Origin of the sequence: Pandoraea sp. CB10b_02, from assembly GCF_002216225.1 — a bacterium.
GTDB classification, from domain to species: domain Bacteria; phylum Pseudomonadota; class Gammaproteobacteria; order Burkholderiales; family Burkholderiaceae; genus Pandoraea; species Pandoraea nosoerga.
Genome location: NZ_NJGW02000004.1, coordinates 225863 through 282629 on the forward strand (window position 1 = coordinate 225863; position 56767 = coordinate 282629).

The following is a 56767-nucleotide window of genomic DNA, read 5'->3' on the forward strand; positions in this document are numbered from 1 at the left end:
ATTACAGTCTCCAGTCACGGTCGGGGACGGGCGCCGGCCGACCTTTCCCGCCCGAACGCGCGCGTCGTGGCGCTTGAACATCGATCATACGCCCAGCGCGCGCCGGTGGTGTGTCAGAACGGCGCATCGCCGCCGTAGTCCGGCGCGCGACGCTCGCGAAGCGACGCAATGCCTTCGCGCACGTCGGGCCCCGAAAAGCCCATGAATTCGAGAGCGAGCGACGCGTCGAACGCCGGGCCCGCGCTGCGCAGCCAGTTGTTCAGCGTGTATTTCGTCCAGCGAATGGCCGTACTCGAACCGCGCGCGAGCCTGTCGGCCACTTCGAACGCCTTGGGAAGCAGATCAGCCTCGTCGACCGTGAGCGACACGAGCCCGATGCGCTCGGCTTCCTCGCCCGTCACCGGCTCGCACAGCAGCAGGTAATACTTCGCCTTGGCCATGCCGCACAGCAACGGCCACACGATCGCCGCATGGTCGCCCGCTGCCACGCCCAGACGCGTGTGACCGTCGATGATGCGCGCCGTCTTCGCCGCGATGGAGATGTCCGCGAGCAGCCCGGCGACCAGGCCCGCGCCCACCGCCGGACCGTGCATGGCCGACACGATCGGCTTGCTGCAGTTGATCACGTTGTAGACGAGGTCGCGCGCCTCGCGCCACACGCGCGCGCGCACCGCGAAATCGTCGGCCATGTCTTGCACGAGCGACAGGTCGCCGCCGCCGGAGAAGCCCTTGCCCTCGCCGCGAATCACGACGGCACGCGTTTCGGTGTCGCGATCGATATCGCGCCACACGTCGGCGAGCTCCTGATGCATGCGATGGTCGGCCGTCGACAGGCCGCTCTTGTTTGCGCCGGCGCCCATGACGAGCTCGAGCACGCCGTTGGGATGCCGCTTGAATTGCAGCGACTGGTAGTGTTGATACGGGTCTTGCGACATGGTCTACCGCTCCAAAAAAATATCCCCGCGCGGGCGGGGATGGGAACAGCGGCGCCGGGCGAGGCCGGCGCCGCCGACGGTCAAACGGTCGGAACAACGGTCGAAACTTCGGATGCGTGCGGAGTTTGCCGTCTCACATCCATGCGCTCACGGCGCGAGCAGCCACTTGCCGTTGTCGATCTTGACCATCACGCGAGCGCGCTGGTCGAGACCGAGGTGATCGGTCGGGCTCATGTTGATCACACCGTTGGTCACGTGCACGTCCTTGCTCGTCTCGAGTGCATCGCGCAGGGCCTTGCGGAATTCCGGCGTACCCGGCTTGGCCGTCTTCAGCGCGACGGGAATCGCGCGCTGCAGCAGAATGCCGGCGTCCCAGGCATACGAACCGAACGCGGCCACGGTACCCGCCCCATACTTGGCTTCGTACTTCTTGATGTAGTCGAGCGCGACTGCCTTGGCCGGATGATCGCCCGGCAGTTGCGAGGCCACGAGCACCGGGCTCGCCGGCAGATACGTGTTGTTGCAGTCCTTGCCGCACACGCGCAGGAAATCGTTGTTGCCCACGCCGTGGTTGTGATACACGAGGCCCTTGTAGCCGCGCTCGGCGAGCGCCTTGGGCGGCAGGGCGGCCGGCGTGCCCGCCGCGCCCACGACGACGGCGTCCGGATTGGTCGCCATGATTTTCAGGATCTGGCCTGTCACGCTCGGATCGGTGCGCGCGAAACGCTCGTTGGCCACCATCTTGATCTTGTGCAGGCCGGCGAACTTGGCGACTTCCTCATAGAACGCCTCGCCCAGGGCATCGCCCTGGCCGATGAACGCCATCGTCTTCACGCCGTGGCGGCTGGCATGCTCGGCGATCGCCGAGGCCATCTGCGCATCGGTCTGCGGGGTCTTGAACATCCAGTAACGCTTGGCGTCGACCGGCTCGATGATGCGCGCCGAGGACGCGAGCGAGATCGTCGGCGTGGTGCCGCCCGCGATCACGTCGAGCATCGCCAGCGTGTTCGGCGTGATCGACGAGCCGATGATGGCGTCGACGTGGTTCTCGGAGATGAGCTTCTTGGTGTTCTGAACGGCTGTCGTGGTGTCGGACGCATCGTCGAGCACGATGTAGTCGACTTTTTGGCCGCCGATTTCCGTCGGCAGCATGGTGACCGTGTTGCGTGCCGGAATGCCGAGCGAAGCGGCAGGGCCGGTGAGCGAAATGCTCACGCCGATCTTGACCTGAGCGGCGGCGGCGCCGGCCAGCGCCAGCAACATCGCACCCAGCAGTGCGGTGCGCACGGGGTTTCGCATGGAAAATCTCCTGGTCTGGCCCGCGCTGCGTTTTTTCTTGCGCCAGGCGCCCGGACGGACACCTCGCGCCGCGCCGGCGAAAGTTAGCGCCGGCCCCCACACCCGTCAGGGGTGCGAACCGACTCAAGGAGACCAAGAATAGCCGAGCCGGAATTGCCCGCCATATTCGGGTTCACCCTATGGAGGTAGCATCGCGCACCTCGCAAAGCCACGGATGATGCGGATTTCGGGGGCGCATTCTCATTGCGCGCGATCGTGCCGACACCGATCGCGCGCCGCGCGCCTTACTCGTCCAGCGGCGCGACGGCCTGATCGATGGCGCCGAAGATCGACTTGCCCTGGGCGTCGAACATCTCGATGCGCACGCGATCGCCGTAGCGCATGAACGACGTTTCGGGCGCTCCCTTGTCGATCATCTCGAGCATGCGCTTCTCGGCGATGCAGGCGCTGCCGCGGCTACGGTCCTTGTTCGAGATCGTGCCCGAGCCGACGATGGTGCCCGCGCGCGCGTTGCGCGTCTTGCACACATGCGCGACGAGCTGGCCGAAGTGAAACACCATGTCTTCGCCGCATTCGGGGGCGCCGAACTTCTTGTCGTTCCATTTCACCGTGAGCGGGCGATGCACGCGGCCGTCGCGCCAGGCGTCGCCGAGTTCGTCGGGCGTGACCGCCACCGGCGAGAAGCTGCTCGCGGGCTTGCTCTGGAAAAAGCCGAAGCCCTTGGCCAGTTCGGCCGGAATCAGGTTGCGCAGGCTCACGTCGTTGACCAGCATCAGCAGGCGCACGCTTTCGAGCGCTCGGGCCGGGCTCGCGCCCATGGGCACGTCGGAGGTGATCACGGCCAGTTCGGCCTCGAAGTCGATGCCGAAGTCCTCCGAGGCGCAGACGATGTCGTCGGTCGGGCCGAGGAAGTCGTCGCTGCCGCCCTGGTACATGAGCGGGTCGGTCCAGAATTCGGGCGGCATCTCGGCCCCGCGCGCGCGGCGCACCAGTTCGACGTGATTGACGTAGGCCGAGCCGTCGGCCCATTGATAGGCGCGCGGCAGCGGCGCCATGCACTCGGCGGGATCGAACGCAAAGGCGTTGCGGGCGCGGTTGTGATTGAGTTCGTTGTAGAGCGTCTGGAGTTGCGGCGCGTAGAAGGTCCAGTCGTCGAGCACGCGTTGCAGCGTGGGCGCGATGGCGTCGGCAATGCAGGCGCTCGACAGGTCGCGCGAGACGACGATCAGCTGGCCGTCGCGAGTGCCGTCCTTACGGGTAGCGAGTTTCATGTGATGAAGTCTGCGGGCCGTCTCAAGCCCGATAGAATGGCGCGTGAAGCCGACGATTCTACCTGAGCGCTTCGCCCGCACGCCCGGCTCGGGGCGCGGGCAGCACCGGCGACGCTGCCGCGCGTGCGCAAGGCATGCGCCCAACGCGCGCGAGCACCGCCGCGACGAGGAAAAGACAGAGACACATGACCATGCCCAATAACATCGACGACGGCGACGCATACCCCCCCGAAACCAACGACGGCAATGAGGACAAGGCGCCCGACGAGGAGAAGGCCCGCTCGGGCATCCAGTCGATCGAGGTCGGCTTCCGGCTCATCGAGGTGCTCACCGGCGCGTCGAACGCCATGATGCTGCGCGATCTCGCGCATGCGGCCGGCATGAACCCCGCCAAGGCGCACCGCTATCTCGTAAGTTTCCAGCGCCTCGGCCTCATCGTGCAGGACCCGGTGAGCGGCCGCTACGATCTGGGTCCCTTCACGCTGCGCATGGGCCTCGCCCATCTCGCCCGCATCGACGCCTTCAAGGCCGCCCGCTTCGCACTGAACCAGTTGCGCGACACCATCGACCAGACCGTGGGGTTGTGCGTGTGGGGCAATCAGGGGCCGACGGTGGTCCACTGGCTGGACTCGACCTTTCCGCTACGCGTGCCGCTGCGCCTGGGCGACGTGATGCCGATGCTCGAATCGGCCGCCGGCCGCCTGTTCGCCGCCTATCTGCCGGCGCGCCAGACCGCACCGCTCATCGACGCGGCGCTTGCCGGACTGCAACACGCGTCTCGCCATCATCTGCCTGCCACACGCGCCGAATACGATGCCGTGCTCGACGACGTGCGCGCGCATCGCGCGGCACGCGTGGAGGGCACGGTGCTGCCGTCGGTCAACGCCTTCTGCATGCCCGTGTTCGATGCGACCGGGCAGCTCGTCATGGGCCTGATGGCGCTCGGCCCCGAGAGCCGTTTCGACGCGCGCTGGGGCGGGCCCATCGACACCGCGCTGCGCGCGCTCGCGCAGCGTCTGTCGGCTGACCTCGGCCACGCGCACGCCCCCGGCGCGGCGCCCTAGCCGCGTGCCGGGACGCAGGCCGCCGCGCGCGTGAACGGCCCGGCTCGGCGTCTGTCGAACCGGGGTCGCCGCAACATGCGATCCTGCCGCTCTGGCGTCCTGGCCTTTCGAGCGTTCGACCTTTCGAGCGTTCGAACTTTCGAGTTTTCGAATTTCGTGTCACCGTCTGCCCATCGACTCTCACGCGACGCAGCGCCCAACGTGCCTCCGGTTCCCAACGACCCCGCCGACTCTGCCGACACCGCCCGCGCGGCCGCCTCGCCGCCGGCAGGCCGGACACGGCCGATGCCGCCGATGCCGCCGCAGTCCAGCCGGCGGGCACGCGGCGTCAGGCGCGGCTGGCGCGTCTGGCCCGGCTGGCGCATCTGGGCCGCGGTGCTCGTGGCCGTATTCGCGGCGCACGTGTTCCTCGCGCTGTGGGTCGATCGCCACCGCCGCGCGCTCGACGACACGCCGCTCCCGGAAATCCCGATCACGCTGATTCCGCTCAAGCCCATCGCACCACCCGCGCCGCCGGCGCCCCCACCGCCGCCCGCGCCCCCCGCACCCGTGCGCAAGCCCGCGGTCAAGCCGCCATCCGCGCCGGCCGCGCCGCCCGCGCCATCCGCGCCGACGGACACGATCGCCGCGCCGGAGCACGCCGACGCGCCCGGCCCGCAGTCCGCATCACAAACGACCGCGGGCGACGGCAATTCGCCCGACACGGCCGGCGCCCCCGCGTCGGCGCCCGCGCCGCCCGGTCCAGCACTCACCGCAGCGGCGGCGAACGGCGACAAGTTCGCCCCGCCGCCCTCGGCCACGCTGACCTACGACGCGCTCATGAACGGCGTTCGCAACCAGACCGGCGAGTTGCACTGGGTCAACGAAAACGGGCATTACGAGCTGCGGGTCGCCGTGCCGATCATTTTCTTCGGCACGTTCGAATTCGTCAGCGAGGGCGGCTTCGACGCGAATGGCATCGCGCCGTCGCGCTATATAGAAAAACGCGGCCGACGCGCGCAATACGTCACGACGTTTGAGCGCGACGCCACACCCACGCTGAGCTTCACGCGTTCGGGGCAGTCGGCGCCGCTCGCGCCCGGCGCCCAGGACCGCTTCAGCGTGATGATGCAGTTGGCCGGCTACGCCCGAGGCAATCCGGAGCGCTACACCCAGGTCGGCGTGACGCACGAGTTCACCGTGGCCGACACGGACAGCAGCGAGGTCTGGCCGGTGCAGTATGTCGGCACCGAAACGCTGCGCACGCCCCAGGGCTACGTCGAGACGCGCCACTTCACGCGGCTGCCGCGCAAGGCGGGCGACGAGCGGCGCGTCGACATCTGGCTCGCGCCGTCGCTCGACTGGATGCCCGTGCGCGTCAGACAGGTCGAGCCGTCGGGCAACGAGTTCGAGCTGGTCTTCACGCAAAAGGCGACGAATTGAATCACGGGCCGGATGCGCCGCCCGCGTCGCGATAACCCTGCTCACGGTGCGGTTTGCGGCACGCTCGCCGGCATCGAAAAACGTCCCGAAATACATGTCTCGAAATTCAAACGATCGAGCGGCGGTGGCGCCGATCGAGTCTTCACGCGGGCCGGGCGCGAAGTGTTGCCCTACTACGACGAAACGCGCTGCACGAGCGCAAGGTTCCTGACATAATCGGAAACATCCCACTGCATCGACACACGTTCACGATTGATGGGAGGCCTCTCGCCATGAAAGTCAGTGCTAACGGTGTATCGATTCACTACGCGGTGGATGGCCACGGACCGTGGCTGACGCTGGCGCACCCCCTGGGTGCGGATCTCACGGTGTGGGACGATCTCGTGCCCGATCTCGCCGCACACTTCCGGGTCTTGCGATACGACAGCCGAGGGCACGGCGCGAGCGACGTGCCCGACGGCCCGTACACCGTCGAGCAACTGGCCGCCGACGCGACGGCGCTGCTCAGCTCGCTGGAAATTCCGAGCACGCATTTCATCGGCATTTCGATGGGCGGCGCCGTGGCGCAGCAACTGGCGCTCGACGCCCCCGAGCGCGTCGCGAGCCTGACGCTGATCGACACGACCGCCGGGTACGACGCCGCCGACGCGAAGCAATTCCTGGAGCGCGCCGCCAAGGCCCGCACGCATGGCATGAGGGAACTCGCCAACGGCACGCTCGAGCGCTGGCTTGGCGCCGGCTTCCGCCAGCGGCACCCGGCGCGGGCCGAGCGCATCCGTTCGCTGGTCGCCCATGCGCATCCCGAGGGTTTCGCTGGCGCGTGCGAGGCGCTCGCCGCGTTCGATGTGCGAACGCGGCTGCACGAGATCGACGCGCCGACACTGGTCATCGTCGGCGAAAACGACCCGTCGACGCCGCCCGCCGTGGCCCGGCGCATTGCCGAGGGCATTGCCGGCGCGCGCCTCGAAATCGTGCCCGACGCGGCGCATCTGTCCATCGTCGAGCAGAAACAGTTCGTAACCAATCTCCTTGCAACGTTTTTGCAAGCGAGCGCATCTAACGTTCGAACGAGTCCGAATCGGAACCTTTAGCGTGGAAATTCACAAGGAGGGCCCAAACCATTGAATTCGTCAGCCGGTGTGCCGATAAGCGAATCATGGGGCATCGCCTCTTGAAATCGCGCCGCGTCGCCCCTATGTGGGTTACCAAGGACCATGCAGGAACACCAGGAGAGTTGCCATGCTCATGATTTACAACAGCCCGAATTATTGTGTCGTCGAGTTTGCCGCGGATAACGGCAATCACGCGCTGTCTGCGGGTGGCTATGAAATCGTGGACAAAACCGCTGGCCGCGAGATCTTCCTCGACGGCTCGCTCGCCCGGCAATTCCGTGAAGAGGTGCAGAAGCTCATTGCCACCGAACCCTCCGAGGACGAAGTCGATGAGTTCCTCGGCCAGTTCGATAACTTCATGACGAATCCGGTCGTGCTCCACTGACTCCGACACCGCACGCGGTGCAGCCACGAAAAACCCTCGCTCCGGCGAGGGTTTTTTTATGGTCGCGGCACACGCCCGCCACGGCTTGACCCGATGTGAGGCCCGCCCGGGCATGACGGCGCCGGCGGCTTCAGCACTGCTCCCAGGGCAAGCCTTCAAAGCGCCAGCCATTGACGGCGTTGCGGTGATGGGTGGCGTCGAGATCGCCCTCGAAGCCGTGCTGCACGGCATAGACGTTCAGGAAACCGGCCGCCTCGAGGGCTTCGCCCGCGGCGGCACTGCGGTTGCCGCTGCGGCAGATCAGCAGCACTGGCCGCTCGCCGCCGGCGCCGGCGAGCTTGCGAACGCTCTGCACGAAGTGCGGGTTGATCTCCCAGTCCGGACCGTCGTTCCAGGCCACATGGATCGCGCCGGCCGGGTGCCCGACGAACAGGTATTCCATTTCGCTGCGGCAGTCGACGAACAGGGCGTTGGCGTTGGCTTGCAGAAACTTGTGGGCGGCGCCCGGGAGCAGGAATTCCATGTCGTTGACGAAAGAGGATTGAAGGGACGCGCCGCCTGGGCCGCGGGCGGGCTGAACGACCCGCGCCGGGCGGCGGCCGCGGCCCGCCCGACGGGCGACGGCGCGCGGGCACGATGGCCGAAAACCATTACAATTATAGGTTTTCCGGCCACTCCGAGGCGACGTCCGTCATGACTACCGCAACCTCATCCGCCGCCAGCGCCCAAGCGGGGACCGCACCGAACGCCACGCAGCCGCCGCGCCCCGGCGCGCCCCGATACACGCGCGCTCAGGTCCTGCCCGCGCTGCTCGAATCACGCATCCTGATTCTGGACGGCGCCATGGGGACGATGATCCAGCAGTACAAGCTGACCGAAGCGCAGTATCGCGGCGAACGTTTCGCCGACTTCGCGCACGACGTGAAGGGCAACAACGAGCTGCTTTCGCTCACGCGCGCGGACGTCATCGGCGAGATCCATCGCAAGTATCTCGCCGCCGGCGCCGATATCATCGAGACGAACACCTTCGGGGCGACGACGATCGCGCAGGCCGACTACCACATGGAGCACCTGGCCGACGAGATGAACCGCGAGTCGGCCCGTCTCGCACGTGAAGCGTGCGACGCCTACAGCACGCCCGACAAGCCGCGCTTTGCCGCCGGCGCCATCGGCCCGACGCCCAAGACCGCGAGCATCAGCCCCGACGTGAACGACCCAGGCGCGCGCAACGTCGACTTCGATCAACTGCGCGAGGCCTACTACGCGCAGGCGAAGTCGCTGCTCGAAGGCGGCGTGGACCTGTTCCTCGTCGAGACGATCTTCGATACGCTCAACGCCAAGGCCGCGCTCTTCGCCATCGACGAGCTGTTCGAAGACACCGGCGAAGTGCTGCCGATCATGATCTCGGGCACGGTGACCGACGCCTCCGGGCGCATCCTGTCGGGGCAGACCGTCGAGGCGTTCTGGAACTCGCTGCGCCACGCCCGGCCGCTCACCTTCGGCCTGAACTGCGCGCTCGGCGCCACGCTCATGCGTCCGTACATCGCCGAGCTGGCCAAGCTGTGCAACACATACGTGTCGGTCTATCCGAACGCCGGCCTGCCCAACCCGATGAGCGACACCGGCTTCGACGAGACGCCCGACGTCACCTCGGGCCTGCTGCGCGAGTTCGCCCAGGCTGGTCTGGTGAACCTCGCGGGCGGCTGCTGCGGCACCACGCCCGAGCACATCGCGCAAATCGCGAAAGCGCTCGCGGACGTCAAGCCGCGCCGCTGGCCGTCGCAGTACCGCGACGCGGCGCACGCGTCGTAAGCCAACGGGCGGCCGGGCAGCCCGCCCCACAAGATCGATTGCCAGAAATCCCGGCGCGCCGCCACACCGCCGCGCCACTCACCGAACGGATTCGCCCATGAGCCAAACGCCCTTCGCAACGCCAGTGCAGCCAATGCGCCTGTCCGGCCTCGAGCCCTTCAACATCGGCGAGGGCACGCTGTTCGTGAACGTCGGTGAGCGCACCAACGTCACGGGCTCGAAAGCGTTCGCACGCATGATCCTGAACGGCCAGTTCGACGAAGCGCTGGCGGTCGCCCGCCAGCAGGTCGAAAACGGCGCCCAGGTCATCGACGTCAACATGGACGAGGCCATGCTCGACTCGAAAGCCGCCATGGTGCGCTTTCTGAACCTGATCGCCTCGGAGCCCGACATCGCGCGCGTGCCGATCATGATCGACTCTTCCAAGTGGGAAGTGATCGAGGCGGGTCTGAAGTGCGTGCAGGGCAAGGCAATCGTCAACTCGATCTCGCTCAAGGAAGGCAAGGAAGCGTTCGTGCATCACGCCAGACGCATCCGCCGTTACGGCGCGGCCGCCGTCGTCATGGCCTTCGACGAGCAGGGTCAGGCCGACACCTACCAGCGCAAGATCGAGATCTGCGAGCGCAGCTATCGCGTGCTGGTCGACGAAGTCGGCTTCCCGCCCGAGGACATCATCTTCGATCCGAACATCTTCGCGGTCGCCACGGGCATCGAAGAGCACAACAACTACGCGGTCGACTTCATCAACGCCACGCGCTGGATCAAGGCGAACCTGCCCGGCGCGAAGATCAGCGGCGGCGTGTCGAACGTGTCGTTCTCGTTTCGCGGCAACGACATCGTGCGTGAAGCGATTCACACCGTGTTCCTGTATCACGCGATCCAGGCGGGCATGGACATGGGCATCGTCAATGCCGGCCAGCTCGGCGTGTACGAAAACCTCGACCCCGAACTGCGCGAGCGCGTGGAAGACGTGGTGCTCAACCGGCGCGAGGACAGCACCGAGCGGCTGCTCGAGATCGCCGACCGCTACAAGGGCGGCGCGCAAAAGCGCGAAGAAAACCTGGAGTGGCGCAATCAGCCGGTCGAGGCCCGGCTCACGCACGCGCTCGTGCACGGCATCACCACGTTCATCGTGGAAGACACCGAGGAAGTGCGTCAGAAGATTGCCGCCGCCGGCGGTCGCCCGATCCAGGTGATCGAAGGCCCGCTCATGGACGGCATGAACGTCGTGGGCGACCTGTTCGGCGCGGGCAAGATGTTCCTGCCGCAAGTGGTGAAGAGCGCTCGCGTGATGAAGCAGGCCGTGGCGCACCTCGTGCCGTTCATCGAGGAAGAAAAGGCGCGCATGGCCGCCGCCGGCGAAGACGTGCGCTCCAAGGGCAAGATCGTGATCGCCACGGTCAAGGGCGACGTACACGACATCGGCAAGAACATCGTGACCGTCGTGCTCCAGTGCAACAACTTCGAAGTGGTGAACATGGGCGTGATGGTGCCGTGCGCCGAGATACTCGCCAAGGCGAAGGAAGAAGGCGCGGACATCATCGGCCTGTCGGGCCTCATCACGCCGAGCCTCGAGGAGATGGCCTACGTCGCCTCGGAAATGCAGCGCGACGAGTACTTCCGTTTGCGCAACATCCCCCTGCTCATCGGCGGCGCGACAACCTCGCGCGTGCACACCGCCGTGAAGATCGCGCCCAATTACGACGGTCCCGTGATCTATGTACCGGACGCCTCGCGCTCCGTATCGGTCGCCTCGAACCTGCTCTCGGACGAGGGCGCGGCGCGCTACCTTGAAGAGGTGAAGGCGGACTACGAGCGCGTGCGCGCGCAGCACGCGAACCGCAAGGCCACGCCGATGGTCTCGCTTGCTGCCGCGCGCGAGAACAAGTTCAAGGTCGACTGGTCGAGCTACGTGCCGCCCAGGCCGAAGTTCATCGGCCGCCGCGTCTTCAAGAATTACGATCTGGCCGAACTCGCCGAATTCATCGACTGGGGGCCGTTCTTCCAGACGTGGGACCTCGCCGGCCCGTACCCCGCGATCCTCAACGACGAGATCGTCGGCGAGTCGGCGCGCCGCGTGTTCTCGGACGGCCGCGCCATGCTCAACCGTCTGATCCAGGGCCGCTGGCTTACCGCCAACGGGGTCATCGCGCTGCTGCCGGCGAACGTGGTGAACGACGACGACATCGAGATCTACACCGACGAGACGCGCGCCGAAATCGCGTTCACGTGGCATAACCTGCGCCAGCAGAGCGAGCGTCCAGTGGTGGACGGCGTGCGTCGCCCGAACCGGTCGCTTGCCGACTTCATCGCGCCGAAGGACAGCGGCGTGGCCGACTACATCGGCGTGTTCGCCGTGACGGCGGGGCTCGGTGTCGAGGCCAGGGAAGCCGGCTTTCTCGCCGATCACGACGACTACAGCGCGATCATGCTCAAGGCGCTGGCCGATCGCCTGGCCGAAGCGTTCGCCGAGCGCATGCACGCTCGCGTGCGGCGCGAGTTCTGGGGCTACGCGGCCGACGAGCAGCTCGACAACGACGCGCTCATCAAGGAGCAGTACGTCGGTATTCGTCCGGCGCCCGGCTATCCGGCCTGTCCGGAGCACTCGGTCAAAGGGCCGATGTTCCACTACCTGCAGGCTCACGAGATCGGCATGAGCGTGACCGAGTCGCTTGCCATGCTGCCCGCGGCAAGCGTGTCGGGCTTCTATCTCTCGCATCCGGACAGCACCTATTTCAGTGTCGGCAAGATCGGCCCCGATCAGCTCGAGGACTTCATGGAACGCACGGGCGTGGATGAAGCCACGGCGCGACGTCTGCTCGCGCCGCAACTGTCGTGACGCGAGGGCATCGTCCCTGAGTGGCGCCCGGTTGGGCGAGCGACTTTCGCCCGACCGGCCCGGATGCCATAATCGCGGCGGCGTCGGCCGCTGAGGCGGCACGACGGCAACGTGGCGGCGCAGTAGCCGGCACGTCGGCGGCTCGCACACGGCGGCGCCCATCGCCCTGCGTCCCGCTGCGCGCTGCGCGCTGCCCCGTGTCATGCCCGATGTCATGCCCGATGTCACGCCCCTGTCGCGCGCGAAGCGTAGTGTCCCGCCCGACCGGCCGGCGCCGGCCCACCGGGCACATCGGAATCGCCCGCGCCCATGAAAGTCTTCGGCCGCCTGCCGGCTCGCTCATTTCGAGACGTTCCATGCACGCACTGCAAAGCATTCAGAATTTCCAGCTCGTCCCTCTGCTCAACACGGCCGTGTCGCTGTTCGTCGCATTCGTGCTCGGCACCATCATCGGCGTGGAACGGCAGGTGCGCCAGCGCACCGCGGGCCTGCGCACCAACGTGCTCGTGGCAGTGGGCGCGGCGGCGTTCGTCGATCTGTCGATGCGGCTCATGCCGGGCGACACGCGCGTGATCGCATACGTGGTCTCGGGCGTCGGCTTCCTCGGCGCGGGCGCGATCATGAAGGACGGCGCTTCGGTGCGCGGCCTGAACACCGCCGCCACGCTATGGGGCTCGGCGGCCGTAGGGGCCGCCGCGGGCGCGAGCCTGATCGTCGAGGCGTGTGTGGTGGCGGCCTTCGTGCTCGCGGCGAACACGCTGCTGCGTCCGGTCGTCAATCGCATCAATCGCGCACCGATCAACGAGGCAACGTCCGAGGCGACCTATGCGCTGTCCGTCATCTGCGCGCGCGCCACGCAACGCGAAGTGCTCGACAAGGTCGAGGCGTGGCTCGAGGCGTCGAACTATCCGGTGCGTGCGCTCGATATTCATCCGTTCGGGGAAGCGGAAGTCGAAATCGAAGCGCTGCTGTTGCCGACGGCTGTGAAGGCGGGCGAACTCGATGCGCTCACCGACCATCTCGAAACGCTGCCCGGCGTGAACCAGGTCTTCTGGTCAAGCCGCTCGGACGACTAAAAAGAAGTCGAATTACAATCCATTACAAAGGCTTACAGCACCGCCGCAAGCGGCTTCTTAGACTGGAATCTCACTGACGCAAGTGATGCCTGCACGATAGTCGTTCCTTCGGTGTGCAGCGCAAAGCAAAAGGAGTCCATCTGATGAAGAAGCTGATTACCTCGATTGCAGCCCTGACCCTTGCCGGTGCTTCCGCACTGAGTTTCGCCCAAGGCGCCGCGGGCGGTGGCGCCGCAGGGGGTGGCGCCGCGGGCCCTGGCGGGGGCACCACGACGGACCCGTCGACGCCGATGCCCAGCCAGGCCTCGCCGACGTCGCCTCAGGCGCCGAGCCCGAGCGCGCAGACCATGACGCCGTCGGACCCGCACCCGAACTCGAAGGCGCAGAAGCAGCGTCACAGCACGAAGAAGACCCCGAACAACGGCAACACGGGCAACGGCGGCACCAACGCTCCGGACAACGCGCCGGGCCGGGCCCAGTAAGCCCATCCCGCATCATCCCCCCCTTAGCCCCGGATCGCCGCGCCGGCCATCCGGGGCACGCAAAAAAAAGCAGGCACGCGATACGCGGCCTGCTTTTTTTGATGCGTCAGACGGACGCCTCAGACGAATGCCTCGCCCGTGCGCGACCCGACCGGCGTCGCCTGCGGCCCGGACGCTGCGCGTCCGGCGATGCGGCGCTCCCCCGAAGTCGGCCCGGCTTCCTCAGGTCTCCCACATGACGGCGACTTTCTGCTTGTGGGCTTCGCGCAGCATGTCGAGCAGCGGGTAGGCGCGCTGGGCCAGCCGCAGCCGCTCGTCTTCGTCGCGCTCCTCGGCCTTCTTGCCCTCGCTCTCCTTCTTGGCCGCAGCGTTGTCCTCCGCGATGGCGGCTTCGAGCTTCGCGATCGCTTCGGCCGTTTCGTCCTCGCCGATGGCGCCGCGCTCGCCGAGCCTCTTGCCGACCACGCCCAGCAGGTACTGCGCGAGGTTTTCCAGCATGGTGATATTGGGCGAGGCTTTGGACTTGAACGTTACCAACATGGTTGTCTCCCTGTTCGCGTTATCACCGCCGCTCGCCCCCGCCGTCACGCAATGAGGGGCAAGACGGGCACCGTGACTTCATCATACACCTGTTAAAATCCGGTGCTGACGATTCAATTGCCCGTCCGGCAGCGTCCGGACGCATCCGAAACACCCGCCAATGCTACCCGCACAAAAGAATGCTCTCGTCGCGCTGATCGGCGACGCCGTCGCCGGTCTGATGCCGACGGACGGCACCGCGCCCGCCGCGCCGGCCATCCTGCTCGAACGCCCGAAAGTCGCCTCGCACGGCGATCTGGCCTGTAACGTGGCGATGCAACTCGCCAAGCCGATGCGCGCCAATCCGCGCGAGCTGGCGCAGAAGATCGCCGACGCAATCCTTGCCGACAGCCGCGCCGGCGGTCTCATCGATGCCGTCGAGGTCGCGGGTCCCGGCTTCATCAACCTGCGGCTGGCCAACGCCGCCAAGCAATCGGTGGCCCGCGCAGTCCTGACCGAGGGCGCCGCCTTCGGCCAACGCGCCGCCGGCCGCGACACCGCCCCGGTGCTCGTCGAGTTCGTCTCGGCCAACCCGACCGGCCCGCTGCACGTGGGCCACGGCCGTCAGGCCGCGCTCGGCGACACGATCTCGGCCCTGCTTGCCACGCAGGGCCGTGCGGTGCATCGCGAGTTCTACTACAACGACGCCGGCGTGCAGATCCAGACGCTCGCCACGTCCGTGCAGGCGCGCGCGCGCGGCCTCAAGCCGGGCGACGCCGCCTGGCCGGAATCGGCGTACAACGGCGACTACATCGGCGACATCGCGCAGGACTTCCTCGCTCGCAAGACCGTGCAGGCCTCCGACGGCGAGCCCGTCACGGGCAGCGGCGACATCGAGGACATCGACTCGATCCGTGCGTTCGCCGTGGCCTATCTGCGTCGCGAGCAGGACATCGACCTGCAGACCTTCGGCGTGATCTTCGACCAGTACTACCTCGAGTCGTCGCTCTACGCCGACGGCAGCGTCGAGCGCACGGTACAGGCGCTCGTCGACGCCGGCGTGACTTACGAGCAGGAAGGCGCGCTGTGGCTGCGCACTACCGACTACGGCGACGACAAGGACCGCGTGATGCGCAAGTCCGACGGCACGTACACGTACTTCGTGCCCGACGTCGCCTATCACACGCGCAAGTGGGACCGCGGCTTCCATCAGGTCATCAACGTGCAGGGCTCGGACCACCACGGCACCATCGCCCGCGTGCGCGCCGGCCTTCAGGCGCTGGGCATCGGCATCCCGAAGGGCTATCCCGACTACGTGCTGCACAAGATGGTCACCGTCATGCGCAACGGCGAAGAGGTGAAGATCTCCAAGCGCGCAGGCAGCTACGTGACCGTGCGCGACCTGATCGAGTGGTCGGGCGGCATCACGGCCGAGACGCCGGTGACGGACCCCGCCGAGCGAGAAGCCGCGCTGCGCCGCGGCCGCGACGCGGTGCGCTTCTTCCTGATTTCGCGCAAGGCCGACACGGAGTTCGTGTTCGACGTGGACCTCGCGCTCAAGCAGAACGACGAGAACCCCGTGTACTACGTGCAGTACGCGCATGCGCGCATCTGCTCGATCCTCACGCAATGGGGCGGCGACGAAGCACGGCTGGCCAGCGTCGAACTCGCGCCGCTCGACAGCGAACGCGCGCTCGCGCTGCTGCAACTGCTCGCCGAGTATCCGGATATGCTCACGCGCGCGGCCGAGGAGTTGGCGCCGCACGCCGTGGCCTTCTACCTGCGGGACCTGGCGGGCGCGTTCCACTCTTTCTATAACGCCGATCGCGTGCTGGTCGACGACGAGACCATCAAGCATGCGCGTCTGGCGCTGCTCGCGGCCACGCGTCAGGTGCTGCGCAACGGCCTCGCCGTGCTGGGTGTCTCCGCCCCGGCCAAGATGTAAGCCAGTTTTCCACCCACTCCGAACGGCAAACGCATCGGAACTCTGTAAGGACGGAATCGACTCGATGGCAAACACACGTCGACCACCCCGCCAGCGGGGCGGTACTTTCCTGGGCATCGTGCTCGGCCTGATCGTTGGGCTGGCCGTTGCCGTCGTCGTCGCGCTCTACATCACGAAGACGCCAACCCCGTTCGTCGAAAAGACGCCGCCGCGCCCGGCCGAGAATTCGCCGGCCGCGCAGGCGCCGGACCCGAACAAGTCGCTGCAGCCGCGCACGCCGCTGCCTGGCGCCGCATCGGGCCCGGCCGCACCGGACGCGGCCACCTCGCCGCTGGTGCCGGGCACGCCGGTCACGCCGCCCGCGGCCTCGAGCCCGTCCGCACCGCCCGCGCCCCCTTCGCAGCCGGCCCAGACGAAGCCGTCGCCGGCCGACATCCTCAACGGCAAGTCGACCGTGCCCGTCGCCCCGCCGACCACGCCGCCGGCGAGCGCCACGGACAACGCCAACACCGGGTACTACCTGCAGGTCGGCGCCTTCAAGTCGCAAAACGACGCCGAGCAACTGCGCGCCAGGCTGGCCCTCTCGGGCTTCGAGGCGAAGGTCACGCAGCGCGACGCCAACGGTCTCACGCTGTATCGCGTGCGTCTCGGACCGTATGGCAAGCTCGACGAGATGAACCACGTGCGTCAGCGCCTGCAGGACGGCGGATACGACACGGCGGTCATCCGTTTCACCAAGCAATAAACGCAAAAGGCGTTGCACCACACGGGCAACGCCTTTTGCTTCAGGGCCGACAGACTGCGCACGCAGCACAAATCCGTAAAACGCTGCATCATGCGATGGGGTTTGCGGCGCATGCCGGGCGTTGAACCCGGCAGGGCATTGCCGGTCATACACGCTGGCGAATGCGCCTGAATCCGGGATCTGGTTTCACGCGGACGCAGCCAGGCCGGGGGCCGGCGCGTGCGCTTCACACATCGACAACGATCATGAAAAAACTTCTTGGTGCCGTTCTGATTTCTTTCGGTTTCCTCTCCGGCGCGGCCTCGGCGTCGCCCGAAGCACCGGTCGCGGGGACCGACTACCTGACGATTCCGCAACAACCGCTCTCGGCCGGCGCGGGCAAAATCGAAGTCACCGAGTTCTTCTGGTACGGCTGCCCGCATTGCAGTGCGCTCGAGCCGTCGCTCGAAGCGTGGGTCAAGAAGCAGGGCAAGGACGTGGTGTTCAAGCGCGTGCCGGTCGCCTTCCAGAGCCGCTTCGAGCCGCACACGCGCATGTTCATCGCGCTCAGCACGCTGGGCAAGGAAGCCGAACTCACGCCGAAGGTCTTCAACGAAATCCACGTGAGGCACAACTACCTGCTCACCAAGGACTCGCAAGCCGACTTCCTCGCACAGTTCGGCATCGACAAGACGGCTTACGGCAACGCTTATGACGCGGCCGGCAAGCCGTCCATGATGCGCAAGGAATCCGCCGTGGACATCGCCAACAAGACGTGGCAAAACTACAAGATCGACGGCGTGCCGACGATTGCGATCCAGGGCAAGTACCTGGTTTCGCCGGCCACCTCGGGCGAGGCGCTGCAAAAGGCGGGCAAGCCGGCCACGACCGAGCAGCAGACGTTCGACGCCGCGCTCAAGACGGCCGACTCGATCATCAACCAGATCCGCGCGAAGAAGATGTAAGCTTCGCCGCTCACAAAGCCCGGCCCCGGCCGGGCTTTTGCGTTATATGGCCACACATACGACATCACCGAAGGTTTTCATCACCGGCGCCTCGAGCGGGCTGGGCGAGGCGCTCGCGCGCCACTACGCCGCGCAGGGCGCCATTCTCGGACTGGTCGGGCGGCGTGGCGACAGGCTCACCGATCTCGCCGCCACGCTGCCGCACCCGCATGCCGTGCATTGCTACGCGCTCGACGTGCGCGACGCGCTCGCGCTGCGCGCGGCCGCCGAGGACTTCATCGCGCGTCATGGCGTGCCCGACATCGTGATCGCCAACGCGGGCATCAGCCACGGCGTGCATACCGAAGACGCCGCCGATCTGCCGCATTTCGCCTCCGTCATGGACACCAACTGGATGGCGATGGTCGCCACGTTCAGCCCGTTCGTCGCCGGCATGCGCGCGCGCAGGCGCGGCACGCTCGTGGGCATCGGCAGCGTGGCGGGCGTGCGCGGACTGCCCGGGCATGGCGCGTACAGCGCCTCCAAGGCCGCCGCCATGACGTACCTGGAGAGCCTGCGCGTGGAGTTGCGGGCCGACAAGGTCGCCGTCGTGACGATTGCACCGGGCTACATCCGCACGCCGATGACGGATGGCAATCCGTTCCCGATGCCGTTTCTGATGGACGCCGACAAGTTCGCGCGCAAGGCCGCCGGCGCGATCGCACGCCGCAGGCGTTTCGTGGTATTGCCGTGGCAGATGGGCGTCGTCGCATGCCTGATGCGCCGCCTGCCGCGCTGGCTCTACGACATGCTGTTCGCCCGGGCGCCGCGCAAGCCGCGTGTGTCGGAGCGCAAACGCGACGCAGCGCCGCCCAAGCCGTAGGAACCGTTTGGCCGCGGCAGGTGCGCCTCGCCGGCGGCCGGCAGGTATTTCCCGCGCCGCGGAAACGCCGGCCGCGGGCGGAATATTGACCCGTTGTGGTGCATTGCGAACCTGCGCTAGAGTGAGTCCGTAACCTGAAAAGAGGTACACACGACGTTAAACCGGACTTGCCGCCACAGAGCGGACGGATGCCGACGGCCAACCCTTTGCATCCCTATCCGACGGCGGCGCCCCAACAGGAGAGGCACATGCAGGCAACCCCCACGAGCACGCCGGTCATCGATCCGGCGCTGCGACGTAAGGCCGTGATCGGTTCTACGCTGGGCAATGCATTCGAGTGGTTCGACTTCACCGTCTACGGTCTTTTCGCAGTCGTCATCGCAAAACTCTTCTTCCCCGCCGAAAACGACACGAACTCGCTGCTCGCGAGTGTGGCCTCGCTCGGCGTGGCGTTCTTCTTCCGACCGATCGGCGGCCTGGCGTTCGGCCTGTACGCCGACCATGCCGGGCGCAAGTCGGCCCTCTCGATGATGGTGCTGCTCATGGCGCTGGGCACGGGCCTGATCGGCATCGCGCCCACCTACGCCACGATCGGTTTCGCCGCGCCGCTGCTGATTCTGCTCGCGCGCGTGATCCAGGGCTTCTCGGCCGGCGGCGAGTTCGGCGGCTCGACGGCCATGCTGATCGAATTCTCGCCGCCGCATCTGCGCGGCTTCTACGGCAGTTTCCAGATGTGTTCGCAGGCGTTGGCCGTCGCGCTGGCGGGCTTGTGCGCCTACGCGCTCAACACGGGGCTGACGAAGGAGGCGCTCGAATCTTGGGGCTGGCGTCTGCCGTTTCTGTTCGGGATTCTCATCGGGCCGGTGGGCTTCTACATTCGCCGTCGCATGACGGAGTCGCCCGAATTCCTCGCGTATGCCGCGGCGCGCGAACCCGCGCGCCGCACACCGCTCGCCGACGTCTTCTCGAAGCACTATCGCTCGCTGATCGCCGGCTTCGGTCTGACGGTCGCCGCAACGACGTCGTTCTACGTCACACTGATCTACACGCCGATCTACGCGGTCAAGCAGCTCGGCCTCACGCAGGGCGCGGCGAGCCTGTCGACGTTCATCGCCGCCATGCTCATCGCCGTGCTGTGTCCGCTCACGGGCTGGATTTCGGACCGCGTGGGCCGCAAGCCGCTGATTCTGCTGTTCGTGCTGTTCTACGGTCTGACGTCGTTCTGGATGTTCACGCGTCTGCACGGCGCGCCCTCGATGGGCAATCTGCTGCTCGCGCAGATTCTCCCGGCCATCTGCATGGGCTTCGTGTGGGGCGCGTTCCCGACGGCCGTCACGGAAGTGTTCCCCGTGGGCGTTCGCTCGACGGGCGTGTCGATTCTCTACAACGTTTCGGTGATGCTGTTCGGCGGCCTCGCGCCGTTCTGGATCACGTATCTGATCAAGGCCACGCAGGATCCGCTGGCTCCGGCGTATTACATCCTGCTCACGGTCGGCATCAGCCTGCTGACGTATGGGCTGCTCGGTCGCGACGGCCGTCACGTGCCGGTGTCGGCAAAGCACGCATAACGCCTATCGCGCGCATTCCGCGCATCCAGCCACGCGCCGGCTCACACCGGCGCAGGCCTGCGCAATGAACGCCGCCCCGGGGACATCCGTCGCCGGGGCGGCGTCTCGTCTGATGGCTTCGCGCCGTTACGCGGGAGAGAATCGCCAGACGCCCTTTTCGTCGCGCTCACGCCTGAGTTCGCCGGCATGCCAGAGCAGATGCAGGTGAGCGAGCGCCTCGCCCATGGCGAAGGTGGTCTGATGCGCGTCGAGCTTGCGGTGAAACATGATCGGCACGATGTCGCCGGCGCTTTGCGGCGCCCGGGCACACGCCTCGCGCACTTCCTGCAATCGCGCGGCGTGGTGATCGCGCAGTTGGCGGATGCGCGTGTGCAGCCCGGTAAACGGACGGCCATGCGACGGCAGCACGAGACAGTCCTCCGGCAATTCGAGATAGACGCCGAGCGAGTCGAGGAATAGCTGCAGCGAGTTGGCCTCGGGCTCGATGTCGAACACGCTGACGTTGGTGGAAATGCGCGGCAACACCATGTCGCCCGAGATGAGCAGGTTGTGTTGCTCGGAGTACAGCGCCATGTGTTCGGGCGAATGCCCATAGCCCGCGATCAGGCGCCAGTCGCTGCCGCCGACGCGCAGCGTGTCGCCATCGCGCAACCGGAAGTAGCGCGATGGCACTTCGGGCACGAGGTCGCTGAAGTACGTCTTGCGATTGCGGATCTGGTCGATCATGGCTTCGTCGGCAAGACCATGCGCAATGAAGTGCGCGACCGCGAAGTCGCCGCCCGCATTGGCGGCATTGTTGTTGTCGCCGGCGGACATCAGCCGTCCCCAGGCATAGTCGCCCAGCGACATCGCCAGACGTGCCTGCCAGCGCCGCTTGTCGCCGCCGTTGCAAATCCAGTGCGCGAGGCCGAGGTGATCGGGATGGCAGTGCGTGACGATCACGCGCAGTACGGGCTCTCCCCCGAGCGCGTTGTCGAACACCTGCTCCCAGTACGCTTTGATCTGCGCATGCGTGATGCCGCAGTCGACCACGCTCCACCCTTTGACGCCATCGATTTCGTCGCGCAGCAGCCACAGGTTGATGTGATCGAGCACGAACGGCAACGGCATGCGCACCCAGAAGACGCCGGGGGCGACTTCGTGCACGGTGCCGCCGTCGGGCAGAAAATCGCCAAGCGGGTAATTCAGTTGTTGTTCGAGGGCATTCACGGGGACCACGCTCCAGATGGGCTTGTTCTCTTGTGGGTGCGGCGGCGCGCTCGGGCTGGCGGCGACACCGATTGCACAGGAGTCGAGTTGACGCTAACGTAAACGGCAATTCTATCTGTAATGGTAAGCACCTGCTTAATCCCTTGCCGGACCGCCGGCCTAACTGATCGCCTAACCGACCGCTTAGCCGATCGCTTAACCACCCGCTCAATCGCCCGCCCAATCGCTCGCTTAACCCGATGCTCACATACACGATCACCGATCTCGCGCGCGAGTTCGACATCACGCCCCGCGCGATCCGCTTCTACGAGGATCAGGGCCTGCTCACGCCGGCCCGCGAGGGTCCGGGTGGCCGTCACCGCGTCTACACGGGGCAGGACCGCACGCGGCTCAAGCTCACGTTGCGCGGCAAACGCCTCGGGCTGACGCTCTCCGAGATCAAGACGATTCTCGACCTCTACGAGTCGCCCAAGGACACGGTGCCGCAGCTCAAGGTGTTTCTGGAGACGCTGTCGCAGCACCGGCAAGTGCTCGAGCAGCAACTCGAAGACCTGCATGCCACGCTCGATGAGGTGTCTCAGCACGAAGCCCAATGCCTCGCGCTGCTCGAGGCGGCCGGCGAGACACCGCCGCCCACCCCGTCTCGACGCGGCAAGACAACCACGCCTTCGCACTGATGGCCGGCGGGCCGATGCGCCCGGCACCTCCTGCCTCCCATGCATCGCACCGCACGACCCGCAGGCCACAGCCCGCTTCACGCCCCCAACAGCCGCTCCCGCGGTGACGCCAACGCCCGGGGCCGGCGCAAATCCGCGCTCGTCGGCGCCTTGTCGCTTGCGGCCCGCTCCCCCCGGTGCCCCGTTCTCGTTTCTCGCACTCTGGAAAATCCTTACTTTACGTTTACGTAAACGTAAAGTAATATCTCGACACTCGTGTTTTTGTGGACTTTGTCGCCATGGTTACCGTCCCTGTCTCTCATGCCGCACCGCTCGATGACGCCATCGCGGCGAAAATTCGCGCGAGCTTCGACAGCCAGGGCGTCATGACGCATTGGGGCGCGCACATCACGCATCTGGCCGACGGCCATTGCGAGATCTCGCTGCCCTTCTCCGACAAGGTCAACCAGCAACACGGCTTCTTCCACGGCGGCGTCATCGGCGCCATTGCCGATTCGGCGGGCGGCTACGCCGGCTACACGCGCATTTCGCCCGAACAGGAGCTCGTGACCGCCGAGTACAAGCTCAACATTCTCGCGCCCGGCAAGGGCGATACACTGGTCGGGCGCGGCCAGGTCGTCAAGGCCGGACGCACGCTCATCGTCACCACCGCCGAACTGTTCGCCATCGACAACGGCAAATGGACGCTGTGCGCGCTGATGCAACAAACGCTGTTCGTGCTGGGCGCGACGCCCGCGCGCTAAGCGCCGCCGCGCGCCGCCCGAATCAGCGAGTTCACCGGATTCATCGAAGCAAGCAACGCTTTTTCGCCTCATCATCGAACATACGCGCGGGCGCCACGCCACGCGCCGCCCTCTGGAGACTGCGTCATGACTATGTTGCCCGGCCTCAATTTCATGCTCGGCGAAGACCTCGACATGCTGCGCGAATCGGTGGCGAACTTCGCCGCGAAGGAAATCGCCCCGCGCGCCGCCGAAGTGGATCGAACCGACCAGTTCCCGATGGACCTCTGGCGCAAGATGGGCGAGCTGGGCGTGCTCGGCATGACGGTCTCGGAAGAATACGGTGGCGCGAACATGGGCTACCTCGCGCACATGGTGGCGATGGAGGAAATCTCGCGCGCCTCGGCCTCGATCGGTCTTTCCTACGGCGCGCATTCGAACCTGTGCGTGAACCAGATTCATCGCAACGGCACGGCCGCGCAAAAGGCGAAATACCTGCCGAAGCTGGTGTCGGGCGAACATGTCGGCGCATTGGCCATGAGCGAGCCGAATGCCGGCTCGGACGTGGTGAGCATGAAGCTGCGCGCGGAAAAGCGCGGCGAGCGCTACGTGCTCAACGGCACGAAGATGTGGATCACCAACGGCCCGGACTGCGACACGCTGGTGGTCTACGGCAAGACGGACCCGGAAGCGGGCGCGCGCGGCATGACGGCCTTCATCGTGGAAAAGGGTATGAAGGGCTTTTCGGTCGCCCAGAAGCTCGACAAGCTCGGCATGCGCGGCTCGCACACGGGCGAACTGGTATTCGAGAACGTGGAAGTGCCGGAAGAGAACGTGCTGGGCCAGGTCGGCGGGGGCGTAAAGGTGCTCATGAGCGGCCTGGACTACGAGCGCGCCGTGCTCGCGGGCGGCCCGCTCGGCATCATGCAGGCAGCCATGGACGTGGTGGTGCCCTACATCCACGACCGCAAGCAGTTCGGCCAGGCGATCGGCGAATTCCAGCTCATCCAGGGCAAGGTGGCCGACATGTACACGATCCTGCAGGCGAGCCGCGCGTATCTGTATGCCGTGGGCCGCCAGCTCGACTCGCTGGGCAGCGAACACGTTCGTCAGGTCCGCAAGGACTGCGCCGGCGTGATCCTCTACACGGCGGAGAAGGCCACATGGATGGCCGGCGAGGCGATCCAGATCCTGGGCGGCAACGGCTACATCAACGAGTATCCGGTCGGCCGCCTGTGGCGCGATGCGAAACTCTACGAAATCGGCGCCGGCACCTCGGAAATCCGCCGCATGCTGATCGGCCGGGAACTGTTCGCGGAAACGATGTAATCGAGCCCCTACGAGACACGAGACAGGCCTGCGGACGCCGAGCGCGGCGCTACAATCGACGCAAGCGCGCCACGGCGCCCCTCAGGCCGTCACGACCGGTATGAATCACTTCCCGAAACTCCTGTCGTCGCAGTTTGCTTTCGACGTCGCCCGCACGATGCTAGACGGCTTCGACAAGCATTACCGCATCTTCCGCGAGGTGTGTGTCGCGGCGCAGGCCTGTTTCGAGGCGGGTGACTTCATGGGCATCCAGAAGCTGCAGCGCGATCGCATCGCCTATTACGACGAGCGCGTGCGCGAGTGCATCGTGACGCTGGAGGACGAATTCGACGCGCAATCGCTCGACGACGAAGTCTGGCGCCAGGTCAAGCTGCACTACATTGGCCTGCTCACCGAGCATCGCCAGCCGGAGCTTGCCGAGACGTTCTTCAACTCGGTGTGCTGCAAGATCCTGCACCGTTCGTATTTCAACAACCGTTTCATCTTCGTGCGCCCGGCCGTGGCCACGGAGTACATCGAGAACGATGCGCCTGCGGCCAGGCCAACGTACCGCGTCTATTACCCGACGCACGACGGCATGGCCGCCACGCTCGCGCGCATCGTCACGAACTTCCAGCTCACGCGCCCCTTCGCCGATCTGCCGCGCGACGTCGGCTATGTAATGCGCGCCCTCGGCGAAGCCTTCGGCGCCGACTTCGAGCCCGCGCCGAATTTCCAGATTCACGTGCTCTCGTCGCTGTTCTTTCGCAACAAGGCGGCGTACATCGTCGGGCGCATCGTCAACGGCGACAAGACCACGCCGCTGGCCATCCCCATCATGCACGACGCGAACGGCAAGCTCGCGCTCGACGCCGTGCTGCTGCGCCGCGACCAGTTGCGCGTGATCTTCAGCTTCACACACGCGTATTTCATGGTCGACATGGAAGTGCCGTCGGCTTACGTGCATTTCTTGCGCACGATCATGCCGGGCAAGCCGAAGGCGGAAATCTACACCTCGGTCGGCCTGCAAAAGCATGGCAAGAACCTGTTTTACCGCGATTTTCTGCATCACCTGAAGCATTCGAGCGACAAGTTCGTGATGGCGCCCGGCATTCCCGGGCTGGTGATGCTGGTATTCACCCTGCCCTCGTATCCGTATGTCTTCAAGCTGATTCGCGAGCGCTTCGCGCCGCCCAAGGAGACAACGCGCGAACAGGTGAAGGCCAAGTACCTGATGGTCAAGCAGCATGATCGCGTGGGCCGGATGGCCGACACGCTGGAATTCTCCAGCGTGGCCTTTCCGCTCTCGCGCTTCGACGACGCCCTGCTCGCGCAGTTGCGCGCCGAAGTGCCCTCGCTGCTGGAGGTCGATGGCGACGCCCTGGTGATTCGCCACTGCTACATCGAGCGCCGCATGACGCCGCTCAACCTGTGGCTGCAGACGGCCACGGACGCCCAGGTCGAGCACGCCATGCGCGAGTACGGCAACGCGGTAAAGGAGCTGATGGCGGCAAACATCTTCCCGGGCGACATGCTGTACAAGAATTTCGGCGTGACCCGCCATGGCCGCGTGGTCTTCTACGATTACGACGAACTGGAATATCTGACGGATTGCCACATCCGGAAGGTGCCGGAACCGCGTAACGAAGAAGAGGCGATGTCGGGTGAAGTCTGGTACCGTGTAGGCCCGCACGACGTGTTTCCGCAGACGTTCGAGACGTTTCTGACCGGAGATGCGCGCGTGCGGCGCTATCTGAGCCAGCATCATCCGGATTTCTTCGATCCGGGCCTGTGGCAGGACTATCAGGACCGGGTGCGAGCCGGACAGATGCACGACTTCTATCCGTATGATGTCTCGCTTCGATTCGTCAACCGCTACGGCGCCGGGCACGGCGCCACGGCCGCCGCGGATGCCGCGGATGCCGCGCGATCGCGCGCGGCGGCGGCCTGAGCGCACCACGCATCGCAGCGCACGACACCGCCTCCGGATGACACGATCATGACTGAAGACAAAGACCAACCTCTCATCCATCTGCTCGACAACAACCGCGCATGGGTCGCCAGCGTGAACGCGGAAGATCCCGCGTTTTTCGAGCGGCTGGCCAAGCAACAGGCCCCGCAATACCTGTGGATCGGCTGTTCCGACTCGCGCGTGCCCGCGAACCAGATCACCGGCCTCGCGCCGGGCGAGGTGTTCGTGCACCGCAATATTGCGAACGTGGTGGTGCACAGCGACCTGAACTGCCTGTCGGTTTTGCAGTTCGCCATCGAAGTGCTGAAGGTCCGCCACATCATGGTGGTGGGCCACTACGGCTGCGGCGGCGTGGGCGCCGCGCTCGACGGCGCGAAGATGGGCCTCGTCGACAACTGGCTGCGTCATGTGCGCGACGTCTACGAACGCCACGTCGACCAGATCGACGCGCTGCCCTCGCGCGACGCCCGACACGACCGGCTGTGCGAGCTCAACGCCATCGAGCAGGTCGTCAATATCTGTCACACGACGGTATTGCGCGACGCCTGGGCGCGTCATCAGCCCGTCACGGTGCACGGCTGGGTGTACGGCCTGCGCGACGGCCTGGTGCGCGACCTGCGCATGTCGGTCAACAGCCTCGAAGCCCTGCCGCGCGTGTATGAGCGCTGCGTGGCCGCGATGGCCGAATTGCGTCAGCCTCGCGCCTGAGCCTGCCGGCATGGTCCGGCCCCGCAGCGGGCCGGACACTCCTGCAGCGCGCGTGGACGACGGAGGACTGAAGCACTGGAAATTCCAAGGCCGGCGCGCCCGTCCCGACGACGGCGCGCCGGCATCGTCAACCGATTACAGGAGACTGCCATGCAACAAGACCCGATCGTTATCGTTTCCGCTGCGCGCACGCCGATGGGCGGCCTGCAGGGCGTGTTCGGCGACGTCGCCGCGCCGCAGTTGGGCGCCGCCGCCATTCGCGCCGCCGTCGAGCGCGCCGGCCTCGGGCCGGAGCAGGTCGACGAAGTCGTGATGGGCTGCGTGCTGCCCGCCGGCCAGGGACAGGCGCCCGCGCGCCAGGCGGCACTCGGTGCGGGGCTGCCGCTCGGCGCCGGCGCCACCACCGTGAACAAGATGTGCGGCTCGGGCATGCGCGCCGCCATGTTCGCCCACGACATGCTCGCCGCGGGCAGCGCCGACGTGATCGTCGCCGGCGGCATGGAGAGCATGAGCAACGCGCCATACCTGCTGCCCAAGGCCCGCGCCGGCATGCGCATGGGCCACGGTCAGGTCATCGACCACATGTTCTTCGACGGCCTGGAAGACGCCTACGACAAGGGCCGTCTGATGGGCACCTTCGCCGAGGATTGCGCCGAACGCTACGCCTTCACGCGCGAGGCGCAGGACGCCTTCGCGATCGCCTCGCTCGAGCGCGCGCAGCGCGCCACGAAGGACGGCTCGTTCCAGTGGGAGATCACGGCCGTGACGGTGCCGGGCCGCAAGGGCGACACCATCGTCGAGCAGGACGAGCAACCGTTCAAGGCCAACGCCGAAAAGATCCCCACGCTCAAGGCCGCGTTCCGCAAGGACGGCACGGTCACCGCCGCGAACTCGTCGTCGATCTCCGACGGCGCCGCCGCGCTCGTGCTCATGCGCGAGTCGAGCGCCAGACGACTGAGCCTCGCGCCGCTCGCGCGCATTGCCGGACACAGCACGTTCGCGCAGCAGCCCGGCCTGTTCACGACGGCCCCGGTCGGCGCCATGCGCAAGCTGTTCGAGAAGACGGGCTGGTCGTCCAACGACGTCGATCTGTACGAAATCAACGAAGCATTCGCAGTTGTCACGATGGCGGCGATGCACGAATTCAATCTGCCGCACGAGAAGGTGAACATTCACGGCGGCGCGTGCGCGCTGGGCCATCCGATCGGCGCCTCGGGCGCGCGCATCCTCGTCACGCTCCTGGGCGCACTGCGCAAGACCGGCGGCAGGCGCGGCGTGGCGAGCCTGTGCATCGGCGGCGGCGAAGCCACCGCGATGGCCGTCGAGCTCGTTTGATGCGCGTGGGCCAGGCGCACACAGGACAGGACGAACCGTCATGAAAACAGCTCTCATCCTCGGCGCGTCGCGCGGCATCGGCCTGGAGTTCGTGCGCCAGTACCGCGCGCAGGGCTGGCGCGTCATTGCCACCGCCCGCAACGAGAACGGTCTGGCCGCGCTGCGCGAGCAGGGCGCGGAACCGCTCAAGCTCGACGTCACGCGCATCGAGTCCGTCTCGGGCTTGCCGTGGCAGCTCGACGGCGTGGCGCTCGACGTGGCGATCTACAACGCCGGCGTGAACGCCGAGCGCACGACGGGACTCGCGCCCGTCACGCAAGCGGAGTTCGACCGTGTGTTTCATACGAACGTGCTCGGCGCCATGCAAGCCGCGCCCCTCGTGCTGCCGTTCGTGGAGGCCGCTGGCGGCACGTTCGGGTTCCTGTCGAGCCGCATGGGCAGCATCGCATTGATGGAGTCGAACGGCAGTTGGCTGTACCGCGCGAGCAAGACCGCCGTGAATTCGGTGGTCAGGGCGACTTCGCTCGAGGCGCAGCGCGCGACGTGCGTGGCCCTGCATCCGGGTTGGGTGCGCACCGACATGGGCGGCGAGAACGCCGACATCGACGTGCAGACGAGCGTGGCCGGCATGCGCCGCGTGCTCGCCCGCGCACCTGGCGAGCGCGCAACTCACAACGGCGGCTTCTTCAACTACGACGGCAGCGCACTCGCCTGGTGAGCCGTGCGGGCGCGCGGCGGCGACACGACCCACGCGGATCGAGCGCAGCGGGACGTGAGCCGCAAGCAATGAGCAACGAACGACGGGCAATGAACAATGAGCAGCGTTCGGGCCGATGAAGCCCGGCGATCGACGGAATAACAAGCTGTAGCCGCACCGCCGCATCTTTTGATTCGCGGGCCAGACACGTCACTCTGACACGGAGCCAACATGACGTCCGCCATCGACTTTTATTTCGACTTCGCATCCCCGTATGGGTATTTTGCGAGCACCTGCATCGACGAGATCGCCTCGAGGCACGGGCGCGGCGTTGCGTGGCATCCGATCCTGCTCGACATCGTCTACAAGGTAAACGGCACGGGCGCGCCGGTGCAGCATCCGATCAAGACCGAGTACCTGCGCCACGACGTGGAGCGCACGGCGCGCTTTCACGGCATTGCGTACAAACGACCGTCGCACTTCCCCATTCCGACGCAGTGCGCCGAGCGCGCCGTGCTGTGGGTGCAGGATCATCGCGGCGGCGACCTGTCGGCCGAATTCGCGAAGTCGATCTTCCGCGCGCTATACGTCGACGACGTGAACATTGGCGAGCCGGCGGAGCTGGTCAAGCTCGGCGAGAACCTGGGCATCGACGGCGCGGCGCTCGACGCGGGCATGCACTCGCCCGCTGCGAAGGACCACCTCAAGGCCGAGATCGATCTGGCGATGGCGCGCGGCGTGTTCGGCTCGCCTTTCGTGATCGTGGACGGCGAACCGTTCTGGGGGTTCGATCGCTTCGCCCAGGTCGAAGCGTGCCTGAAGAACGGCAGGATCTGACAACAAGGCAAGACACACATGGCAAGACCCGACTCGTCGCGCGCACCCCGCGCAACAACTTGCGAGCGCGAAGCGTGTCCCTGCGGCGGCCCCGCGTTCGCGGACTGCTGTGGCCGCTACCTGGAACACGGCGACATCGCGCCGAGCGCGCTGGCGCTGATGCGCTCGCGCTACACCGCATACGTGCGTCGTGACGCGCCGTATCTGCTCGACACCTGGGCGGCCCGCACGCGCCCGGCCTCGCTCGACTTCGACGACGCCCCGCAGTGGCTCGGCCTGCAGGTCAAGGCACACGTGCAACACGACGACGCGCATGCCGAAGTCGAATTCGTCGCGCGCTACAAGGTCGGCGGCCGGGCCCATCGCCTGCACGAGCGCAGCCGCTTCGAGCGTGGGGAGGACGGACGCTGGCGCTACCTCGACGGCGATCTGCTCGAATGAGCGATCGACGCACCGGGTGATGACGCGGGCGGGCGCTCACCGAGTCCCCGCGCGCCCCCCGCGCCCTCGAGCTCCTCACGCGCCGTGTTTCCGTAGTCGCACTCCCGTATTCAGGCTTTCAACGACAACTCACTTTCCACCGGATTTCGTCACATGCCGATTCTCGACAGCAAACTCAACCCGCGCGGCGAAGACTTTGCACGCAACGCGGCCGCGATGCAGACCCTGGTCGACGACCTGCGCGCCCGGGTCGCGCAACTCGCCGGTGGCGGCGGTGAGGCCGCCCGCAAGAAGCACGTCGCCCGCGGCAAGCTGCTGCCGCGCGAGCGCGTGCAGCAACTGCTCGATCCGGGTTCGCCGTTTCTCGAACTCTCGCAACTTGCCGCGTTCGGCATGTACCACGACGACGCGCCGGGCGCCGGCATCATCACGGGCATCGGGCGCGTGTCCGGCCAGGAGTGCGTGATCGTGTGCAACGACGCCACGGTCAAGGGCGGCACGTATTACCCGATGACCGTCAAGAAGCACCTGCGCGCGCAGGAGATCGCCGAGCAGAACCACCTGCCGTGCATCTATCTGGTCGACTCGGGCGGCGCCAACCTCCCGAACCAGGACGACGTGTTTCCCGATCGCGACCACTTCGGCCGCATTTTCTACAACCAGGCGCAGATGTCCGCCAAGGGCATTCCGCAGATCGCGGTGGTGATGGGGTCGTGCACCGCCGGCGGCGCCTATGTGCCGGCCATGAGCGACGAGTCGATCATCGTGAAGGATCAGGGCACGATCTTCCTCGGCGGCCCGCCGCTGGTGAAGGCCGCGACCGGCGAGGAAGTCAGCGCCGAGGATCTCGGCGGGGCCGATGTCCATACGCGTCTTTCCGGCGTGGCCGATCACTTCGCGATGAACGACGCACACGCGCTGTCGATCGCGCGCGGCATCGCGGCCAACCTCAACCGCCGCAAGCCTGCCACGGTGGCGCTCAGGCCGCCCGTCGAGCCGAAGTACGACGCGCGCGAGCTCTACGGCGTGATCCCGGCCGACACGAAAAAGCCGTTCGACGTGCGTGAGGTGATCGCTCGCCTGGTCGACGGCTCCGAGTTCGACGAGTTCAAGGCGCGCTACGGCACTACGCTCGTGTGCGGCTTCGCGCACCTGTGGGGCTATCCGGTCGGCATCGTCGCGAACAACGGCATCCTGTTCTCCGAGTCGGCGCAAAAGGGCGCGCACTTCATCGAACTGTGCTGCCAGCGCAAGATTCCGCTGATCTTCCTGCAGAACATCACCGGCTTCATGGTCGGGCGCAAGTACGAGAACGAGGGCATCGCCAAGCACGGCGCGAAGATGGTCACGGCCGTGGCCACCGCGAACGTGCCGAAGTTCACGGTCATCATCGGCGGCTCGTTCGGCGCCGGCAATTACGGCATGTGCGGGCGGGCGTATTCGCCGCGCTTTCTGTGGATGTGGCCGAACGCCCGCATCTCGGTGATGGGCGGCGAGCAGGCTGCCTCGGTGCTCGCCACCGTCAAGCGCGACGGCATCGAAGCCAAGGGCGGCGCATGGAGCGCCGAAGAGGAAGACGCCTTCAAGCAGCCGATCCGCGACCAGTACGAGCGCCAGGGCCATCCGTATTACGCGAGCGCCCGCCTGTGGGACGACGGCGTCATCGACCCGGCCGACACGCGCACGGTGCTCGGCCTCGGGCTGTCGGCCGCGCTCAACGCGCCCATTCCGGACACGCGCTTCGGCCTGTTCCGCATGTAATCGACGAGGACTCCCGCCATGCAACTCGATACGCTCAAACTCAGCGTCGAGCACCACATCGCCACCGTCACGCTCAACCGCCCGGACGTGCGCAATGCGTTCAACGAAACGGTCATCGAAGAGCTGACCGGCGCGTTTCGCGCGCTCGGCGCCAATGACGACGTGCGCGCCATCGTGCTCGCCGCCGAAGGCGTGGCGTTCTGCGCCGGCGCCGATCTGAACTGGATGAAGAAGATGGCCGGGTACTCGGACGCCGAGAACCGCGCCGACGCGATGACGCTCGCCGTCATGCTCAACACGATCTACCGCTGCCCGAAGCCGGTGATCGCCCGCGTGCAGGGCGACACCTATGCCGGCGGCGTGGGACTGGCCGCCGTGGCGGACATCGTGGTGGCCGTCGACACCGCGCACTTCTGCCTGTCCGAAGCGCGCCTGGGGCTGATTCCCGCGACGATCGGCCCATACGTCATTCGCGCGCTGGGCGAAGCCGCCTCCCGGCGCTACTTCCTCACCGCCGAACGCTTTACGGCCGCCGCGGCGCAGCGCCACGGCCTGGTCCACGAGGTCGTCGCGGCCGATGCACTCGACGCCACCGTACAGGCGCTCGCCGAGGGGCTCGCGCAGAACAGCCCGAACGCGGTGAAGGAGTGCAAGCGTCTCGTGCAGGACTTCGCGAGCCGGCCGATCGACGACGCGGCCATTGCCGATACGGCGGATCGCATCGCGAAAATCCGCGCCTCGGACGAGGGCCGCGAGGGCGTGCGCTCGTTCCTCGAGAAGCGCGCGCCTTCGTGGCGCGACGCGTCCTGAGCGCCTTGCGCGCTTTGTCACGAACGGGTCCAACGGCGGTTACAAATTTTTTTCGTAAGGGGTGACGGCGGAGATGCCGCAACGTTGTCGACGGGTTTTGAGAATTTATCGATAACGTCATGCTACGGCACGTAAAACAGCGAGTTTTCGCGCCAATTTCGCCTATTGCCCTGCCAAAACGCTTTGCCTACCATGCGCCCATCCCCCACCTCCGGCCCCATGCCACCGTGCCCCGCGCACGGCTCGCGTGCGGCCAGCCGGACGCACGGCGAACGCCGCGCGCACCGGCCAACCAAGGAGTCAATGATGGACGCATCCCTGCGCCCCCACGCCGGCCCCGGCGATCTCGCCGCGCGCAGTCTGCGACAGGTTTGGCACCCCTGCACGCAGATGAAGCAACAGGCACAGTTGCCTCTCGTCGCGTTGTCTCACGGCGAAGGCCCCTGGCTCGTCGACACCGACGGCGAGCGTTATCTCGACGCCATCAGTTCGTGGTGGGTCAATCTGTTCGGCCATGCGAATCCGCGCATCAATGCGGCGCTCGTCGACCAGCTCGGCCGCCTCGAGCACGCCATGCTCGCCGGCTTCACACACGAGCCGGTGGTCGCGCTCTCGGAGCGCCTGTCCGCGCTCACCGGCGGCGTGCTCGGCCATGCGTTCTTCGCATCCGACGGCGCCTCGGCCGTCGAGATCGCGCTCAAGATGAGCTTCCACGCGTGGCGCAATGGCGGACACGGCGAGAAGCGCGAATTCGCGTGCGTGCGTCATGGCTATCACGGCGAGACGCTCGGCGCGCTGGCCGTGACCGACGTGGCCCTGTTCCGCGACGCCTACGATCCGCTGCTGCGCCATGCGCATGTGGTGGGCTCGCCCGATGCGCGCAACGCCCGCGACGGCGAGTGCGCGGCCGACGTCGCGCGACGCGCGGCCGCCGAACTCGAGGTGCTGCTCGCGCAGCGCGAAGGACGTATCGCGGCGGTGATCGTGGAGCCGCTCGTGCAGTGCGCGGCCGGCATGGCGATGCACGATCCGGTGTACCTGCGCCGCGTGCGGGAGCTGTGCGACGAGTACGGCGCACACATGATCGCCGACGAGATCGCGGTCGGGTGCGGCCGCACCGGCACGTTCTTCGCCTGCGAACAGGCCGGCGTCTGGCCGGATCTGCTCACGCTGTCCAAGGGCATCAGCGGCGGCTACCTGCCGCTCTCGCTCGTCCTCTCGCGCGAGGCGATCTACGACGCGTTCTACGACGACGACACCGCCCGCGGCTTCCTGCATTCGCATTCGTACACGGGCAACCCGCTCGCGTGCCGCGCCGCGCTCGCCACGCTCGACATCTTCGCCGATGACGACGTGCTCGCCCGCAATGCACGGCGCGCCGCGCGCCTCACGCAGGCGCTCTCGCCGCTCGCGCACGACCGTCGTGCGCGACACTTTCGCCAGTGCGGCATGATCTGGGCGTTCGACGCCGTCCTCCCCGACGAGGCGGGCGCGCAGCGCGACTTCGGCCGGCGCTTCGCCGCCCAGGCGCGCACCCGCGGCGTGCTGCTGCGCCCGATCGGCGCGACGGTCTACCTGATGCCGCCGTATGTGCTGGAGGACGACACCATCGACTGGCTGGCGGCGCAAACGCTCGCCGCCTTCGACGCCGCGATGTCGCAACGCGCGGAGGCGGCCGCATGAGCGCCCACGCCCTGTTCGACCGCCTCGACGCGGGACTCGCCGCGATCGACCGCGCCCATCTGCGTCGTCATCGCCGTGTGGTGTCCACGCCTTGCCAGCCACACCTGCGCGCCGACGGCCGCAGCGTGCTCGCGTTCGCCAGCAACGACTATCTCGGCCTGGCCGCACATCCGGCGGTGGTCGACGCGCTGGTCGACGGCGCACGCCGCTACGGCGCGGGCAGCGGTGCGTCACACCTCATCAGCGGGCATTCGCAAGCGCACGCGCAGCTCGAAGAAGCGCTCGCCGCCTTCATGTCGCCGCACCTGATCGACGCCCGGGCGCTGTATTTCTGCACGGGCTACATGGCCAATCTGGCGACGATTTCCGCACTCGCCGACAAGCATGCCGACATCTTTTCCGAAGCGCTCAACCACGCGTCGCTGATCGACGGCGCACGACTGTCGCGCGCGCGCACCCACGTCTACCCGCACGGGGACGTGGCCGCGCTCGCCGCGCTGCTCGAAGCGAGCACGGCCGAGACCAAGCTGATCGTGACCGACGGCGTGTTCTCGATGGATGGCGACATCGCGCCGCTGCCGCAGTTGCTCGCGCTGGCCGAACGTCACAATGCGTGGCTGATCGTGGATGACGCGCACGGCTTCGGCGTGGTCGGCCAGAACGGCCGCGGCGTGTTCGAGCACTTCGAGCTGCGCTCGCCGAACCTCGTGATCATCGGCACGCTCGGCAAGGCCGCAGGCGTGGGCGGTGCGTTCGTGGCGGCGAACCGGCGCGTCGTGGAGTGGCTCGTCAATCGCGCTCGCCCGTACATCTTTACCACCGCCGCCGCGCCATCGCAGGCGCACGCGCTGCTCACGAGCCTCGCGCTCATCGCGGGCGACGAAGGGCGCGAGCGCCGCGCGGCGCTGCAGGCGCGCATTGCGCAACTGCGCGACTCGCTATCGCTCACGCACTGGCGGCACATGATGTCGCCGACGGCCGTGCAGCCGATCATCCTCGGCGAGAACGCCGCCGCGCTGCACGCGCAGGCGGGGCTTGCCGAAGCCGGCTTGTGGGTGCCGGCCATCCGGCCGCCGACGGTCGCGCCCGGCACCTCGCGCCTGCGCGTGACGCTGAGCGCGGCGCACACGGCCGACGACGTCGCACGGCTCGTCACGGCCATCAACCAACTCGACCGCGACTGGAGGGCGCATGCCCATGACTGATCAATCGCTCATCGCCACCCCGGCCGAACGCGCCACGCCCGCGCGGCACGCGTTCTTCGTCACCGGCACGGACACCGAGATCGGCAAGACGCTCGTCTCGTCGGCATTGCTGCACGCCGCCGCGCGACGCGGTCTTGTCTGCGCGGGCGTGAAGTCGGTCGCCGCGGGCGCCTTGGAACACAACGGCCGCTTCGTCAACGAGGACGTGGAACAACTGCACGCCGCGAGCAACCTGAAGCTGCCCGACGACTGGTACTGCCCATATGTGCTCAAGGACGCCGCCGCGCCGCACATCGCCGCTGCCGCCGAAGGCATCGCGCTCGACTGCAGCGTGATACGCGCCGGCTATGCACGCGTTGCGGCACGCGCAGACCTCGTGATCGTCGAGGGCGTGGGCGGCTTTCGCGTGCCGCTCGGCCCCGACGCCGGCGCGCCGGACACGGCCGATCTCGCCCGTCAGCTCGGGCTGCCGGTGATTCTCGTGGTCGGCCTGCGGCTCGGCTGCATCAGCCACGCGCTGCTCACCGCCGAGGCCATCGCCTCGCGCGGCCTGACGCTCGCGGGGTGGGTCGCCAACCACGTCGATCCGGACATGCGCCACGTGGACGCCAACGTGGAAGCCATCGCGTCGCGGCTCGCCGCGCCCCTGCTCGGACGCGTGCCGCATCTGCCGCACCCCGACGCCGCGACGGCCTCCGGCTACCTCGACATCGCCCCGCTCGTCGACACGACGCTGCAGCGCCACGCACAGACGGCGCTCGCGGCGCGCCCGCACACGGCGCCCTGAACACGCCCGCCGCGCGACACCAACGAATATACGAATACAAGGATTCTCACCATGCAAGTTCACGCCCACACTGCCGCACACGGCCACGACGAAGCGCTGCGCCGCAACGACACGCCCTGGAGCGTTGCCGACATCGAGGCGCTCTTCGCGCTGCCGTTCAACGACCTGATCTTCCGCGCGCAGCAGGTGCACCGCCAGCATTTCGACGCGAACGCCGTGCAGCTCTCCACGCTGCTCTCGATCAAGACCGGCGGCTGCCCCGAAGACTGCGCATACTGCCCGCAGTCGGCGCGCTACGACACCGGGGTCGAAGCCGAGAAGCTCATGCCGATCGAAGAAGTGGTGGCCGCCGCGCAGCGCGCCAAGGACGCCGGCGCCACGCGCTTTTGCATGGGCGCCGCCTGGCGCAGCCCGAAGCCGCATCAGGTCGACGCCGTCGGCGAGATGGTCCGCAGCGTCAAGGCGCTGGGCCTCGAGACGTGCGTGACGCTCGGCATGCTGCGCGACGGCCAGGCGGAGCAACTGCGCGAGGCCGGCCTCGACTACTACAACCACAACCTCGATACGTCCCCCGAGTTCTACGGGCAGATCATTACCACGCGCACGTATCAGGACCGCCTGGACACGCTCGCCCGCGTGCGCGAGGCCGGCCTGAAGGTTTGCTGCGGTGGCATCGTCGGTCTGGGCGAGACGCGCCGCGAGCGCGCCGGCCTGATCGCGCAGCTCGCCAACATGTCGCCGTATCCCGAGTCGGTGCCCATCAACCATCTGATGAAGGTCGAAGGCACGCCGCTCGAGAACAACGAGAACGTGGACCCGTTCGACTTCGTGCGCATGATCGCCGTGGCGCGCATCACGATGCCGCGCGCCATGGTGCGCCTGTCGGCCGGGCGCGAGCTGATGGACGACGCCCTGCAGTCGCTGTGCTTTCTCGCCGGCGCGAATTCGATGTTCTACGGCGAGAAACTGCTCGTCACGCAGAACCCGCAGGCCGAGCACGACCGCGCACTGCTCGCGCGTCTGGGCATGCGCACGTCGAGCGAAGAGAAACTCGCCGCGCAAGAAGCCGACGCCGGCGACCGCCTGGCGGCGTGCGCCACGCACTGACCATGGCGCCCGTGCCGCGTGAGCCGGCGTTGAAGGATTGAAGGATTGAAGGATTGAAGGATTGAAGGATTGAAGGATTGAAGGATGAGCGCCGTGGCGGGCGCGAGATCGCTCGAGACGATCGGCCGCCACGGCGAGGCCCGATAGCAAAGACAATGGCGCGAGTGCGTCGGCCGTCCGTCACGAGCGGGCGGCGCGGCACGCAAGCGCCGCCCCAATCGATCATTTTCCGGAGGCAACATGTTCGACAAGATCCTCATCGCCAATCGCGGCGAAATCGCATGCCGCGTCGCGGCGACGGCCGCCCGGCTGGGCATTCGCACGGTCGCGGTCTATTCCGACGCCGATGCGCACGCCAAGCACGTCGCCGTGTGCGACGAGGCGGTGCACGTGGGCGGCGCGGCCGCGCGCGACAGCTACCTGCGCATCGATGCCATCATCGACGCCGCCAGGGCCACCGGCGCCCAGGCCATCCACCCCGGCTACGGCTTCCTGTCCGAGAACGAGGCGTTTGCCGCCGCATGCCATGAGGCGGGTATCGTCTTCATCGGTCCGCCGGTCGGCGCCATCCAGGCGATGGGCAGCAAGAGCGCCGCCAAGACGCTCATGGAAGGCGCCGCCGTGCCGCTGGTGCCCGGCTATCACGGCGAGAACCAGGACCCCGCCTTCCTGCATGCCCGCGCCGACGAGATCGGCTACCCGGTGCTGCTCAAGGCCAGCGCCGGGGGCGGCGGCAAGGGCATGCGCGTGGTCGAGCGCAGCGAGGACTTTCGCGCCGCGCTCGCCTCGTGCCAGCGCGAGGCGGCGAGCAGCTTCGGCGACGAGCGCGTGCTCGTCGAGAAGTACCTCACGCGCCCGCGCCACATCGAGATCCAGGTTTTCGCCGACACGCACGGCAATTGCGTGTACCTGTTCGAGCGCGACTGCTCGGTGCAGCGCCGTCACCAGAAGGTGCTCGAAGAAGCGCCCGCGCCGGGCATGACCGAAGCGCGCCGTCGCGCCATGGGCGAAGCCGCCTGCAACGCCGCGCGTGCCGTGGGCTATGTCGGCGCGGGAACGGTCGAATTCATCGCCAACCAGGACGGCTCGTTCTACTTCATGGAGATGAACACCCGTCTGCAGGTCGAGCACCCGGTCACCGAGATGATCACGGGCCTCGATCTGGTCGAGTGGCAGTTGCGCGTGGCCGCCGGCGAGGTCCTGCCGCGCAAGCAGGAAGCACTGCAGATCCACGGGCACGCGCTCGAGGCGCGTATCTACGCCGAGAACCCGGACAACAACTTCCTGCCCTCGACGGGCACGCTCTCGACGCTGCGCCCGCCCGCGGCCGTACAGTTCGAGATCGGCGGCGCGGGCGCACCGGCGCCCGTGCGCATCGACTCGGGCGTGCGCGAAGGCGACACCATCTCGCCGTTCTACGACCCGATGATCGCCAAGCTCATCGTCTGGGGCCGGGACCGCGACGAGGCGCTCGCGCGCATGCGCCGCGCGCTGGGCCAGTACCGCGTGGTCGGTGTGCAGACGAACATCGCATTCCTCGGACGGCTCGTCGCGAGCGAGCCGTTCGCCGGCGCCGATCTCGACACCGGCCTGATCGAGCGCCACCGCGACACGCTGTTCCCGCACGCCGCGCCCGTGCCCGCCACGGCGCTCGCGTTGGCCGTTGCCGCGCAGCTCGGCCGCGAGGCGGTCGTGGGCCGGCGCAAGTATCTGGACAGCGTCGACCATCACTCGCCGTGGCAGCTCGCCACCGGCTGGCGTCTGAACGGCGACTATCAGCGCACGATGTCGTTCGATCACGGCGAGACGCGCATCGACGTCGTGCTCACGAGCGGCGCGCACACGAGCTCGCTGACCGTTGACGGCAAGACCCTGCCGTATCACTACACGCACGACGGCGGCGTGTACCGCGTGACGCTCGGCGAGCATCGCGTGCAGGGACACGTGGACTTCGAGCACGAGACGGCACACGTTTTCGCCAACGGCCAGTCGTGGGCGCTGCGCTGGCATGACCCGCTCGCACAGGCGGGGGCGCACGAGGGCGGCGAAGGCCGTCTGACGGCGCCGATGCCGGGCAAGGTCATTGCCGTGCTCGCACAGGCGGGCGCGAAGGTCGAGAAGGGGGCGCCGCTGCTCGTCATGGAGGCGATGAAGATGGAGCACACCATCAGCGCGCCCGCGGACGGCGAGATCGAGGAAGTGCTGTATGCCGTGGGCGACCAGGTGCCCGAGGGCGCCCAGTTGCTCGCGTTCAAGCGGTAGGGCGGCAAGGGGGTGGCGGGACAGGGCGGGATAGTGGGATATAGCGGCGATATGGCCGCTATATGGCCGCTATATGGCCGCTATATGGCGGCCCGGGACGGTCGCAGCGGTGCGGCGGCGGACCGGTTCAGGCGCGATCCGCCGGCGCCGCGCCGACTTCGCCGAGGATCGTCCGACGCCGGAACTGCTCCGGCGTCAGGCCCGACTGGCGGGTAAACATTTCAATGAACACGGACGGTGTTGCGTAGCCCAGATCGAGGGCGATCGATTTCACGGTGCGCCCGGCCTCCAGGCCCTCGATCGCACGAAAGAAGCGCATGCGCTCGCGCCACTGCCCCAGCGTCATCCCCAGTTCCGAGCGACAGTGACGCGCCAGCGTGCGCTCGGTCATCGAAACGGTGCTTGCCCACGCTCGCAGCGTGCGGTTGTCACCGGGCTCGTTCTGCAAGCCCTCCAGCACACGGATCAGCGCCGCGGACCTCGCCTGCGGCAGGAAGCGCGGCTCGGCCGGCGCGAGCGCCAACTGGTCGACGAGTACGTGCGCGAGGCGCCGGTCCGCGTCGGTCTTCGGGCACGCGACGCCTCGCTCCGCGAAGTCCGACAGGATCGCGCGCAGCAAGCCGCTGATACGCAGCGTCGCCGCGTGGGAGGGAAGCGCGGTGGCAAGCGAGGCGTCGATGTACACCGACCGGTAAATCACGGCGCGGGCATTGAAGCTCGCGTGCGCCGCTTTCGGCGGAATCCACACCGCATACTGCGGCGGGGACACGAAGCGCGCGCCTTCGATCTCCAACTGCATCACGCCATTGGCGACATAGTTCAATTGCCCCCAGTCGTGCCGATGCGGCACCCACGCGGTCTTCGCCGCGAACTCGTCGTAGCGAAAGTACACCGGGTACGGCAACGTCTTGAATGTCGGCCAGTTGTTGCGCACGGTCATGGCGGCACGGGTATGTGTTGGGCGAGTGTGGCGAGGCGGTCGAGGCCGGGATGCTCGGGGCGCTCGGGGGCGGTGGGTGCAATGCCCCGCCCTGCCCCCGCATGGCGGCATCTTACTGCGGCGCGGCGGCACCCGTCTTTTCGCCGTGCCCGCTCCTGTGCGCCGATCCGCGTTCGGTGTCATGCTTTCGCCTGAGGCGGGCGGCCCCCGCTCGCGGCGGGCATCGCCGCCGCGACTTCATGACATCAGGAGAACGTATGAACATCGGATTTCTCGGACTGGGCACCATGGGCGCCCCGATGGCGCGCAATCTGCTCAAGGCGGGCTTTGCCCTGCGCGTCTGGAATCGCTCGCGCGGCCCCGTCGACACGCTTGGCGCCGACGGTGCCGCCGCGTGCGACAGCCCGGCAGACGCCGCGCGCGGCGTCGACGTGCTCATCGCCATGCTGGCGGACGACGACACGACGCGCGCCGTGCTGTGCGACGGCGGCGCGCTCGACGCCCTCGCGCGCAATGCCATCGTCGTCAACATGGCGACCGTCTCGCTCGACTTTGCGCGCGAGATGCGCGCCCGCTGCGAGTCGCTCGGCCTGCGCTACGTCGCGGCGCCCGTGCTGGGGCGCGTCAACGTGGCCGAAGCGGGCCGGCTGAACATTCTCGCCGCGGGCGAGACAAGCGCGCTCGACACCGTGCAGCCCCTCCTCGACGTACTCGGCCAGCGCACGTGGCGCTTCGGCGAGGCGCCCGAGCAGGCCAACGTCGTCAAGCTCGGCGCCAATTTCATGATCGCGAGCGCCATCGAGTCGATGAGCGAGGCCGCCGCGCTCGCGCAAGGCCACGGCGTGGCCGGCGCCGACTTCATCGACATGATCACGAACACGGTGTTCGCAACGCCCGCGTACACCGGCTACGGGTCGGCCATTGCGAAGCAGGTGTTCGAGCCCGCCGGCTTCAAGCTCGCGCTGGGCGCCAAGGACGTTCGCCTCGCGCTGCTCGCCGCGGAAGCGGCGAACGTGCCGATGCCATTCGGCAGCGTGCTGCGCGACAACCACCTCGACAGCCTTGCGCACGGCGAGGGGCATCTCGATTGGGCGGCGTTGTCGCGCGTGTCCGCACGCCGGGCGGGACAACCACGCGGCGACGCATGACCTTGGCGCTCCCTGCGTTGCCCGCTTTTCCGTTTTTTGCGTTGCTTCGCAGCGAACCGTGAGGACAGTTCTTAGAAATGCCGCGCGTAGTTCTGCGCTGCGCGCGGCCTGAAGGGCTAGCTGGCGTTTCGGAATCTTCATAAGGAATCCGAACAAGGGTTCGCCAATATTCTCGGTGTCGATTTCAACCATGCGCGGCAAAGCGCTCGACACCATGACTCAACGCCCACACCTCAACACCGGCCTGCGCGCTCTGGCGCTCGCCGCAACGCTCACATCGGTTGCCCTGCCCGCAAGCGTTCAGGCGCAGAGCAACGTCACGCTCTACGGCACGGTCGATTCCGGCTTCGTCCACGCCAACCATGTGATGACCGGCAGCGGACCCGAGTCGCTGTCCGCGATCACCAGCAACATCATCTCCGGCAGCCGCTGGGGGCTGCGCGGCACCGAGTCGCTCGGCAGGGGCCTGTCGGCGCTGTTTCAGATCGAGAGCGGTTTTAGCGCCGTAAACGGTCACCTCGGCAACGGCGGTCTTGCGTTCGGGCGCAAGGCCATCATCGGCCTGCGCGGCGACGACTGGGGCGAAGTCACGATCGGCCGCCAGTACGATCCCGTGGTCAACCTGGTGCAGGGGCTGACGGCCGACGGCTACTTCGGCGGCTTCTTCGCCACGCCCGGCGACGTCGACAACTACGACAATGGCGCGCGCATCAACAACGCGATCCGCTACGCCACACCGAACTTCGGCGGCCTGCAGTTCGAGGGGATGTATGCGACCGGCAACGTCGCCGGAAAAGCGGGCGCGGGGCGCTCCTATGGGCTGGCGGCCGCATACAGCAACGGCCCGGTTGCCCTCGCCGCCGGCTACTTCTTCGCGGATGGTGGCAGCAAACGCGTGAGCCAGTTCACGCCGGAGTTCGGCATGCGTGAATGGTCTGGCAGCGCGGGCTCGCTCTTCAACTCGCCGATCAACAGCGGCTTTCGCACCGCGAGCCACGTGCGCATTGCGCGCGCCGGCGCGAAGTATGCGATCGGGCCGGCGATCCTTGGCGTGTCGTTCTCCAACGCGCAATACGCGAGCGACGCGCTGTCGATGTTCAACGGCACCGCGCGGTTCGACACCGTCAACGCCTTCGCCATGTATGCGCTCACGCCGGCCGTCAACACCGGCATCGGCTACAGCTACACGCGCATGCGGGCGGCGGGCGATCTGGCTGCGCACTACAACCAGTTCAATGCGGGCATCACGTATGCGCTGTCCAAGCGCACGTCGACTTACGTCATCGGCGGTTACCAGCATGCTGCCGGCAGGACGTTGCGCGCCAACGGCAGCGTGGGCAGCGCTATCGCGTCCGTCGGCGCCTACGGGATCGACGCCGGGGCCAACACGCAACTGCTGGTCGGCATGGGACTGAAGCACAGCTTCTGACGAACCGTGTCCCGGTCGTGTTCCGGTCGTGTCCCGGTCGCGCCCGGACCACGGGGACGCGAACGGCCGCGCCGGCATCGGCCGAACTCGTTGAAACATGCGGGTTTCGGCCGATTTGATGAATGAAGTCCGAAACCCAGTTTTCAAACGCATGTTTGGAAAAATGGGATTCATTCGTCTAAAAAAATACACTGCTGGCGTTTTTAGGTGTTTACCCTATTAGGGAATCTATTTAGAATTCATCTCCATTGAAGTTCGATGCAGATGCAAACCGACGGTAGCCATGTCTCTCGACGTTCCCTTTGAATGCGACGCGCCGGTTTTATCGCGTTGTCATGAATGAGGGAGAAGTGTTGTGGGTTTCGTCAGTTGGTTGTTGATCGCAGTCATGGCCAGTTCGGTTTCGGCAGCGCGAGTCATTCAGCTGCATCGCCGTGCCATGCGGGAGGCGGCTGCCGCTCACGTCGATCGCATACTGCGTTATCGCCGAAGCCATCGCCGCGTGCCCTGCGCGCGTATCCGCTTCAAGGACGTGGCGTAAGCCTCGCCGCGCTGCGTCCGCAGTAACAGCTGTCGTTCCGTAGTTCCGTAGTTCCGTAGTTCCGTAGTTCAGCATTATCCGCAGTAGCCGTTCAGCGAAATGCCATTGCCCATGTCTGGCGCGTGCATCGCTGTTCACGCATCACCCGCAGTCCTGGCAGTTCAGAAGGTCTCGCATCACCGCAGTATTCGTCGTTGCGGTTTGACGATTGTTGTTGTCGTAGTGAATTAAGGCGTTACCCGCAGTTGCAGTTCGCAGTACTCATCGCTGTTCTCCGGCATAGGATCATCGCCGGATGGAGAGTCATCCTCCCTGCTGTTACGAGGCATCGCTCTCACGCGTCAGAGCCGTACCGCCGCCGGCTGTTCAGGCGGCGGATCGCGCGCCCACAGCCTCGTATTGCCCACGCGTTGCACCAGACAACCCGACGCGCCGATCACACATGCGCCCATCGCCGAACGGCATCTTCACGGCCGTTCATGTTGTGCGTCATGCGCCATACCGGCCGATGCCGCGCTGTCGGAACACAGACACGCCCCCGTCACCGCGTGGGCGCCAGGCATGCGCGACCACCCGCGCCGCATGCCGCTTGATTGAAGACGAGCCCACGGAAATGAACACCGACCCCGAGCGCATCACCCTCACCATTACGCTGCATCCGAACGACCTGAAACAGCTTGACCGGGCGTGCCACCGCGTTGGCATGAAACGGGAAGATTTCTGCGTGCTGGCCACGCATCTGGAAGGGGCTCGGGTGCTCAATGGCGAGGGACTGGCCGCACTGGCGCGTCCGTTCGGTTTCGCCGCGACCCTGCCCGCCGCGCTTCGCAGCGCCTTCAATCGCCTATGCACTCGCTGACCCGGTAGGTCTGTCCCCATGCCGCCGGCGCAGTGCCTGAGCAATTCGCTGCCGTCGGATCTCGCCGTCCCGAAATCCAAGCGGGACCGTGGTCGGCCCCCAGCTCGGTGCTCTGGACGCTCTGGGCAGTCTGGGCGGTAGGCGACGAGCCGCGTGGCCGACAACGCGTCATAAATTCGCTATCGTTTGTCTGAAATTCGCTATGCGTGCGCACGCGTTCGGGCGGAGAATTCGCGCTATGCCGGCCACCTGAGGCGCGCGTTCGGCGGCGATGAGCGCGGACTTCGTGCGCCGTCGCCCGCGCCTCGTGTCCGATCCGAAGTCCCGCCTGCCGCCGATTCGGCGCCCCTTGCGACGTTCCATGGTCAATTTCGTCCTGCCGCTGACGGCCGTTCTCATCTGGTCGGCCAACGTCATTGTCAACAAGCTTTCCGTCGGCCATATCTTTCCGGCCGAAATCGCGTTCCTGCGCTGGTTCGCCGCCGCGCTGCTCCTCACGCCCCTCGCGCTGCCCGCCTTGTGGCGCGCACGTCGAGCCGCGCTGCCGCATCTCGCGCAGTACGCCACGCTCGGCGTGCTGGGCATGGCGATCTACCAGGGGCTCGCCTACAGCGCCGCGCACTACACGAGCGCGACCAACATGGGCATCATCCTGGCACTGCTGCCGCTCACCACCCTCGCGCTCGCGGTCATCGTGCTCGGCGACGCATTGAGCGCCGGCGCACTCGTGGGTGGTCTGCTGTCCGTGTTCGGCGTGCTGCTCGTCGTGGGCCACGGCTCGCTGCTGCATCTGGCCGATCAGGGCATCGGCATTGGCGACGCCATGATGGTTCTCGCCATGCTCGCCTACGCCGTGTACTGCGTGCTGCTGCGCAAATGGCGTCTGCCGCTCGCGCCGCTGCCGTCGCTCTATGCGCAAATCCTGTTCGCCGTGATCGCGCTGCTGCCCTTCTACCTCGTATCGGAAAAGGCCGGGGTGTCGATGGACAACCTGCCGCAGCTCGCCTTCGCCACGATCCCGGTCTCGATCGCGGCCCCGTTTATCTGGATGCTCGGCGTGGCGCGAATCGGGCCGCGGCGGGCCACGGTCGTCATCAATCTCGTGCCGATCTTCACGGCGCTGATCGCCGCGTTCGGGCTCGGCGAGCATCTCGCCGCCTATCACCTCGTGGGCGGCGCACTGATCCTGGCGGGCGTGGCACTCGGCGAGAACTGGCATCTGCCGATCCGGAAAGCGCGTGAACGGATATCGCCCATCCCCGATGAGTTGGGAAATGTCCGATAAATTCTGCGCTTTTCGGGTTACCCACTCTTTATAGAAGCCCGCCCGTCACGCATGGGAAGGAGAGCGATATAACGTCGCAGGACGCGGGGGGATTGATTACTCTGTGTGACTCGTCAACGGAGTCCGCCATGCAAACCAATCCACTCGCGCTGTTCGGAGACCATCTGGCCCGCTTGCGTAAGTCGCGCGGCTGGTCGCAGGAGAAACTTGCGCTCGAGAGCGGCCTGGCACGCTCGTATGTCAGCGGCATCGAGCGGGGCCGACGCAACGTCGCGCTCGTCAACATCTGTGTCCTGGCCGACACGCTGGGCGTGCCGACATCCGAGATGCTGAGGTTCACCACGACGCCGCCGGGAGCGGAAGACGCCACACCGGCCGCCGAGCGCACGCCGCTGCCGCAAATCAGCCGGTCGCTCTGTCGACTGGAGAGCCGCGATCAGGTCTGGCTCGCGGAAGTGATCCGAAGTCTGAGTTCCCGTCTGAGTCATTGCGCGCCGCCCCAGGACGACGCCGCCGCGCTGGCGGCTCCCCCGGCGTCCCCTGCCGCCCCCGATGAGGACGACAGCCACGATAACAACTCCCCGGATAACGACAACCACGGCAGCGCCGATGGCGAAGACGCCAAAGTCTGCGCGCGCACCGACGCGGCGGCTGGCGCACACCCGCCGCTTGCCGCGGACCCGTCGCCCGAGGCCAGTGATCCGCCCCCGCAAGATACGGTCGATACGGGGTTCGAAGCCGGGCTCCCGATGCGTCGCGCCTACGCAAGCGCCGGGAGCGAGGGATATCGAGACTGCGACTTGCAGGAAGCCGTTGTCCGCATGAGCCATCCACAGCGCGACGCCCCGCACGCAACTCGCGTTTCCCGCGCACAAGATATCCCTGTGCATCCCAGCATGCCGCGCCACGACAATTCACAACGTCCGCCCACAGGCGACGAAAACTGAGCGATAGCAGGGCAATCTGCGCTTAGGACATCGCGCAAAGTCCCCACAGCCGGACGGGGGCGGAGCGCGATGCTTCGTCTAGTAGGAGTGAACGGCACAGCCATCAAAATCCGGCAGGCGCGGAACGCGAGAAATTTGCATGATCGGGCGTCGCCGCGTCGCCCGAGACGCACACATTCCAATCGCGACGGGCCACCGCGGCGCGCCGGCGGCTCACACGGACCCGCGCCGGCCCGCCCCGGACGGCCTTCCCGACGTCAACATCGAGTGACATCCCAGCGCGGCACCCACCAGAATCGCGATTCCATTTCCTCCGACAAGTCCGGTGTCACACTGCGCGGCTCCGGTTGACGGAAGTGCGACAAAACGTATCACGTCACCGTCGTGGCGGTACGCATTTGGCGCAGTCATTTCTGCTGAGAGCTCGCATCTTTTGTGTCTTCTCCGAAAGTTCGCAAAAAATCCGCGTTGCAGACTCAGCAGTTCGTGCCTCGCGAACGGGGGACACCCGAGGCACCATTCCCAATGCCGGATTTTTGTTCCAACCTTCTCGTCCCTAACAAGGAAAATTTCTTATGGACACCAACTTATTTCGATTCGGCAGGCATCTCGCCGGTTTGCGCAAGAAGTACAACTGGGCACAGGACAAGCTGGCGCTCGAAAGCGGTCTGGCGCGCTCGTATCTGAGCGGTGTCGAGCGAGGCAAACGGAATATCTCGCTGCGCAACATCTGCATTCTGGCCGACACGCTCGGGCTGCCGCCGCATGAGTTGCTTGCCTTCGACTCGTCGAACGGCGTTGCGGCCGACACGGGCGCATCGACGCCCAGCGATCCGTACCCCTCGCTCAATCGGGCCATGCAGAAACTGTCCGAGCGGGACCAGGCGTGGATGGCTGATCTCGTGCGCACGCTGAGCCTGCGGCTGGGCCACGGGGCGTCGAAGGACGAATGAGTGCGCGCGCGCTCGACCCCGGCCCAGGTCATCGGGGCGATGGGGTGCGATGGGCTCCGATGGGGCGCGATGGGGCGCGGCGCGTGAGCGGGCCTCAGTCGTTGCCAAGAAAGGCGTCCACCGCGCGGTGGAACGCGATCGGATTGGCGAGGTTCATGCCATGCGAGGCGTCCTGAATCACCATCCGGCGCGCTTCGGGCATGGCGTGCGCCAGCGCGTCGAGCACGTCGGGGTACGGCGCCGGGCTCTCCGCCCCGCCCATCAGGAGTACCGGCGCGTGCAGCGCGCCGAGGGCGTCGATCGGCAACGGTGCACGGGGTTCGGCAACCTGACCGATGAGCGTGCGCGCGTTGTCGCGCACCATCTGCTTGAACCACGGCACCATGCGACGCCACGTGTCCGGCCCGCTCACCGTGTCGATGAACAGCGCGAGCCCGCCATCGATGTCGCCCGCTTCGATCTGCGCGAGCGCCCGCTCGCGGAAGTTGCCGCGTTCGCTGTCGAGCGGCACCTGCACGGGGCCGCCGCTGATTTCCACGCCCGGGTCGGCCAGAATCAATGAGCGCACGGTGTCCGGCGCGAGCAACGCCGTGCGCAGCGCGACATAGCCGCCGCGCGAATGGCCGAGTACGTGAACGGGCCCCACGCCGAGTGCCGCGATGAACGCCGCGAGATCTTCGGCGTGCTGCTCGCCGGAAAACGTGCCGTCCCGGCCGTCCCACGCTTCGGGCCAGTAGTGGCGAAGGCTCACGGCAATGACACGCCGATGCTGCCCCAGCGGCGCCATGTTCGGTTTGAAATATCGAAAATCGCACAGCGAACCGTGCACCAGTACGAGCGGGGCGCCGGTGGCGCCGGCGGGTGCTGGCGTTTCGACGTAGGCCATCGGGTAGCCGTTGACGGCTATCGTTTGCGGCGCGGGAACCGGCATGGGGAACGCATCGGGGGAACGGGGTCGCCAGTATACCGAGCTTGCGGTCCCCTTGCCGCGGCGGGGCCGCCGTGGGCGGTGTTCCGGCACGGCTATGCGCCGCGTTTTGCCATCACCGGCGCGCAGTACACTTCCCGCGATCGGGCGGGGTCCACGATGGGGCACTGGTGTATGCTTGCGGCTTTCCTCAACCCTGCGGTTTCCCGGTATGGCACTGAAAGCCACCATCTACAAGGCCGAGGTGCAGATCACCGACCTCGATCGCCACTACTACGCGTCCCATGGCCTGACCATTGCGCGTCATCCGTCGGAGACCGACGAGCGCATGATGGTGCGCGTGCTGGCGTTCATGCTTTATGCCGGCGAGCGACTCTCGTTCGGCAAGGGGCTCTCCACGGCCGATGAACCCGACCTGTGGGAGCACGACTTCGGCAATGACATCGTGCGCTGGATCGACGTCGGACAGCCCGACGCGCGGCGCCTCGTCAAGGCGGCGGGCCGCGCCGAGCATGTCGATGTGCTGGCATATGGCGGCAAGCCCGCCGCGATCTGGTGGCAGACCACCGAACCCCAGGTCACGCGGCTGAAGAACCTGACCGTGCGCATGCTCGACGACGCTTCGGCCGAAGCGCTTACCGCGTTGGCTTCGCGCTCGATGCGCCTGCAGTGCACGATTCAGGACGGGGAAGTCTGGGTGGCCGACGACAGCCACAACTTCGCCGTGGGCCTCACCACGCTGCGGACGGCGGCCAACGACTGACGGCGCTATCTGCGCTATCTGCACTATCCCCGCTCTCTCCCGACGCTATCCTCACCCTATCCCGACGCTATCCTCACGCCATCCCAGCGTCCCCCTCCCGCGTTGGGGCCGACGCGCCCCCTCGAGGCGCCCCCAGGTCCGTCAGGGCCCCGCCCGATACGCGCCAGGGCACAAGCTGCGTTACACTTGACGTTAACGTAAATCGAGTCGACGCGGCCTCGCCGGAGCCGATCGGACCACGGCGCGGGACGCGCCGGGACAGTCGGCCGCTGGCCGAGCGACCGCCACGGCGGCTCGGTGGTTTTTTGCATCGAACAGCGAACGGCGTTCGCACGGCTGCGGCCGGCCAAGCGCCGCCCGGCCGCCCGGCCGCCTGCGCTCCCCCGCGCCCCACGCCGCACCGGCCAGCGCGAGCCGGCAACGCCGTCGGGCATGGATTTGCATCGCCCCATACGTATTCCCGCCCACTGCACCCGCCGCATTCATGGACATCCTGATCTTTTCCCCGGACGGCAAGACCGCCGCCTACGAAACCGGCCTCGCCGAGCATCTGCCGCACGCCCGCATTCGCGGCTGGCAGCCCGGCGACAGCGCCGCCGCCGATTACCTGGTGCTCTGGAAGCCGAACGCCGAGGTGCTGCGGCCGCGCGAGCGTCTGAAGGCGATCTTCAACCTGGGCGCCGGCGTGGACGGCGTGCTCGGCACGCAGGGCGAGGGCGCGCAGCGCCTGCCGGCCGGCGTGCCGCTCGTGCGTCTGGAGGACGCCGGCATGGCCGACCAGATGGCGCAATACGTGAGCGCCGCCGCGCTGCGTTACTTTCGCCGGCTGGACGAATTCGACGCACAGCAGTCGCAGGCCCAATGGAAATTCCTCAAGCCGAACCGGCTGTCGGACTTTCCTGTGGCCGTGCTGGGCTACGGCACGCTGGGCTCGCACGTCGCACGCGCGCTCAAATCGTTCGGATTTCCGGTGCGCGCCTGGAGCCGCAGCGAACGCCGCGATGACAGCGGCATCGCGCTGTATCACGGCGATGCGGGCTTCGAGGCCTGTGTGTCCGGCGCACGCATTCTCGTCAACCTGCTGCCACTCACGCCGCACACGCTCGACGTGCTCAACGCCCGCCTGTTCGCGAAGCTCGCGCCCGGCGCCTTCCTGATCAACGTGGCGCGCGGCGCGCATCTCGTGGAAGAGGATCTGCTCGCCGCGTTGCAAAGCGGCCAGATCGCCGGCGCCACGCTCGACGTGTTCCGCACCGAGCCCCTGCCGGCCGGGCACCCGTTCTGGCACACGCCTGGCATTACGGTCACGCCGCACATTTCGGCCCTGACGCTGCGCGACGAAACCGTCGCGCAGATTGCGGGCAAGATCGCCGCCCTCGAGCGCGGCGAAACCATTACGGGCGTCGTCGATCTGGCGCGCGGCTACTGAGCCGCCACGCACCGCACGCATCCCCGAAACACACCGAGGAGACCTCCATGTCCATTACCCCGACGTCGCTGCCCAAGCGCGTGAAAGTCGTCGAAGTCGGCCCGCGCGACGGCCTGCAGAACGAAAAGCAGATGGTGCCCGCCGACATCAAGATCGCGCTGGTCGACCGACTCACGGCGGCTGGCTTCGCCAATATCGAGACGACCTCGTTCGTGTCGCCGAAATGGGTGCCGCAAATGGCCGACGGCGCCGAGGTGATGGCGCGCATCGAGCGCCGCCCCGGCACCATCTATTCGGTGCTCACGCCCAACATGCGCGGCTTCGAAGGAGCTCTCGCGGCCCGGGCCGACGAGGTCGTGATCTTCGGCGCGGCAAGCGAAGCCTTCTCGCAACGCAACATCAATTGCTCGATCGAAGAGAGCATTGCGCGCTTCGAGCCGGTCGCGCGGGCCGCGAAGGACGCCGGCCTGCGTCTGCGCGGCAGCATCTCATGTGCGCTCGGCTGCCCGTATCAGGGTGAAGTGCCCGTGGCCAGCGTGGTCGACGTCGTGCAACGGCTCGCCGCGCTCGGCTGCGACGAGATCGACATTGCCGACACCATCGGCGTGGGCACGCCCGCGCGCACGCGCGAAGTGATGGAAGCCTGCGCCAAAGTGTTCCCGATCGAGCGCCTGTCCGGCCACTTCCACGACACCTATGGTCAGGCGACGGCGAATATCTACGCCGCGCTGCTCTCCGGCATCTCGATCTTCCACTCGTCCGTTGCCGGCCTCGGCGGCTGCCCCTACGCAAAAGGCGCGACCGGCAACGTGGCCACCGAGGACGTGCTCTACCTGCTGCAAGGTCTTGGCATCGAGACCGGCATCGATCTCGACGCCGTCGTGCGCACGGGCGACTTCATCTCGCAGGCCATCGGCCGCCAGAACGCTTCGCGCGTGGGCCGCGCCATGCTGGCGAAGCTGCGGGACGGCGCCACCGCCTGACATCCTCCGCACGTCCACACGTCCCGATGAACCGACACGCCTGACCCTACCATGAGCCAGACACCGCACATAACCGCGACTGCCAGCGAACAGGATCTCCCCGAAGGGGCCCGCCACGTCGCCCGTCTTCTGGCGGGCATGGGACACGACCAGCCCATCGTGCTGCTGCCCGCCACCGGCAAGACCTCGGCGGAAGCGGCGGCCGGCCTCGGCTGCGAAGTCGCGCAGATCGCCAAGTCGATCATTTTCCGTCGCGCGTCCGACGACACGCCGGTGCTCGTGATCGCCAGCGGCGCCAATCGCGTCGATGAGAAGAAAGTCGCCGCGCAAGTCGGCGAACTGGCACGCGCCGACGCCCGCTTCGTCAAGGAAAAGACCGGTTACTCCATTGGTGGCGTGAGCCCGATCGGGCACGTCGTCTCGCCGGTCACGCTGATCGACGAGGACCTGCTCAAGCTCACGAGCCTGTGGGCCGCGGCGGGCCACCCGCACGCGGTGTTCAACCTCACGCCGCAGCAACTCGTGGCGATGACGGGCGCGCCCGTGGTCGACGTTGCATTGCGCGACTGAGGCAGCCCCTCGCCAGAAGCACGACACAAGGAGACAAGCCATGCCGAGTCCCGAACTGGTCCCGGGCCTGACCTTCGAGTGGACCTACCGCGTGCCGCGAAAGGCCGTGGTGCCCGAGCTCTACGACGACGTGGAACTGTGCCGCGACATGCCGGCCGTGCTGGCGACGGGCTATCTCGCGGGCATTCTCGAGTGTGCGTGCCTGCAGGCGATCCGCCCGTACCTCGACTGGCCGCGCGAGCAGTCGCTCGGCACGCTCGTGTCGTTCTCGCATCTGGCCGCGACGCCGGCCGGCGATACGCTGCGCATTCGCGGCAAGCTGGTCGACGTCGCCGGCCGCACGCTGCGCTTCGAAGTCGAGGCCTGGGACGGCCAGGACAAGGTGAGCGCCGGCACGCACGAGCGCGTCATCGTCGATCAGGCGCGCTTTCACGCCCGGCTGCGCGAGAAGGCCGACAGGCTCGGCCTGGCCGTGTAAGGCTCGCCATGACCTTGCCGAGCCCCCCTTGCGCGCGCGCCGCCTCGCCCGTGCCCTCGCCGTGCATCAACGTCTGCCGCATGAACCCCGGCACGGGCTGGTGCTCCGGCTGCTGGCGCACGCTCGCCGAGATCGCCGCCTGGTCGGCGATGTCCGACGACGACAAGCGCCGCGTCTGGTCGCTGCTCCCCGGGCGACGCGAGGCCAACGCCGAGCCGCCGGCGACGCATCGCCGCGTGCGGGCGGACGACGCCGGCGCGGACGACGCCGGCGCCAACGGCCCCTGAGGCCCCTGAGGCCCCTGAGGCCCCTGAGCACGCCGCGCGCAGATGCCGCCGGCTTGCGCGCACCTTTGCAACCCTCAACGCGTATTCGCAAAGCCCTATGGGAAAAATCGTTGCCGTCGGCGAAACGTTCTGCGCCACGCACCACTTCTCGCCAGCGTCGATCCGCGAGTTCTCCACGCTCGCGCATGACTTCAACCCGCTGCATCTCGACGCCGAATACGCCGCCGCGGACCCGCGCTTCGGCGGCCTGATCTCGTCGGGCACGCAGCAGATGTCGTATCTCGCGGCGCTGCTCGCCACGCATTACTCGAAGACGGCGCAGCCGCTCGGCCTCGAATTCGACATGAAGCTGCGGCGCGCGGTACGTGCCGGCGACGACGTCACCGTGCGCTGGACCGTCACCGAGAGCGTGTGGAAGGAGAAGCTCGCGGGCGACATCGTTTCGCTCGAGGGCGACGCGACGAACCAGCGCGGCGAGACGGTGATCGTCGCCACGGCCAAGATCCTCGTGTGCCCGAAGCCGGCCTGACCGGCCTGCCGCACGCGTTACTTCACGGAATACGCCCATGACCTCGCCTGCTCTGCCCGACGGGCTGCGCGTGTTCGAGCGCGGCTGGCTTTCATCGAACAACGTACTGTTTCTCGGCGATGAGCCGGCGCTCGTCGACAGCGGCTACGTCTCGCATTCGGAACAGACGCTCGCGCTCGTCGCACACGCCTTGCCGCACGGCCAGCCGCTCGCGCGGCTGATCAACACCCATCTGCACTCCGATCATTGCGGCGGCAACGCCGCCCTGCAAGCCCGCTACGGATGCCGTACCTGGGTGCCCGCCGCCGAGGCGGAATCGGTCCGCCACTGGGACGCACAGCGCCTGTCGTTCGACGCCACCGGCCAGCAATGCGCGCGCTTCACGTTCGACGAAACGCTCTCGCCCGGCGACACCATGACGCTTGGCGAGCACGAGTGGCTGGTGCTTGGTGCGCCGGGCCACGACCCGCACGCGCTCATGCTCTACAACGCCGCCGACGGCATTCTGATTTCGGGCGACGCCCTGTGGGAGCGCGGCTTCGGCGTGATCTTCCCTGAACTCGACGGCGAGTCGGGCTTCGCCGAACAGGCCGCGGTGCTCGATCTCATCGAGCAGCTCGACGTCGCGCAGGTCATTCCCGGCCACGGCCAGCCGTTCGGCGACATCGACGGCGCGCTCGCCGCCGCGCGCAGCCGCCTCGACTATCTGCGCGGCGACCCGGCGCGCAATGCGCGCAACGCGCTCAAGGTACTGATCGTGTTCCGTCTGATGGCCGAAGGCGACATGCCGCGCGCGACGCTCAAAGCGACGCTCGACACCGCGCGCGCGTGGCGTGGCGCAGCGGCAATGCTCGCGCCGCCCTCGGCGTGGCCGCGGCTGCTCGACACGCTCGTCGACGAACTGGCAAGGGCCGGTGCGCTGCGCGTCGATGCCGACGCGGGCACGTTGCATGCCGTATGAGGCGCGCCCCAAAAAACAACGCCGCTTGCCGGTAAGGGCAGGCGGCGTTTGAGGACGTGACCTGCCGGGCGAGCGCCACGGTCGCTAACGCGGCACCCGTCCTTGCGTCTCCGGTGTCCGGACAACGCCTGGCACGCAACTTCATCGTAGATGTGCGCCCCGCGGCCCCCCAAGGGGACTTTCCCTGATACCGCGCGCACGCCTGTGCGGAACCGAAGCTTTCTTCGAGTGCCCGCCCCCCGGCCGGCGCGCGAATCCCCCTATAATCGAACGATCGTTCGCGAAACGGCGCGGCCTGCCGTGGTGCGTCGCAAGCCGAGATGCGCGCGCCGCGCGAGTCCCTCGTGAACGTCCAGACCAAGGAGACTTCATGGCCCTTCCGAAGATTCTGCAAAACCTGGCGCTGCCCGTCGTGGCCTCGCCGATGTTCATCGTGAGCTACCCCGAGCTGGTACTCGCGCAGTGCAAGGCCGGCATCGTCGGCTCGTTCCCCGCGCTCAACGCGCGCGAGCCGCAGATCCTCGAAGACTGGCTCGCGCGCATCACCGAGGAGCTGGCGTCGTACCAGGCCGCCAATCCCGACGCGGTGGTCGGCCCGCTCGCCGTCAACCAGATCGTGCATCAGTCGAATCAACGTCTCGAACACGACGTGCGCGTGTGCGTGGAGCATCGCGTACCGATCTTCATTACCAGCCTGCGCGCGCCGCCCAAGGAAGTGCTCGACGCCGTGCACAGCTACGGCGGCATCGTGCTGCACGACGTGATCAACCTGCGGCACGCGAACAAGGCGCTCGAAGCCGGCGTCGACGGCCTGATTCTGGTGGCGGCCGGCGCGGGCGGGCACGCGGGCACGCTCTCGCCGTTCGCGCTCGTGGGCGAAGTGCGCAAGATCTTCGACGGCCCGATCGTGCTCTCGGGCTCGATCGCCAACGGCGGCTCGATCCTTGCGGCGCAGGCCATGGGCGCCGATCTCGCGTACATCGGCACGCGGTTCATCGCGTCGAGCGAAGCCAACGCGAGCGAGAACTACAAGCAGGCGATCGTCGACGCAAGCGCCAACGACATCGTCTACACGAATCTCTTCACCGGCGTCTCGGGCAATTACATCCGGCAGAGCATCGTGAACGCGGGGCTCGATCCCGACAACCTGCCCACGGCAGACAAGACCGCCATGAACTTCTCGAAGGCGAAGGCCTGGAAGGACATCTGGGGCGCGGGGCAAGGCGTGGGGTTGATGGACGACGTGCGCCCCGCCGCGGAAATCATCGCCCGCCTGAAGCGCGAATACGACGACACCCGCAGACGGCTGGCCCTCTGAGGCCCGTCGCGTGCGCCCCGGGCGGCGCGGTCGCGCCGCCGTCGTCCGGGGCCGTGCGCGGCCGAATGCCATCGAAAGCCATCGAAAGCGGCCACGCACGCGGAGTCGCTCAATACGTGTAGACGCCCCGCCCCGTCTTGCGCCCCAGATAGCCGGCGGCGACCATCTCCTTGAGCAGCGGGCATGGGCGATACTTCGAATCGGCGAACTCTTCGTAATAGACGTTCATCACCGAGAGGCAGACGTCCAGCCCGATCATGTCGGCCAGCGCGAGCGGCCCGATCGGATGGTTGCAGCCGAGCTTCATGCCCTCGTCGATTTCTTCGGGCGTTGCGAGATTCTCGGCCAGCACGAAGAACGCCTCGTTGATCATCGGCACCAGAATTCGGTTGACGACGAAACCCGGCGCGTTCTTCACCGTGATCGGCGACTTGCCGAGCTGGCGCGCGAGCGCCTCGACGCGGGCATGCGTCTCGTCGCTCGTCTGCAGGCCGCGAATGATTTCCACGAGCGCCATGAGCGGCACCGGGTTGAAGAAATGCATGCCGATGAACCGCTCGGGCTTCGCGAGCACCGCCGCGAGCTTCGTGATCGAGATCGACGACGTGTTCGACGCCA

The 56767-nt window shown here is 67.1% G+C and carries 53 protein-coding genes and 1 pseudogene (2 of these 54 cut by a window edge); 44 read left to right on the plus strand and 10 right to left on the minus strand.

The features are described 5' to 3' along the window. The 4 genes from CDN36_RS06180 to CDN36_RS06195 form a co-directional block, all read right to left on the minus strand. Window positions 1–2, minus strand: a 2-nt sliver of a protein-coding gene (locus CDN36_RS06180) for a PhaM family polyhydroxyalkanoate granule multifunctional regulatory protein (RefSeq protein ID WP_287496248.1). Its footprint begins 1003 nt before the window's first position; only 2 of the gene's 1005 nt are visible here; the start codon is cut by the window's left edge — 2 of its three bases fall inside, at window positions 1–2; its stop codon lies off the left edge, out of view. 111 nt (window positions 3–113) lie between these two features. After that, entirely contained in the window at window positions 114–935 is an 822-nt protein-coding gene (locus CDN36_RS06185) for an enoyl-CoA hydratase/isomerase family protein (protein WP_287496249.1), read from the minus strand. Between the two features lie 147 nt (window positions 936–1082). Beyond that, on the minus strand, window positions 1083–2234 hold the full coding sequence (locus tag CDN36_RS06190; RefSeq protein ID WP_287496250.1) for an ABC transporter substrate-binding protein: 1152 nt from the start codon (window positions 2232–2234) through the stop codon (window positions 1083–1085). Window positions 2235–2518: 284 nt separating this feature from the next. Next, window positions 2519–3505, minus strand: coding sequence for a fumarylacetoacetate hydrolase family protein (locus CDN36_RS06195; protein WP_287496251.1), 987 nt, complete (start codon window positions 3503–3505; stop codon window positions 2519–2521). Window positions 3506–3696: 191 nt separating this feature from the next. Here CDN36_RS06195 and CDN36_RS06200 point away from each other — a divergent pair, with 191 nt between their 5' ends. The 4 genes from CDN36_RS06200 (at window position 3697) to CDN36_RS06215 (ending at window position 7488) form a co-directional block, all read left to right on the plus strand. Next, entirely contained in the window at window positions 3697–4569 is an 873-nt protein-coding gene (locus CDN36_RS06200) for an IclR family transcriptional regulator (RefSeq protein ID WP_150554168.1), read from the plus strand. Between the two features lie 285 nt (window positions 4570–4854). Beyond that, window positions 4855–5991 (plus strand): DUF3108 domain-containing protein, encoded by a 1137-nt coding sequence (locus CDN36_RS06205; protein WP_287496252.1) that lies wholly within the window; start codon window positions 4855–4857, stop codon window positions 5989–5991. A gap of 272 nt (window positions 5992–6263) precedes the next feature. Next, entirely contained in the window at window positions 6264–7082 is an 819-nt protein-coding gene (gene pcaD / locus CDN36_RS06210) for a 3-oxoadipate enol-lactonase (RefSeq protein WP_287496253.1), read from the plus strand. A gap of 148 nt (window positions 7083–7230) precedes the next feature. Next, complete coding sequence (locus CDN36_RS06215; protein WP_150553947.1) at window positions 7231–7488, plus strand: BTH_I0359 family protein; 258 nt, start codon at window positions 7231–7233, stop codon at window positions 7486–7488. A gap of 130 nt (window positions 7489–7618) precedes the next feature. Here CDN36_RS06215 and CDN36_RS06220 read toward each other — a convergent pair whose 3' ends face one another. Further along, the gene (locus CDN36_RS06220; RefSeq protein WP_150553948.1) at window positions 7619–8011 is read right to left on the minus strand and encodes a rhodanese-like domain-containing protein; all 393 of its coding nucleotides are present in this window, start codon (window positions 8009–8011) and stop codon (window positions 7619–7621) included. Between the two features lie 170 nt (window positions 8012–8181). Between CDN36_RS06220 and CDN36_RS06225 the strand changes: the two genes are divergently transcribed. The 4 genes from CDN36_RS06225 (at window position 8182) to CDN36_RS06240 (ending at window position 13697) form a co-directional block, all read left to right on the plus strand. Continuing rightward, window positions 8182–9300: a homocysteine S-methyltransferase family protein gene (locus tag CDN36_RS06225; protein ID WP_287496254.1), complete on the plus strand. Its 1119-nt coding sequence runs from the start codon at window positions 8182–8184 to the stop codon at window positions 9298–9300. A gap of 37 nt (window positions 9301–9337) precedes the next feature. Beyond that, complete coding sequence (gene metH, locus CDN36_RS06230) at window positions 9338–12139, plus strand: methionine synthase (protein ID WP_287496311.1); 2802 nt, start codon at window positions 9338–9340, stop codon at window positions 12137–12139. 365 nt (window positions 12140–12504) lie between these two features. Continuing rightward, complete coding sequence (locus CDN36_RS06235; protein WP_150554170.1) at window positions 12505–13215, plus strand: MgtC/SapB family protein; 711 nt, start codon at window positions 12505–12507, stop codon at window positions 13213–13215. Window positions 13216–13358: 143 nt separating this feature from the next. Beyond that, a complete protein-coding gene (locus CDN36_RS06240) occupies window positions 13359–13697 on the plus strand; it encodes a hypothetical protein (protein ID WP_150553950.1) in 339 nt (112 codons plus the stop codon). Between the two features lie 222 nt (window positions 13698–13919). Here the strand turns inward: CDN36_RS06240 and CDN36_RS06245 are convergent, their stop codons facing one another. Then, a complete protein-coding gene (locus CDN36_RS06245) occupies window positions 13920–14237 on the minus strand; it encodes a DUF1840 domain-containing protein (RefSeq protein ID WP_287496255.1) in 318 nt (105 codons plus the stop codon). A 160-nt stretch (window positions 14238–14397) separates the two neighbouring features. Here CDN36_RS06245 and argS point away from each other — a divergent pair, with 160 nt between their 5' ends. The 5 genes from argS to CDN36_RS06270 all read left to right on the plus strand — a co-directional run bounded on the left by argS (window position 14398) and on the right by CDN36_RS06270 (window position 20280). Then, window positions 14398–16161 carry an arginine--tRNA ligase gene (gene argS / locus CDN36_RS06250; protein ID WP_287496256.1) on the plus strand — a complete coding sequence of 588 codons (1764 nt, stop codon included), beginning with the start codon at window positions 14398–14400 and terminating at the stop codon, window positions 16159–16161. 64 nt (window positions 16162–16225) lie between these two features. Then, complete coding sequence (locus CDN36_RS06255) at window positions 16226–16906, plus strand: SPOR domain-containing protein (RefSeq protein WP_287496257.1); 681 nt, start codon at window positions 16226–16228, stop codon at window positions 16904–16906. Window positions 16907–17151: 245 nt separating this feature from the next. After that, a complete protein-coding gene (locus CDN36_RS06260) occupies window positions 17152–17850 on the plus strand; it encodes a thiol:disulfide interchange protein DsbA/DsbL (protein WP_150553954.1) in 699 nt (232 codons plus the stop codon). 46 nt (window positions 17851–17896) lie between these two features. After that, window positions 17897–18712 (plus strand): SDR family oxidoreductase, encoded by an 816-nt coding sequence (locus tag CDN36_RS06265; protein ID WP_150553955.1) that lies wholly within the window; start codon window positions 17897–17899, stop codon window positions 18710–18712. 248 nt (window positions 18713–18960) lie between these two features. Continuing rightward, on the plus strand, window positions 18961–20280 hold the full coding sequence (locus CDN36_RS06270; protein WP_150553956.1) for an MFS transporter: 1320 nt from the start codon (window positions 18961–18963) through the stop codon (window positions 20278–20280). A 126-nt stretch (window positions 20281–20406) separates the two neighbouring features. Here the strand turns inward: CDN36_RS06270 and CDN36_RS06275 are convergent, their stop codons facing one another. Next, window positions 20407–21489 carry an MBL fold metallo-hydrolase gene (locus CDN36_RS06275; protein ID WP_287496258.1) on the minus strand — a complete coding sequence of 361 codons (1083 nt, stop codon included), beginning with the start codon at window positions 21487–21489 and terminating at the stop codon, window positions 20407–20409. Between the two features lie 239 nt (window positions 21490–21728). Here CDN36_RS06275 and CDN36_RS06280 point away from each other — a divergent pair, with 239 nt between their 5' ends. From CDN36_RS06280 to CDN36_RS06355, 16 genes and pseudogenes are all read left to right on the plus strand, one after another. Next, window positions 21729–22166: a MerR family transcriptional regulator gene (locus tag CDN36_RS06280; protein ID WP_287496259.1), complete on the plus strand. Its 438-nt coding sequence runs from the start codon at window positions 21729–21731 to the stop codon at window positions 22164–22166. 278 nt (window positions 22167–22444) lie between these two features. After that, the gene (locus tag CDN36_RS06285; RefSeq protein ID WP_150553959.1) at window positions 22445–22909 is read left to right on the plus strand and encodes a PaaI family thioesterase; all 465 of its coding nucleotides are present in this window, start codon (window positions 22445–22447) and stop codon (window positions 22907–22909) included. A gap of 126 nt (window positions 22910–23035) precedes the next feature. Beyond that, entirely contained in the window at window positions 23036–24217 is a 1182-nt protein-coding gene (locus CDN36_RS06290) for an isovaleryl-CoA dehydrogenase (RefSeq protein WP_150553960.1), read from the plus strand. Window positions 24218–24317: 100 nt separating this feature from the next. Next, entirely contained in the window at window positions 24318–26147 is a 1830-nt protein-coding gene (gene aceK, locus CDN36_RS06295; protein ID WP_287496260.1) for a bifunctional isocitrate dehydrogenase kinase/phosphatase, read from the plus strand. A gap of 48 nt (window positions 26148–26195) precedes the next feature. Continuing rightward, window positions 26196–26876, plus strand: coding sequence for a carbonate dehydratase (gene can / locus CDN36_RS06300; protein WP_150553962.1), 681 nt, complete (start codon window positions 26196–26198; stop codon window positions 26874–26876). Between the two features lie 150 nt (window positions 26877–27026). Further along, window positions 27027–28211, plus strand: a complete 1185-nt coding sequence (locus tag CDN36_RS06305) for an acetyl-CoA C-acetyltransferase (protein ID WP_287496261.1) — start codon at window positions 27027–27029, stop codon at window positions 28209–28211. A gap of 40 nt (window positions 28212–28251) precedes the next feature. After that, window positions 28252–28929: an SDR family oxidoreductase gene (locus CDN36_RS06310; RefSeq protein WP_150553964.1), complete on the plus strand. Its 678-nt coding sequence runs from the start codon at window positions 28252–28254 to the stop codon at window positions 28927–28929. 210 nt (window positions 28930–29139) lie between these two features. Next, window positions 29140–29745 carry a 2-hydroxychromene-2-carboxylate isomerase gene (locus tag CDN36_RS06315; RefSeq protein ID WP_287496262.1) on the plus strand — a complete coding sequence of 202 codons (606 nt, stop codon included), beginning with the start codon at window positions 29140–29142 and terminating at the stop codon, window positions 29743–29745. 18 nt (window positions 29746–29763) lie between these two features. After that, window positions 29764–30186 (plus strand): YchJ family protein, encoded by a 423-nt coding sequence (locus CDN36_RS06320; RefSeq protein ID WP_287496263.1) that lies wholly within the window; start codon window positions 29764–29766, stop codon window positions 30184–30186. Window positions 30187–30339: 153 nt separating this feature from the next. Beyond that, entirely contained in the window at window positions 30340–31947 is a 1608-nt protein-coding gene (locus CDN36_RS06325) for a carboxyl transferase domain-containing protein (protein ID WP_287496264.1), read from the plus strand. Between the two features lie 18 nt (window positions 31948–31965). Continuing rightward, window positions 31966–32757: an enoyl-CoA hydratase/isomerase family protein gene (locus tag CDN36_RS06330; RefSeq protein WP_150553968.1), complete on the plus strand. Its 792-nt coding sequence runs from the start codon at window positions 31966–31968 to the stop codon at window positions 32755–32757. Between the two features lie 306 nt (window positions 32758–33063). Continuing rightward, entirely contained in the window at window positions 33064–34440 is a 1377-nt protein-coding gene (gene bioA, locus CDN36_RS06335; RefSeq protein ID WP_287496312.1) for an adenosylmethionine--8-amino-7-oxononanoate transaminase, read from the plus strand. Further along, window positions 34437–35645 (plus strand): 8-amino-7-oxononanoate synthase, encoded by a 1209-nt coding sequence (bioF, locus tag CDN36_RS06340; protein WP_287496265.1) that lies wholly within the window; start codon window positions 34437–34439, stop codon window positions 35643–35645. Before bioA ends, bioF begins: the two co-directional genes overlap by 4 nt. Continuing rightward, window positions 35638–36432: a dethiobiotin synthase gene (bioD, locus tag CDN36_RS06345; RefSeq protein ID WP_150553970.1), complete on the plus strand. Its 795-nt coding sequence runs from the start codon at window positions 35638–35640 to the stop codon at window positions 36430–36432. The genes bioF and bioD overlap by 8 nt, the downstream gene beginning before the upstream one ends. A gap of 117 nt (window positions 36433–36549) precedes the next feature. Further along, window positions 36550–37539: pseudogene (gene bioB, locus CDN36_RS06350) on the plus strand (biotin synthase BioB); the annotation flags it as partial. A 240-nt stretch (window positions 37540–37779) separates the two neighbouring features. Beyond that, window positions 37780–39801 (plus strand): acetyl/propionyl/methylcrotonyl-CoA carboxylase subunit alpha, encoded by a 2022-nt coding sequence (locus tag CDN36_RS06355; RefSeq protein ID WP_287496267.1) that lies wholly within the window; start codon window positions 37780–37782, stop codon window positions 39799–39801. Between the two features lie 127 nt (window positions 39802–39928). Here the strand turns inward: CDN36_RS06355 and CDN36_RS06360 are convergent, their stop codons facing one another. Further along, window positions 39929–40741, minus strand: a complete 813-nt coding sequence (locus CDN36_RS06360; RefSeq protein WP_150553973.1) for an AraC family transcriptional regulator — start codon at window positions 40739–40741, stop codon at window positions 39929–39931. 239 nt (window positions 40742–40980) lie between these two features. Between CDN36_RS06360 and CDN36_RS06365 the strand changes: the two genes are divergently transcribed. The 6 genes from CDN36_RS06365 to CDN36_RS06390 all read left to right on the plus strand — a co-directional run bounded on the left by CDN36_RS06365 (window position 40981) and on the right by CDN36_RS06390 (window position 47903). After that, entirely contained in the window at window positions 40981–41889 is a 909-nt protein-coding gene (locus CDN36_RS06365) for an NAD(P)-dependent oxidoreductase (protein ID WP_150553974.1), read from the plus strand. A gap of 214 nt (window positions 41890–42103) precedes the next feature. After that, a complete protein-coding gene (locus CDN36_RS06370; protein WP_287496268.1) occupies window positions 42104–43318 on the plus strand; it encodes a porin in 1215 nt (404 codons plus the stop codon). A gap of 1154 nt (window positions 43319–44472) precedes the next feature. After that, complete coding sequence (locus tag CDN36_RS06375; RefSeq protein ID WP_150553976.1) at window positions 44473–44718, plus strand: hypothetical protein; 246 nt, start codon at window positions 44473–44475, stop codon at window positions 44716–44718. Window positions 44719–45079: 361 nt separating this feature from the next. Then, window positions 45080–46003 carry a DMT family transporter gene (locus tag CDN36_RS06380; RefSeq protein WP_287496269.1) on the plus strand — a complete coding sequence of 308 codons (924 nt, stop codon included), beginning with the start codon at window positions 45080–45082 and terminating at the stop codon, window positions 46001–46003. Window positions 46004–46095: 92 nt separating this feature from the next. Continuing rightward, complete coding sequence (locus CDN36_RS22575) at window positions 46096–46950, plus strand: helix-turn-helix domain-containing protein (RefSeq protein ID WP_502920343.1); 855 nt, start codon at window positions 46096–46098, stop codon at window positions 46948–46950. Window positions 46951–47525: 575 nt separating this feature from the next. Beyond that, window positions 47526–47903 (plus strand): helix-turn-helix domain-containing protein, encoded by a 378-nt coding sequence (locus CDN36_RS06390; RefSeq protein ID WP_150553978.1) that lies wholly within the window; start codon window positions 47526–47528, stop codon window positions 47901–47903. Between the two features lie 94 nt (window positions 47904–47997). On the opposite strand, the gene CDN36_RS06395 is transcribed toward CDN36_RS06390, so the two are convergent. Then, window positions 47998–48834: an alpha/beta fold hydrolase gene (locus CDN36_RS06395; protein WP_287496270.1), complete on the minus strand. Its 837-nt coding sequence runs from the start codon at window positions 48832–48834 to the stop codon at window positions 47998–48000. 208 nt (window positions 48835–49042) lie between these two features. Between CDN36_RS06395 and CDN36_RS06400 the strand changes: the two genes are divergently transcribed. From CDN36_RS06400 to CDN36_RS06440, 9 genes are all read left to right on the plus strand, one after another. Further along, complete coding sequence (locus CDN36_RS06400) at window positions 49043–49594, plus strand: YaeQ family protein (RefSeq protein ID WP_150553980.1); 552 nt, start codon at window positions 49043–49045, stop codon at window positions 49592–49594. Between the two features lie 484 nt (window positions 49595–50078). Further along, window positions 50079–51023, plus strand: a complete 945-nt coding sequence (locus tag CDN36_RS06405; RefSeq protein WP_287496271.1) for a 2-hydroxyacid dehydrogenase — start codon at window positions 50079–50081, stop codon at window positions 51021–51023. 47 nt (window positions 51024–51070) lie between these two features. After that, window positions 51071–52006 (plus strand): hydroxymethylglutaryl-CoA lyase, encoded by a 936-nt coding sequence (locus CDN36_RS06410; RefSeq protein ID WP_150553982.1) that lies wholly within the window; start codon window positions 51071–51073, stop codon window positions 52004–52006. A gap of 51 nt (window positions 52007–52057) precedes the next feature. Beyond that, entirely contained in the window at window positions 52058–52576 is a 519-nt protein-coding gene (locus tag CDN36_RS06415) for a YbaK/EbsC family protein (RefSeq protein ID WP_206111035.1), read from the plus strand. Between the two features lie 40 nt (window positions 52577–52616). Further along, the gene (locus CDN36_RS06420) at window positions 52617–53054 is read left to right on the plus strand and encodes a thioesterase family protein (protein WP_287496272.1); all 438 of its coding nucleotides are present in this window, start codon (window positions 52617–52619) and stop codon (window positions 53052–53054) included. A gap of 8 nt (window positions 53055–53062) precedes the next feature. Beyond that, a complete protein-coding gene (locus CDN36_RS06425; protein WP_287496273.1) occupies window positions 53063–53341 on the plus strand; it encodes a DUF1289 domain-containing protein in 279 nt (92 codons plus the stop codon). 97 nt (window positions 53342–53438) lie between these two features. Continuing rightward, on the plus strand, window positions 53439–53870 hold the full coding sequence (locus tag CDN36_RS06430; protein WP_150553986.1) for a MaoC family dehydratase: 432 nt from the start codon (window positions 53439–53441) through the stop codon (window positions 53868–53870). 37 nt (window positions 53871–53907) lie between these two features. Continuing rightward, a complete protein-coding gene (locus tag CDN36_RS06435; RefSeq protein WP_287496274.1) occupies window positions 53908–54831 on the plus strand; it encodes an MBL fold metallo-hydrolase in 924 nt (307 codons plus the stop codon). 370 nt (window positions 54832–55201) lie between these two features. After that, window positions 55202–56149 (plus strand): NAD(P)H-dependent flavin oxidoreductase, encoded by a 948-nt coding sequence (locus CDN36_RS06440; RefSeq protein ID WP_150553988.1) that lies wholly within the window; start codon window positions 55202–55204, stop codon window positions 56147–56149. A 109-nt stretch (window positions 56150–56258) separates the two neighbouring features. Here CDN36_RS06440 and CDN36_RS06445 read toward each other — a convergent pair whose 3' ends face one another. Continuing rightward, window positions 56259–56767 carry the 3' portion of a 3-hydroxybutyryl-CoA dehydrogenase gene (locus tag CDN36_RS06445; RefSeq protein WP_150553989.1) on the minus strand. It continues 340 nt past the right edge of the window, so only the last 509 of its 849 coding nucleotides appear in the window; its start codon lies beyond the right edge, outside the window — the gene reads right to left on this strand; its stop codon occupies window positions 56259–56261.

Excerpts from the sequence above, each read along its gene's own strand:
- CDN36_RS06330 (WP_150553968.1), top strand. The coding sequence starts at position 31,966 with ATGCAACTCGATACGCTCAAACTCAGCGTCGAGCACCACATCGCCACC.
- bioA (WP_287496312.1), top strand. The coding sequence starts at position 33,064 with ATGGACGCATCCCTGCGCCCCCACGCCGGCCCCGGCGATCTCGCCGCG.
- CDN36_RS06370 (WP_287496268.1), top strand. The coding sequence starts at position 42,104 with ATGACTCAACGCCCACACCTCAACACCGGCCTGCGCGCTCTGGCGCTC.
- CDN36_RS06265 (WP_150553955.1), top strand. The coding sequence starts at position 17,897 with ATGGCCACACATACGACATCACCGAAGGTTTTCATCACCGGCGCCTCG.
- CDN36_RS06245 (WP_287496255.1), bottom strand. The coding sequence starts at position 14,237 with ATGTTGGTAACGTTCAAGTCCAAAGCCTCGCCCAATATCACCATGCTG.
- bioD (WP_150553970.1), top strand. The coding sequence starts at position 35,638 with ATGACTGATCAATCGCTCATCGCCACCCCGGCCGAACGCGCCACGCCC.
- CDN36_RS06420 (WP_287496272.1), top strand. The coding sequence starts at position 52,617 with ATGCCGAGTCCCGAACTGGTCCCGGGCCTGACCTTCGAGTGGACCTAC.
- CDN36_RS06225 (WP_287496254.1), top strand. The coding sequence starts at position 8,182 with ATGACTACCGCAACCTCATCCGCCGCCAGCGCCCAAGCGGGGACCGCA.
- CDN36_RS06240 (WP_150553950.1), top strand. The coding sequence starts at position 13,359 with ATGAAGAAGCTGATTACCTCGATTGCAGCCCTGACCCTTGCCGGTGCT.
- CDN36_RS06425 (WP_287496273.1), top strand. The coding sequence starts at position 53,063 with ATGACCTTGCCGAGCCCCCCTTGCGCGCGCGCCGCCTCGCCCGTGCCC.
- CDN36_RS06290 (WP_150553960.1), top strand. The coding sequence starts at position 23,036 with ATGACTATGTTGCCCGGCCTCAATTTCATGCTCGGCGAAGACCTCGAC.
- aceK (WP_287496260.1), top strand. The coding sequence starts at position 24,318 with ATGAATCACTTCCCGAAACTCCTGTCGTCGCAGTTTGCTTTCGACGTC.
- CDN36_RS06215 (WP_150553947.1), top strand. The coding sequence starts at position 7,231 with ATGCTCATGATTTACAACAGCCCGAATTATTGTGTCGTCGAGTTTGCC.
- CDN36_RS06205 (WP_287496252.1), top strand. The coding sequence starts at position 4,855 with ATGCCGCCGATGCCGCCGCAGTCCAGCCGGCGGGCACGCGGCGTCAGG.
- pcaD (WP_287496253.1), top strand. The coding sequence starts at position 6,264 with ATGAAAGTCAGTGCTAACGGTGTATCGATTCACTACGCGGTGGATGGC.
- CDN36_RS06255 (WP_287496257.1), top strand. The coding sequence starts at position 16,226 with ATGGCAAACACACGTCGACCACCCCGCCAGCGGGGCGGTACTTTCCTG.
- CDN36_RS06325 (WP_287496264.1), top strand. The coding sequence starts at position 30,340 with ATGCCGATTCTCGACAGCAAACTCAACCCGCGCGGCGAAGACTTTGCA.
- CDN36_RS06375 (WP_150553976.1), top strand. The coding sequence starts at position 44,473 with ATGAACACCGACCCCGAGCGCATCACCCTCACCATTACGCTGCATCCG.
- CDN36_RS06190 (WP_287496250.1), bottom strand. The coding sequence starts at position 2,234 with ATGCGAAACCCCGTGCGCACCGCACTGCTGGGTGCGATGTTGCTGGCG.
- CDN36_RS06395 (WP_287496270.1), bottom strand. The coding sequence starts at position 48,834 with ATGCCGGTTCCCGCGCCGCAAACGATAGCCGTCAACGGCTACCCGATG.
- CDN36_RS06270 (WP_150553956.1), top strand. The coding sequence starts at position 18,961 with ATGCAGGCAACCCCCACGAGCACGCCGGTCATCGATCCGGCGCTGCGA.
- CDN36_RS06315 (WP_287496262.1), top strand. The coding sequence starts at position 29,140 with ATGACGTCCGCCATCGACTTTTATTTCGACTTCGCATCCCCGTATGGG.
- CDN36_RS06195 (WP_287496251.1), bottom strand. The coding sequence starts at position 3,505 with ATGAAACTCGCTACCCGTAAGGACGGCACTCGCGACGGCCAGCTGATC.
- bioF (WP_287496265.1), top strand. The coding sequence starts at position 34,437 with ATGAGCGCCCACGCCCTGTTCGACCGCCTCGACGCGGGACTCGCCGCG.
- CDN36_RS06410 (WP_150553982.1), top strand. The coding sequence starts at position 51,071 with ATGTCCATTACCCCGACGTCGCTGCCCAAGCGCGTGAAAGTCGTCGAA.
- CDN36_RS06285 (WP_150553959.1), top strand. The coding sequence starts at position 22,445 with ATGGTTACCGTCCCTGTCTCTCATGCCGCACCGCTCGATGACGCCATC.
- CDN36_RS06380 (WP_287496269.1), top strand. The coding sequence starts at position 45,080 with ATGGTCAATTTCGTCCTGCCGCTGACGGCCGTTCTCATCTGGTCGGCC.
- CDN36_RS06405 (WP_287496271.1), top strand. The coding sequence starts at position 50,079 with ATGGACATCCTGATCTTTTCCCCGGACGGCAAGACCGCCGCCTACGAA.
- CDN36_RS06360 (WP_150553973.1), bottom strand. The coding sequence starts at position 40,741 with ATGACCGTGCGCAACAACTGGCCGACATTCAAGACGTTGCCGTACCCG.
- CDN36_RS06430 (WP_150553986.1), top strand. The coding sequence starts at position 53,439 with ATGGGAAAAATCGTTGCCGTCGGCGAAACGTTCTGCGCCACGCACCAC.
- CDN36_RS06390 (WP_150553978.1), top strand. The coding sequence starts at position 47,526 with ATGGACACCAACTTATTTCGATTCGGCAGGCATCTCGCCGGTTTGCGC.
- CDN36_RS06260 (WP_150553954.1), top strand. The coding sequence starts at position 17,152 with ATGAAAAAACTTCTTGGTGCCGTTCTGATTTCTTTCGGTTTCCTCTCC.
- CDN36_RS06220 (WP_150553948.1), bottom strand. The coding sequence starts at position 8,011 with ATGGAATTCCTGCTCCCGGGCGCCGCCCACAAGTTTCTGCAAGCCAAC.
- CDN36_RS06305 (WP_287496261.1), top strand. The coding sequence starts at position 27,027 with ATGCAACAAGACCCGATCGTTATCGTTTCCGCTGCGCGCACGCCGATG.
- CDN36_RS06320 (WP_287496263.1), top strand. The coding sequence starts at position 29,764 with ATGGCAAGACCCGACTCGTCGCGCGCACCCCGCGCAACAACTTGCGAG.
- CDN36_RS06355 (WP_287496267.1), top strand. The coding sequence starts at position 37,780 with ATGTTCGACAAGATCCTCATCGCCAATCGCGGCGAAATCGCATGCCGC.
- CDN36_RS06200 (WP_150554168.1), top strand. The coding sequence starts at position 3,697 with ATGCCCAATAACATCGACGACGGCGACGCATACCCCCCCGAAACCAAC.
- can (WP_150553962.1), top strand. The coding sequence starts at position 26,196 with ATGACTGAAGACAAAGACCAACCTCTCATCCATCTGCTCGACAACAAC.
- CDN36_RS06400 (WP_150553980.1), top strand. The coding sequence starts at position 49,043 with ATGGCACTGAAAGCCACCATCTACAAGGCCGAGGTGCAGATCACCGAC.
- CDN36_RS06280 (WP_287496259.1), top strand. The coding sequence starts at position 21,729 with ATGCTCACATACACGATCACCGATCTCGCGCGCGAGTTCGACATCACG.
- CDN36_RS06415 (WP_206111035.1), top strand. The coding sequence starts at position 52,058 with ATGAGCCAGACACCGCACATAACCGCGACTGCCAGCGAACAGGATCTC.
- CDN36_RS06185 (WP_287496249.1), bottom strand. The coding sequence starts at position 935 with ATGTCGCAAGACCCGTATCAACACTACCAGTCGCTGCAATTCAAGCGG.
- CDN36_RS06440 (WP_150553988.1), top strand. The coding sequence starts at position 55,202 with ATGGCCCTTCCGAAGATTCTGCAAAACCTGGCGCTGCCCGTCGTGGCC.
- CDN36_RS06310 (WP_150553964.1), top strand. The coding sequence starts at position 28,252 with ATGAAAACAGCTCTCATCCTCGGCGCGTCGCGCGGCATCGGCCTGGAG.
- argS (WP_287496256.1), top strand. The coding sequence starts at position 14,398 with ATGCTACCCGCACAAAAGAATGCTCTCGTCGCGCTGATCGGCGACGCC.
- CDN36_RS06365 (WP_150553974.1), top strand. The coding sequence starts at position 40,981 with ATGACATCAGGAGAACGTATGAACATCGGATTTCTCGGACTGGGCACC.
- CDN36_RS06435 (WP_287496274.1), top strand. The coding sequence starts at position 53,908 with ATGACCTCGCCTGCTCTGCCCGACGGGCTGCGCGTGTTCGAGCGCGGC.